We start from the raw sequence: 57,407 nt of genomic DNA on the forward strand, positions 1-57,407 counted from the left end.
TCTTGTAGCCGGTGCACAGCTTCAGGGTCTCGATGCCGTCCAGCACGTCGAGCTTGGTCAGGCACATGCCCGACACGCCATTGATCTGGACCGAGCGGCGCAGCAGCGCAGCGTCGAACCAGCCGCAGCGGCGGGCGCGGCCGGTGACGGTGCCGAACTCGTGGCCCACGCGCGACAGGTGCTCGCCGACGCCTGCGTCGGTCGGCAGTTCGGCCGGGAACGGGCCCGAGCCGACGCGCGTCGTGTAGGCCTTGGTGATGCCCATGATGTAGTGCAGCATGCCAGGACCGACGCCGGCGCCGGCGGCGGCGTTACCAGCCACGCAGTTCGACGAGGTGACGAACGGATAGGTGCCGTGGTCGACGTCGAGCAGCGAACCTTGCGCGCCTTCGAACAGCAGGCTGCCGCCGGCCTTGTGCGCGGCGTACAGTGCCGAGGAAACGTCGCCGACCATCGGACGCAGGCGCGGCACCAGGGCCATCGCGTCGTCGAAGGTCTTCTGGAAGTCGATCGCTTCGCCGCCCAGGTAGTTCACCAGCACGAAGTTGTGATATTCCAGGTTTTCTTTCAGCTTTTCGGCGAAGCGCTCTTCGTTGAGCAGGTCGGCGATGCGGATCGCGCGACGCGCGACCTTGTCTTCGTAGGCCGGGCCGATGCCCTTGCCGGTGGTGCCGATCTTGTTGACGCCGCGCTTGGCTTCACGGGCCTGGTCGATGGCAACGTGGTACGGCAGGATGATCGGGCACGCCTCGGAAATCTTCAGGCGCGACACGACTTCGACGCCGGCCGCGGCCAGCTTGTCGATTTCGCGCATCACGTCCGGTACCGAAACGACGACGCCGTTGCCGATGTAGCAGGCCACGCCTTCGCGCATGATGCCCGAAGGGATCAGTTGCAAGGCGGTTTTCTGGCCCTTGATGACCAGCGTGTGGCCGGCGTTATGGCCGCCCTGGAAACGGACGACGCCCGCTGCGTGATCGGTCAACCAGTCGACGATCTTACCCTTGCCTTCATCGCCCCACTGGGTGCCGATGACAACGACGTTCTTTGCCACGTTTGTATTTGACATCACTTAACCTAAGTTTTTGAGAATCCAATTTCCATCTTCGAGGACGAGCACGCGGTCGCACTCGAACTCGTCCTGAACATTATCGTGACCCGGCATGGACTGGATCACGACTTCGCCTGCCTTGCGCAGGTCAGCGATTTTTTCGCGCAGCTCGGGCGCGTTGCCCCACGGGGCGCGAATCGAGTGCTTGCGCTCGGCCGTCGGCAGCAGGCGTGCCAGTTCGCGCAGGTCGAGCGAGAAGCCGGTGGCCGGACGCGCGCGGCCGAATGCTTCGCCCACGTGGTCGTAACGGCCGCCGCGCGCCACCGCGTTCGGCAAGCCCGGCACGTAGAGCGCGAACATGGCGCCGCTTTCGTATTGGTAGCCGCGCAGGTCGGCCAGGTCGATCGCTACCTGCGCACGGCCGATGGCGCCGGCGGCGAGCGCGGCCAGTTCGGCCAGGGCGCGTGTGATGCCCGGCAGCGCCGGCAGCACCTCTTTCGCGCGCGCCAGCACTTCGACGTCGCCATACAGGCTCGGCAGCGCCATCAGGGCGGCGCGGGTGGCCGGGGCGTAGGCGCGCGTGATCTCGTCCAGGCCGGGCACGTCTTTGGCGCGCAGCAGTGCGGTGATCCGGGCTTCGTCCTTGCCGGCGGCGGCATCTTCATTCAACAGTGCGCGCAGCACGCCGACGTGGGCCATGTCGAGGCGCACGTCGAGGAAGCCGGCCAGGGCGACCGATGCCAGGGCCAGTTCCTGGATCTCGGCATCGGCTTCGAGGCCGGCGTGGCCATAGATCTCGGCGCCGATCTGGATCGGCTCGCGGGTGGCGTGCAGGCCCGACGGACGGGTATGCAGCACGCTGCCGGCGTAGCACAGGCGGGTGATCGAATCCCGATTCAACAGGTGCGCATCGATGCGCGCGACTTGCGTGGTCATGTCGGCGCGCAGGCCGAGCAGGCGCCCCGACAGCTGGTCGACCAGCTTGAAGGTACGCAGGTCGGTATCGGCGCCCGCGCCGGCCAGCAGCGACTCGACGTATTCGAGCAGCGGCGGCATGACCAGCTCGTAGCCGTAGAGGCGGAAGGTGTCGAGCATCTGGCGCCGCAGATCTTCGATCTTGCGTGCTTCCGACGGCAATACGTCGGCGATATTCTCAGGCAAAAGCCAGTTCGGCATGGGCAACAGCTGTGGGAAATTGTTAGAAATGATGCAACGTGACGCGCTCGTGCAGTACGGAGTCGGCGCCGAATCGGCAATTTTACCCGAAAATGAAGCAAGACAGGGAGCGGATGGTAATGCGGAGGCGTACGGCAGCGGCAACCTGTGCCGCGATTCAGGCGTTGCACCGCGTGGAGTCGGGACTCCACCCTACGATTATCGCGATACGTAGGGTGGAGTCCTGACTCCACGCGGTACGTCGTGTGATCGATCGAATCGCCAAAAAAAACGCCGCGGTGTACGCGGCGTTCTTGTTTACTTGCTGCTACCCGGAGCCCTGAAATACTTGAAGAACTCCGAATTCGAATCGATCACCATCACGTCGCCATGCGCCTTGAAGCTGGCGCGGTAGGCCTCGAGCGAGCGATAGAACTTGTAGAACTCGGGGCTCTTGCCGAACGAATCGGCGTAGATCGCGGACGCCTTGGCATCACCCTCGCCCTTGATCTTCTCGGCTTCGCGGAAGGCTTCGGCCAGGATCACGGTGCGTTGGCGGTCGGCGTCGGCGCGGATCTTTTCGCTTTCGGCGGAACCGGTCGAACGCAATTCGTTGGCGACGCGCACCCGCTCGGCGCGCATGCGGTCGTAGACCGAGGCGTTGATCTGCTCGATGTAGTCGACGCGCTTCAGGCGCACGTCGACGATGCCGACGCCGATCTGCTTCGCTTCGGCGATGACCTTGTTCTGCACCGCCTGCATCACGGCGCCACGCTCGCCGGAAATCACCTGGCGCACGGTGCGCTTGGTGATCTCGTCGTTCAGGGCCGCCTTGATGATCTGCGACATGCGGTTGGCCGCGGCGCGCTCGTCGCCGCTGAAGCTGACGTAGTACAGGCGCGGTTCGACGATGCGCCATTTGACGAAAGCATCGACCAGGATGTTCTTCTTCTCGGCCGTGATGAAGCGGTCGGCGTCGGGCGTGTCCAGGGTCAGGACGCGCTTGTCGAGATAGATCACGTTCTGGAACGGTGGCGGCAGCTTGAAGTGCAGGCCCGGTTCGGCGATGACTTCGCGCACCTCACCAAGTGCGAAGACGATGGCGAAGCGGCGCTGGTCGACGACGAACACGGTCGAGGACAGCAGCATCAGGGCAATGAAGCCCGCCACGAAAATGGTTACGAGGCGGTTCATTAACGGCTCTCCCTGTCGCGTGAGGAATCGCGCGCGCGGCTGTCGCGCTGGCGCACCTGTTCAATCGTCTGCATTACTTCCTGCGTCGGCGTGCTGCCCTGGTCCTGCGGCGCCTGCACCGGACCGGAACGGGCGCTACCCGTGGCGGCGTCGTTGGCGGCAACCTGCGCGATCAGTTTGTCAAGCGGCAGGTACAGCAGGTTGGAACCCGACTTGGCGTCGACCATCACCTTGCTGGTGCTGCTGAAGATCTGCTGCATGGTGTCGATGTACATGCGGTCACGGGTCACGCCCGGGGCTTTCGCATATTCGGTGACCACCTGGTTGAAGCGCGAGGCGTTACCGGTGGCGTTTTCGACGACCATCGAGCGGTAGGCTTCGGCATCCTGCAGCAGGCGGAAGGCGGCGCCTCTGGCACGTGGAATCACGTCGTTGGCATACGCTTCACCCTCGTTGCGGGCACGGGCGCGGTCCTGGCCGGCTTTCACGGCGTCGTCGAAGGCGCTTTGCACCTGCTCCGGCGGCTGCACGTTCTGCATGGTCACATTGGTGATCAGGGCGCCGAGTTTGTAACGGTCGATGATCTGCTGGATCATGTTGTGCACGTCGAGCGCGACCTTCTCGCGGCCTTCGTACAGCACGAAGTCCATCTTGCTTTTGCCGACCACTTCGCGGATGGCGGTCTCGGCCACCTGGTGCACGGTCGTATCCTGGTCGCGGTTGTTGAAGACCCAGGCGACCGGGTCCTTCAGCGTGTATTGCACGGCGAACTGGATGTCGATGATGTTTTCGTCGTCGGTCAGCATCAGCGATTCGGCGCCCTGCTTGTTGCGCACGTTGTCGCGGTAGCCGACTTCGGCGGTGCGCACTTGCGAGACATTCACCGTTTCGTGGGCCTGGATCGGCGCCGGCCAGCGCCAGTTGAAGCCGGCGCCGGTGGTGTGCGAGAGGCGGCCGAAGGTGGTGACCACGCCGACCTGCCCTTCCTGCACGATAAAGGCGCCGGAAGCCAGCCAGATCAGCAGGACGATGAAACCGATCACGGACGCCGTGATGCCGGCGCCACGGCCTTCGCCGCGGTAGGGGCCGCCGCTATCGCCGCCGCCGTTGTTGCCGCGGTTGCCGAACAGGCGGTTCAGGCGCGCATTGAAGTCGCGCCACATCTGGTCGAGGTCGGGAGGACCTTCGCCGGGGCGGCGGCCTTCCTGGGCTTTATGGTCGCCTTCGGGATTTTTGCCCCAGCGTGGATCGTTCAGCGACAATTTGACGCCGAATCTTTTTAATAAGGAAACAAGCATAGGCTTCAGTGCGGCCCTACATGGGTGGAGGTTGGATTACTTTCGCCGTCATCTTCAGGGAAGATATCCAGCGCTGCATCGTCCTGCTCTTCGTTCTTGGGGCGCGAGCCTGGAATCGGGCGGGCTGCCGAAGCGGCTGCCTCGACGATGGCCTCGCGCAGCAGATCGAGGCCGGCGCCGCTCCTGGCGCTGATAAAAACGCGGCTGATTTTATCATGTTCATCACGCTCGACCCCAGGCTGGAGGTCGGCTGCATCAATCTTGTTCCACACAAGAATCTGCGGAATGTGATCGGCGCCGATTTCGCGCAAGACTTCGTTGACCTGCTCGATCTGTTCCATGCGCGTCGGCGAAGAACCGTCGACCACGTGCAACAGCACGTCCGCATGAATCGTTTCTTCCAGCGTGGCACGGAAGGCGGCGACCAATTGGTGCGGCAATTCCCTGACAAACCCGACGGTGTCGGAAATGACGACGCTGCCGGTCTCGTCGCCCAGGTACAGGCGGCGGCTGGTGGTGTCGAGCGTTGCGAACAGCTGGTTGGCCACGTACACACCGGCTTTGGTGAGCGTGTTGAACAGGGTCGACTTGCCGGCGTTGGTATAGCCGACCAGCGACACCGAAAAGGTATTGTTGCGTCCGCGTGCGCGGCGCTGGGTCTCGTGCTGCTTGCGCAGCTTGGTGAGGCGCGTGCGCAGGGCCTTGACGCGCTCGCCGATCAGGCGGCGGTCGGTCTCGAGCTGGGTTTCGCCGGGACCGCGCAGGCCGATACCGCCCTTTTGCCGTTCCAGGTGGGTCCAGCCGCGGATCAGGCGCGTGGCCAGGTGCTGCAATTGCGCCAGCTCGACCTGCAGCTTGCCCTCGTGGCTCTGCGCGCGCTGGGCGAAGATGTCGAGGATCAGGCTGGTGCGGTCGATGATGCGCAGCTCCAGGCGGCGCTCGAGGTTACGCTGCTGTGCCGGGGAAAGTGCGTGATTGAAGATGACGAGTTCGGCGCCGAGCGCCTTGGCGGCGACGCCGATTTCGTCGGCCTTGCCGCTGCCGACGAAGTAAGCGGGATCGGGCGCATTGCGCTTGGCCGTGATCGTGTCGATCGGCTCGGCGCCGGCAGAACTGGCCAGCAAGGCCAGCTCTTCGAGGCTGGCCGTGAAATCGACCGCGCCGAAATCGACGCCGACCAGGACGGCGCGCGTATCGTTGGTACCGGGGGCGTCAGCCATCGGCCTTACTCAGCTTCGGATTCGAGGTTGAGATTGACGGCGCGGGCCGGGACGACGGTGGAAATGGCATGCTTGTATACCATTTGGGTCACGGTGTTGCGAAGCAGGACGACGTACTGGTCGAACGACTCGATATGGCCTTGCAGCTTGATCCCGTTGACGAGGTAGATCGAGACCGGGACGTGCTCTTTGCGCAAGGCATTGAGGAATGGGTCTTGTAACAGTTGCCCTTTGTTGCTCATAACAGCTCCGTAATGTTGTTGTAGTTAAAAAATGGAGGCAGACGCCTCCTTTTCAAGTGGACGGGGCAAGATTCAGCTTTGCGAACGATGGCCTGCGGTTACTGTAACCTGTTTTAGGCGTCCTTGTCGTACTGCTACGCTTAAGGGACCATTAAACCGTTGAGTTTGCGAGCGGTGATACGCACGGGCTCCGATGTCGTGCCGGATGATCTTGCTGCCACGTATCACCGCGTGGGCACAAGTGCCCGGTGAACCCGTCTTCGAGGCCATTGGCCTCAAAGACCCTACCCCTTATCGTGGGCAAACGGGTTTTTCCCGCTGCGCAGTTCGATCCGCAGCGGCGTGCCGATCAGATTGAACGTTTCGCGGAAATGCTTTTCCAGGTAACGCTTGTACGGCTCGGTAATGCCGTCGAGCGCATTGCCGTGGATGACGATGATCGGCGGGTTCTGGCCACCCTGGTGGGCGTAGCGCATTTTCGGACGGGACGTGCCCTTGCGCTTCGGTTCCTGCTTCTCGACCGCTTCCTGCAGCGCACGCGTCAGGCGCGGCGTCGACAGGTTGGCCGTCGCCGCGGCATAGGCCGTGTCGACCGAAGCCATCAATTGCTTGATGCCGGTGCCCTTCAGCGCGGAAATGAAGCGCGTTTCGGCAAAGCCAAGGAAGTCGAGCTTGCGGTCCATGGTGTTCTTGACCTCGTCGCGCTGGTCGCTGGTCAAGCCATCCCACTTGTTGACGGCGACGACCAGGGCGCGCCCCGATTCGAGGATGAAGCCGGCGATGTGGGCATCCTGCTCGGAAATATCCTGCTGGGCATCGAGCATCAGCACGACCACGTTCGCCTCCGACACCGACTGCAGGGTTTTGACGACCGAGAACTTCTCGATCGCTTCGAACACCTTGCCGCGGCGGCGGATACCGGCCGTGTCGATCAGCGTGTATTGCTTGCCGTCGCGCTCGAACGGGACTTCGATCGAGTCGCGCGTGGTGCCCGGCATGTCGAAGGCGATGACGCGCTGCTCGCCGACCAGGGTGTTGATCAGGGTCGACTTGCCGACGTTGGGACGGCCGACCAGGGCGATCTTGACGCCGTGGTCCTGGTTTTCCAGCTCTTCTTCCTCGTGCGGACGCGAAGCGAAGGCCTGGTCGAGCGCCTCGACCACGAGGTCGGTCACGCCGTCGCCGTGGGCGGCGGAAATGACATACGGGTCGCCCATGCCCAGTTCATAGAACTCGGCGGTGACGGAGGTGTACTTCATGCCTTCCGACTTGTTCACCACGAGCATGACCTGGCGGCCCGACTTGCGCAGGAAGTCGGTGATGGTCTTGTCGTGCGGCGTCAAGCCCTGGCGGCCGTCGACGATGAAGATCACGACGTCGGCTTCCGCCACCGCCTGCTTCGTCTGCAGCGCCATCTCGTGCATGATGCCTTCCTTGGCCACCGGCTCGAAACCGCCGGTGTCGATCACCAGGAACGGCCGCTCGCCGATGCGCCCTTCGCCGTAGTGGCGGTCGCGCGTCAGGCCAGGGAGGTCGGCCACCAACGCGTCGCGCGAACGGGTCAGGCGGTTGAATAGGGTCGACTTCCCGACGTTCGGGCGACCAACGAGTGCAATTACCGGCTTCATGTTTTATTCTATTCGACCGCGATGGCGGTCACAGTTCCATTTTGTGTTTGAAAAATCAGGTTCGATCCGGCAACCAGAGGCGTGCCGCTGATGGCGCTGCCATCGGTGGCGGCGCGCGCGAGGAAACTGCCGTCCTCGCGCGAGAGGAAATGCACGTAGCCTTGATAGTCGCCGACGGCAACGGCGCGGCCGTACGAGACCGGCGTCGACAGGCCGCGGAAGGCGAGCTTGTCGTTGGTCCAGGCGCTGGCGCCGCCGTCGCGGTTGAAGGCGTTCAGGGCGCCCTTGTCGTCGGCGGCGAAGACGAAGCGCTGGTCGACCGCCACGCCGACCGTCGAGGACAGGTCGCGCGTCCAGCGCGGCGAGCCGCTGGCCACGTCGTAGCAGGCGACGCGGCCCTGGTAGGCCACGGCGCAGACGTCGGACTCGAAAATCGTCGGCATGCCGCCGAGGTCGGTCACGCGCTCGAGTTCGGTCGCGCCGCGCGCGGTGCCGACTTCGACTTCCCAGCGCGGGGCGCCGGTGGCCATCAGGAAGGCGCCGAGCTTGCCGGCAGGCTGGGCGACGATCACGTCCTTGTCGTAGACTGCCAAGCCCGGCGCCGTGCGCAGGGTGAGTGCCGGCGCGGTGCGCTGCACGGTCCACTTCTTCTGGCCGGTGGTGGCGTCGATGCCGACGATGCGGTTGTCGATCGAGCGCGCCACGACGATGCCCTGTCCCACTGCCGGTGCGGACAGGATCTCGCTCGACAGCTGGGTCTTCCACAGCGCCTTGCCGTCCATGTCGAAGGCCATCAGGACGCCATCGCTGGCGCCGACGACGATCACATTGCCGTCGGTACCGACGCCGGCGGTCAGGTCGGCGCCGGCCTTGATGCGCCACAGCTGGCGGCCGTCCGCCGCTTCGACGCGCGCGATGCTGCCGTCGGCGCCGGCGACGACCACCGTGTTACCGGCCAGCGCAGGCGAAAACTGGTAGCCGCGCGCCTTGCCGAGATCAAGTTTCCAGGCGGTTCGTACCGCCATCGTGCCTTTCAGTTCGACGAGCTTGGCCGGTTCGGCGCTCTTGTTTTTCGATGCAAACGGATTGAGCGAGCTCAAGGTCGAGCAGCCCGTCATCAGGGCCAGGACACCGACACCTACCAGCTTACGGGTAATACGCATTTTTCTTGTACCTTGTTCTGATTCGTAGAGAGGCAAAGCCCACGCCCACCTTGCGGCGAGCGTGGGCCATCACAATATGAACAGCTTAAGCCGCTTTCGGTGCCGCTGGCGCAGTGCCGCCGATGGCTTCGAGCTTGATGCGCACCAGCTGGCTGCCCGGATGCTTCGGCCCCATGGCGGTCAGCGCGGCGACGTAGGCGGCGCGGGCGTCGGCGATCTTGTTCTGCGCGACCAGCACGTCGCCCTTGCGGTCCGACACTTCGGCGCTGAACTGCGGCAAGAATTTCTCGTTCAGCAGTTTCATGGCGCCATCGAAATTCTTTTCGTCGAGCAGCACACCGGCCAGGCGCAGGCGCGCCACCGACTGGTATTCGTCGTCGCCGTTGTCGAGCACCCATTGCAGCTGGGCTTTCGTGGTTTTCAGGTCGTTGGTCTCGAACGCGGTCTTGGCCGCCGCCAGCGCGCTCATCTGCGCGTAGGCGGTGCGCTTGTACTTCGACTGGATGTCGGCAGCGATACGCTGGCTCTTGGCATTGTCCTTGGCGGTGACGGCATCGGTCAGCTCGTCGTACAGGGCCGACGCTTCGACCGACTGCTTGCGGGTGTGCGAATTCCAGAAGTTGTAGGCAGCAAAGGAGCCGAGGGCGAGGATCAGCACCCAGGTGATCAGGTTGCCGTACTTCGACCAGAAAGCTTTGAAGGAAGCAATCTGTTCTTGTTCTTCGAGGTCGTATGCCATGTCGTCTAGTGATTCTAGTTATAAAAGGGGGTTATTCAGTAATACTACGCATGAATTAAGGATGGTAATGCACGTGCTCGTGGTCGTGATCATGGTCGCCGACGATGGCGTCGACGATGTGGTCGACGACGGCGTCGAAAGCGACGCTGGCCTGCTGCTGCTCGCCGGACTCGCCGCGCAACGACTTAATTGCGGCCACATTATTTGCCACTTCGTCTTCGCCCATGATCACAGCGAACGACGCCCCGCTGCCGTCGGCCTTTTTCATCTGGCTCTTGAAGCTGCCGGCACCCGTTGGCGTAGCGCAATGTAACACAACGTCCAGGCCGGCATCACGCAGGCGTTCGGCCAGGATGAAGGCTTGCACTTGCGCTTCTTCGCCCTGATGCACCATGTAGACGTCGCACTGGCTCGGCTGCGCCGGCTCGCCCAGGCCCTTCATCAGCTCGATGATGCGCTCGATGCCCATCGCGAAACCGACGCCCGGCGTGGCCTTGCCGCCGAAGGTTTCGATCAGCGGATCGTAGCGGCCGCCCGCGCAGATGGTGCCTTGCGAACCGAGTTCTTCGGTGACCCATTCGAACACGGTGCGGTTGTAGTAATCGAGGCCGCGCACCAGGCGCGGGTTCACCGTGTATTGCACGTTGTTGCGGTCCAGCAGGCGCTTGACGCCGTTGAAGTGCGCCAGCGATTCTTCGCCCAGGTAGGACAGAAGTTGCGGCGCGCCGTTCACCATCTCCTGCATGGTCGGGTTCTTGGTGTCGAGGATGCGCAGCGGATTGCTGTGCAGGCGGCGCTGCGCTTCGGCGTCGAGGATCCCGGCGTGCGATTCGAAGTAGGCGATCAGGTCGGCGCGGTGGCGCAGGCGCTCCTCGGCATTGCCGATCGAGTTCAGTTCCAGGCGCACGTTCTGCAGGCCGAGGTCGTCCCACAGGCGGCGGCACAGCATGATCAGTTCGGCGTCGATGTCCGGGCCGGCAAAGCCGACCGCTTCCGCGCCGAACTGGAAGAACTGGCGATAGCGGCCGCGCTGGGGACGCTCGTGGCGGAACATCGGGCCCTTGTACCAGAGGCGCTTCGGACCGTCGTACACCATGTTGTGCTCGAGCACCGCGCGCACCACGCCGGCCGTGCCTTCAGGACGCAGGGTCAGTTCGTCGCCGTTCATCGAATCGGTGAAGGAATACATTTCCTTCTCGACGATGTCGGTCACGGCGCCAATCGCCCGCTTGAACAGGCCGGTTTCCTCGACAATGGGGGTGACGATCTTCTGGTAGCCGTAGCTTTTCAGGATCGTTTCGGCGGTGTTTTCGAACAGCTCCCACAGCGGTGCGTCGGCGGGGAGGATGTCGTTCATGCCTTTGATGGCGACGATTTTTTCTGGTTTGGACATTGTCAGCTTCTTCTATTCGTAGGGTGGAGTCCTGACTCCACGCGGTACGGTATTCGATCGGCGGTGCGGTATGCAAGCTCAGCAACGCGTGGAGTCAGGACTCCACCCTACGATTAACTTTGTGCGGCTTCCGTAGCCAGCTCGGCGCGCCCGTAATTCTTCTTCACGTATTCCAGAACAATGTTTTGGAACTCATCCACGATCCGCTCGCCGCGCAAGGTCGCCACTTTCTGGCCATCGACGAACACCGGCGCCGCCGGCGATTCACCGGTACCCGGCAAACTGATGCCGATGTTCGCGTGCTTCGATTCGCCCGGACCATTCACGATACAGCCCATCACGGCGACGTTCATCGCTTCCACGCCCGGATACGACTTCTTCCATTCCGGCATCGAATCGCGCAGGAAGGTCTGGATGTTGTCGGCCAGTTCCTGGAACACGGTCGAGGTGGTGCGGCCGCAACCCGGGCAGGCGATCACCATCGGCGTGAACTTGCGCAGGCCCATGGTTTGCAGGATTTCCTGCGAGACCACGACCTCTTTCGTGCGGTCGCCGCCCGGCTCCGGCGTCAGCGAGACGCGGATGGTGTCGCCGATGCCTTCCTGCAGCAGCACCGACAAGGCCGCGGTCGAGGCAACGATGCCCTTGCTGCCCATGCCGGCTTCGGTGAGACCGAGGTGCAGCGGGTAGTCGCAACGACGCGCCAGTTCGCGGTAGACCGCGATCAGGTCCTGCACCGCCGACACCTTGCACGACAGGATGATCTTGTCGCGCGCCAGGCCCACTTCTTCGGCGCGCACGGCGTTCTCGATGGCCGAGGTGATCAGCGCCTCGTACATCACCGCTTGCGCGCTGAACGGATTCGCGCGCGCGGCGTTCTCGTCCATGATGCGCGCCAGCAGCGACTGGTCGAGGCTGCCCCAGTTGACGCCGATGCGCACCGGCTTGTCGTGCTTGATGGCGACTTCGATCATCTGCGCGAACTGGGTGTCGCGCTTGGCGCCCTGCCCCACGTTGCCCGGATTGATGCGGTATTTCGACAGCGCGGCGGCGCACTCGGGAAAGTCGCGCAGCAGGATGTGGCCGTTGTAGTGGAAGTCGCCGACCAGCGGCACGTCCACTTCCATGCGGTCGAGCTGTTCGCGGATCGCCGGCACGGCGGCGGCCGCTTCCGGCTTGTCGACGGTGAGGCGCACCATTTCGGAGCCGGCGCGCGCCAGCTCCTTGATCTGGATGGCGGTGCCGATCACGTCGGCGGTGTCGGTGTTGGTCATCGACTGCACCACCACCGGGGCATCGCCGCCGATCCAGACCTTGCGTTCGCCATGCTGGACCAGCACGCGGCGGCTTGCGCGGCGCGCCATCGGGCCCGAAGGAATTGGCAGGTTCGTAGAAGTCATTCGTTGTTCGTCCATCGTTCGCCCCGCACACGGCCGGGGTCGTGCATTATTTGATCCGCAGTTATTTCAACGTTATGCGGGAAATCGTCTTGCCCGGCACCGGCGGCAGCGCCACGGCGGCGCCGCGCAGCGTGGCGGAAACGCCGGTCGGGTTGCCGACCACCAGGGTTGCCGTACCCGGCACTTCGATCGTCTCGGTGCTGCCCGCGCGCACCAGGCGCGAAATCAGGGCCTTGCCGCCTTGCGGGCGGACTTCGATCCAGGAATCCTCGCGCACGTTCAGCACCAGGATGTTGGCGCCGGCCGCTGCGGGAACAGCCACACCAGCAGGAGCGACGGGCGTTGCGGGCGCCGGCGCGACCGTGGTCGCGGTCACGGTGGCTTGGGTGGCGGTGTTCGCGGGCGCCGGCGGGGTCTGGGCAGCCGGGGCCGGTGTCGTCGTTCCCGCGGCCGGCGCGGCGGCGCCATCGGCCGGGGCCGGCACCGAGATCAGTGGCACGCTCGGGTTGTGCGCGGTATCGGCGGCCGGCACGTTGCTGGTGGTCGTCTCGAACGGCGCGTTCAGGACGGCGTCGCCGCCGGCCGGCGCCGTCGTGCTGCCGGGCAGCGAAACCAGGCCGAAATGCCAGGCCGCGAAGCCGGCCGCGGCCACGACCACGACGCCGGCGATCCAGGCCAGCGGCGCGCCCGAGCGCTTGCCGTGGGTCGGATAGCGCGAGTGCGAAAACAGGGTTCCGCGCGAGCTCGGCAGATCGCGCCGCACGCCGCTCGATTCGACCGGCACCGGCGTGTCCATCGGGATCATGGCCACCAGCGGTGCCGGGTCGAGACGCAGGATCTTGGCGTAAGCGCGGACAAAACCGCGCGTCACGGCGGGACTCGGCAGGGCCGCATAGTCGCCCGCTTCGATCGCCACCACCTGGCGCACGGCCAGCTTGAGCTGCTCGGCCACCTGCTCGACGGTCCAGCCCATTGCTTCGCGCTGGGCTGCCAGGGTCGCGCCCGGGTGGCTGTGGTGTTGGTTCGAAGTGGCGCTTTGTTCCGTGCGCTCTGAAGTCATTGTCGTCTCACTCATCGAAAGCCCCGCGCTCGTACGCCAGGTATTCGGGCGAGCCCGGGAAGCGCCGCCGCAGCTGCGCTACCAGGCTGGCCTCCATCGAGCGATCGCCCAGTTTGCGCTGTACCCGCAGGGCGAGCCACAGCGCATCGGCGGACAGGTTGTCGAGCTTCGACACCTCTGTCAGGCGGTTAATGAAAAAACCGGCGCGGTTGAAATCGCGCCGCTCGAAATAGACCCGCGCCAGGCCGTTGGACACGGCCGGCAGTTCGGGGTTGTAGCGCAGTGCGTCGAGCAGGTAGCGCTCGGCCGCATCGATATTTTTGGTCTTCAAGCTACAGACGCCCGCATTCACGAGCGCGCTTACCGGGGTCTGGTAGGACGGGTTGGTCAGCGCCGCATCGAACTGGCGGATGGCTTCGCCGGGGCGGTTGGCGGTCTGGCACAGGAAGGCGCCGTAATTGTTGGCCAGTTCCGGGTTGCGCGGCGCCAGGCGCAGCGCGTGACGGTAATTGTCGTCGGCCAGCGGCACCTGCCCCATCGCCGTGTAGATCAGCGCGCGCATGCCGTAGGCGTCGGCGTAGCCTGGATCGGCGGCGATCGCCTGCTTGATTTCGTCGAGGGCGATATCGTACTTGCCCTGCTGGTAGTAACCGACCGCCAACTGCAGGCGGATGTTGGCGCGCTTCTCGGCCACGGTCTGGTCGGACGCGGTTTTCAGTTCGGCGCTGCCGCTGGTGCCGCTGTTGCCCGTGGCGCAGGCCGTCAGCAAGCCCAGCGCGCATGCAGCCGCGCAGTAACTTGCAACGATCCTGCCTGCCACGGCCCGCTTCAAGAAGGAATCTCCACGATGCGCCCGAAATCGGCGCCGAATTTCTTCTGGTATTCCGCCATCTTTTCCATGCGCTGGGCCACCTTGGTGCGGTCCTGCACTTCGCCGGCCAGCTGGCCGCAGGCGGCGTCGATGTCGTCGCCGCGTGTCTTGCGCACGGTGGTGACGATGCCGGCATCCATCAGGATCTGGGCGAAGGCCTTGATGCGCGGATTCTTCGAACGGAACAAGCCCGACTCCGGGAACGGATTGAACGGAATCAGGTTGAACTTACAGTTGATGCCGACGACCGGATCGTTGACCAGCGCGATCAGTTCGCGCGCATGCTCGTCGGAATCGTTGAAATTATCGAGCATGCAATACTCGAAAGTGATGAAGTCGCGCGGCGCGAATTCCAGATAGCGCTTGCAGGCGGCCATCAGTTCGCGCAGCGGGTATTTCCTGTTCAACGGCACTAATACATCGCGCAGGGCGTCGTTCGACGCGTGCAGCGACACGGCCAGCGCCACCGGCACGTCCTGCGACAGCTTGTCGATGTTCGGCACCACGCCCGAAGTCGACAAGGTCACGCGGCGGCGCGACAGGCCGTAGGCGTTATCGTCGAGCATGAGTTTGAGCGCGGTGGCGGTCGGCTCGTAGTTCAGCAGCGGCTCGCCCATGCCCATCATCACGACGTTGGTGATCTGGCGCTCGCCTTTCGGACCCGGCTCGATACCCTTGGTACGGCGCAGCTCGAACTCGGCCATCCACAGCTGGCCGATGATTTCGGCGACCGTCAGGTTGCGGTTGAAGCCCTGCTTGCCGGTCGAGCAGAAGCGGCAGTTCACGGCGCAGCCGGCTTGCGTGGAGATGCACAGCGTGCCGCGGTTTTCTTCCGGAATGAACACGGTTTCGACCGCATTGCCGTTGCCGACGTCGACCAGCCACTTGCGGGTGCCGTCGGTCGAGGTGTGGTCGCTGATGATGCCCGGCGCGCGCACTTCGGCGCGGGTTTTCAGTTTTTCGCGCAGCGACTTGGCGAGATCGGTCATCTCGTCGAAGCTGGCGGCGCCGAACTGGTGGATCCAGCGCTGCAGTTGCTTGGCGCGGAACGGCTTCTCACCCAATTCGGCGCAGTAAGCGACGAGTTGCGCGGGATCGAAGTCCAGCAGGTTGGTGAGAGTCGTCATGATTGTCCTGGATACTTGGGGATGATGCGCTAAAAATAATAATGCAAACCGCTCGCCGGGCCCGGGGCATGGGGCGAGCGGTTCTTACAACGTGAACCGGTTACTGCAGCGATTACTTCAGTTCTGGGAAGAAGTAAGCGATTTCAACTTGTGCGGCTTCGACGGCGTCCGAACCGTGGACGGCGTTGGCATCGATCGAATCGGCGAAGTCGGCGCGGATGGTGCCCTTCTCGGCCTTCTTCGGATCGGTCGCGCCCATCAGGTCGCGGTGTGCCAGGACGGCGTTTTCGCCTTCCAGGGCCTGGATCATGACTGGGCCGGAGACCATGAAGGTGACCAGGTCGTTGAAGAAGCCGCGCTCTTTGTGGGCGGCGTAGAAGCCTTCAGCCTGCTCGCGGGTCAGCTGGGTCATGCGGGCTGCAACGATCTTCAGGCCAGCTTGTTCGAAGCGGGTGTAGATTTGGCCGATGACGTTTTTTGCAACTGCGTCAGGTTTGATGATCGACAGGGTGCGTTCGATTGCCATGTAAAAACTCCAATAAAAAGAAAGGTTTGGATCGAGAAGAAGTCGAGAAGAAGAGAACTCAATCAACCTTTGATTTTACCATACCTCGCCCCATATCGAGATTATTGCGGCGGCGACGGCCAAGGTGGTAGAGTGGCGGCGAAAAACCGCCTTGTCAATGCGGCGCTACCTTATGCGGACTCCCTTATGAATAGCTTAAGGCGAGTCGTCACGCGGCGGCGCCATGCTATTCTTGAGTGGAATATATTTACCAACCCGGAGGCAACATGAATCCCATCCTGCAAAAGCAACCCGCTTACGACGTGGCTGTAGGCCAGGTCACGCGCAATAAAGTCCTGCGCAACACCTTCTGGCTGCTCGCGCTGTCGATGATCCCGACCGTGCTCGGCGCATACATCGGCGTGTCGATGCAATTGCCGATGCTCAGCGGCGGCATGGGCTTCGTCATCTTCCTGGCGGTCGCCTTCGGCTTCATGTTCGCGATCCAGAAGACCAAGGACTCCGCGGTCGGCGTCTTCGTGCTGCTCGGCTTCACCTTCTTCATGGGCCTGATGCTCACGCCGCTGCTGCGCCACACGCTCGGCTACAGCAACGGCGGCCAGCTGATCATGACCGCCTTCGGCGGCACCGCGGTCGTGTTCGCCGTGATGGCCAGCATCGCCACCACCACCAAGCGCGACTTCTCGGGCATGGGCAGCTGGCTGTTCGCCGGCGTGATCGTGCTGCTGCTGGCGGGCGTCGCCAACATCTTCCTGCAGATGTCGGCCCTGTCGATCGTGTTCTCGGTGCTGGCCATCGGTATCTTCTCGGCCTTTATCCTGTACGACGTGCAGCGCATCGTCAACGGCGGCGAAACCAACTACATCACCGCGACCCTGGCGATCTACCTGGACGTGTACAACATCTTCAGCAACCTGCTGGCCCTGCTGGGCCTGGGCGGCGACCGCGACTAAAAGCCTCAGACGCAATGAAACAGCCGACCTGCGGGTCGGCTTTTTTGCGTCCGTGAACGATGCACAGACCCGTAAGGTGGGCGGCTATACCAGAGCGGACGCCTGCCCGCTGCTTCAATGCCGCCCACGCGTTCAACCACACTTTGAAACTTCGCGACGAATCACCGGACGGTTGACGCGTGGGCGGCGCACACGGCGCTGGTCTGCAAACTGAGCAGGTAGAGCCGCCCACCTTACGGGTCCTAAGCTCAGCCCTGCGGCGCCTTGCCGGCCAGCACCTCCGCCAGCGATGCCAGGCTGATCGGCTTGACCACGTGCAGGTCGAAGCCGGCCTCGCCTGCGGCGCTCCCTACTTCGGCCGAGCTGTAGCCGGTGAGGGCGACCAGCCGCGGTGTGTCGGGTCCCAGGGCCTGGCGCGCGCCGCGCGCGACTTCGAAACCGTCGAGGCCCGGCAAGCCGATATCGACGATCGCCACGTCCGGCCGGTTGCGGACGATCTGCGCCAGCCCGTCGTGGCCGTCGGTGGCGGATGTCACGGCGTAGCCGGAAGCGGCCAGCAGCGCGCACAGCGTTTCGCGGGCGTCGGCATTGTCTTCGATGACCAGCACCTCGCGCACGGCCGCGCCTGCCGGCGGCAGCGAGTATGGAGAGGAAGGTGCAAGCGGCGGGTCCGCTTCGAACACGGGCGCCAGCGGCAACTCGACGATGAAGCGGCTGCCGCTCCCCAGGCCGGCGCTCTCCGCCCAGGCGTGGCCGCCGTGCAGGTCGACCAGGGCGCGCACCAGGCTCAGGCCGATGCCGAGGCCGCCGCGGGCGCGGTCGATCCGCGTGTCGACCTGCACGAACATGCCGAAGATCGCCTCCAGTTTATCGGGCGGAATCCCGCTGCCCGCATCGGCCACCTCGATGCGCGCCCAGGCGTGGCCAGCGCGCGCGACCGGGTCGAGCCGCACCTCGACCGCGGCGCCGCGCGGGCTGTACTTCGCCGCATTGCCGAGCAGGTTAACCAGCACCTGCTCGAGCCGGGTGGCGTCGCCGACCAGCCGCAGCGGCGCCGGCGCCACCCGCGTTGCCAGCGTGACGCTCTGGCGGTCGAACAGCGTGCGGGCGGCGTGCAGCGCGCTGCCCAGCACGTCGCGCAGGTCGAGCGGCGCGCGCTGCAGTTCGACTTCGCCGCGGTCCACGCGCGACATCTCGAGCAGGTCGTCCACCAGGCGCGTCAGGTTGCCCATCTGGCGCCGGCAGATGGCCTGCAATTCCTGCTGGCGGCGCGCGTCGGCGCCCGTCGCTTCCCAGACCTGCAATGCCGACGACAGCGCCGCCAGGGGATTACGCAGTTCGTGCCCCAGCATGGCGAGGAACTCGTTCTTGCGCTCGGCTTCCTCGCGCGCGCCGCGGGCATACTCGGATAGCGCGGCGTTCGCTTCGTGCAGGCTGGAGTTCAGCGTATCGAGTTCGCGGCTGCGCTGGACGATCTCCGCTTCCATATGCTGTTTTTCGGCCGACAGTTGCTCGCTCACACTGCGCTGGCGCAGGTTTTCCTCGCCCTGCCGCACGTACTCGGTGACGTTGTCGACGCGGTGCAGGATGTACAGCAGGGTGCCGTCGTCGTCCAGCACCGGCGCATTGACTGGACTCCAGTAGCGCAACTCGAACCCTTCGCCGTCGGCACGCGGTACGTCGTAGCGCTGGATCGGCATCACGTCCGGCGCGCATGTGGCGAGCACGCGCGCCAGCGAACGGCCCAGGTTGCGGGTGGAATTCGCTTCCGGTGTCAGGGGATTGTCGGGAAACACATCGAACACGGGGCGGCCGACGATCTCGTCACGCTGGCGCAGCGTACCGCGCAGATACTCGTCGCTGACGCCGGCGATGGTGAAGCCGGCATCGGGCAGGAGCAACAGGAAAACGCCGGGCGCGGACTCGAAAATCCGGCGGTACTGCGTTGGAGGTATTGAAACATTCATGTTGCATTCTCGTGCGGCCAGAGGCGGCCCAGCTACCAAGATTGCAACATGCTCAAATGCAGGTCAACACGCACACAATACTGGGCGTACGGCAGCCCACATACAGCAACATGTGCCTCAAGGCAAATCGAATACCCCGATCGATTCGACGTGCGAGGTATGCGGGAACATATTGACCACGCCCGCCTTTTTCATCACATAGCCGGCACGGTGCACCAGCACGCCGGCGTCGCGCGCCAGCGTCGACGGGCTGCACGACACGTAGACGATGCGCTTGGGCAGGAACTCGGCATTGCCGCCTTCGCGCAGGTGCGCCAGCGCTTCGGCCAGCGCAATCGCGCCGTCGCGCGGCGGGTCGATCAGCATGCGGTCGAAGCGGCCCAGCCGCACCAGGTCTTCGGCCGTCGCCTCGAACAGGTTGCGCGTATAAAAGGTCGTCTTTTCCGACAGGCCGTTGGCTTTCGCGTTTTCCAGCGCGCGCGTGGTGAGCGTCGTGCTGCCTTCGATACCGACCACTTCGCGCGCCTGGGTGGCCAGCGGCAGCGTGAAGTTGCCGAGGCCGCAGAACAGGTCGGCCACGCGGTCGTCCGGCTGCACGGCGAGCAGGGTCAGCGCCTTGTGCACCAGGGCGCGGTTGATCTGGTGGTTCACCTGGGTGAAATCGGTCGGCTTGAACGGCATGCGCACGCCGAACTCGGGCAGCGTGTAGTACAGCTCCTTGCCGATCGGGTAGAACGGGTGGACCGTCTCCGGCCCCTTCGGCTGCAACCACCACTGGATGCCCCATTCGTCGGCGAATGCTTTCAGCAACTCTTCGTCCTTGGCATTCATCGGCGCCATGATGCGCAGCACCAGCACCGTGCTTTCCTCGCCGACCGCCACTTCGATCTGCGGCACCTGGTTGTAGATCGACAGCGCGCCGATCAGATTGCGCAGCGGCACCAGCATGCCGCCCAGGTGTGGCGGCAGGATATGGCAGAAGGTGATGTCGGCAACGAAGGCGGAGGCGCGCTCGTGGAAACCGACCAGCACGGTTTCCTTTTTCGCCACCCAGCGCACCGAGAGGCGCGCGCGGAAGCGGTAGCCCCAGGTCGGCCCGTACATCGGGCGCATGATGGTTTCCGCTTTCACTTTACTCAGGTGCCACAGGTTGTCTTCCAGCGTACGCCCCTTGATCGCCACCTGCGCGGTCGGCTCCAGGTGCTGCATCGAGCAGCCGCCGCAATAACCGAAGTGCTGGCAGCGCGGCTCGACCCGCATCGACGAGGCGCGCTGGAGCGTGACCATGCGTCCCGCTTCCCAATTCTTTTTCTTCTTCTTGACCTCGTAGCTGACGCGCTCGCCCGGCAAGGCGTCTTCGACAAAGACGACCTTGCCCTGGGTGCCGTCCTCGTTCTCGAGGTGGCCGACGCCGCGCGCATCCGCGTCGAGGGATTTGATTTCGATGAAAGTTTCTTGCATAGGTAGGATGGGCAATGCTTGCCCGTGCAGGACCGTAATGTAGGGTGGGCGCCCCGTGCCCACGCGTAAAGCGTGAATGGTGGCAAGCGGATTCGGAAGCGAGCTTGATCAGCTCACAGAACCGGCCGCATCATAACAAGGAATCGCGCACCACGCCACGGGCCGCCATCGCCCGCTTCAGCTTGACCAGCGCCTCCTGCTGGATCTGGCGCACGCGCTCGCGCGTCACGCCCATCTCCTCGGCCAGGGTTTCCAGAGTCGCCGGATCGTCGTTGTCGAGCCCGAAGCGGCGCATCACCACCAGGCGCTGCTTTTCCGGCAGGCGCGTCAGCCAGTCGCGCACCAGTTCGGTCATCTCGTGCTGCTCGGCGCGCGCGTCCGGACCGTCTTCGCTTTCGCCCGGCAACATGTCCATCAGGCTCGAACCGGGATCGTTGTCGAGCGGCGCATCGAGGGAAGCAGCATGTTCGGACAGGGCCAGGATGTCCTGCACTTCTTCCGGCGGGCGTCCGACCAGGCTGGCGATGTCCTCGACGCTGGCATCCTTGCCGTCGTGGTGCTGGGCTTCCAGGTGGTATTTGGCGCGCAGTACGCCATTCAGTTCGCGCACCATGTGTACTGGCAGGCGCACGGTGCGCGCCTGGTTCATGATCGCGCGCTCGATGCTTTGGCGAATCCACCAGGTGGCGTAGGTGGAGAAACGGAAGCCGCGCTCCGGCTCGAACTTGTCGATGGCGCGCATCAGGCCGATGTTGCCCTCTTCGATCAGGTCGAGCAGGACGACGCCGCGGTTGATGTAGTGCTTGGCGATCGAGACCACGAGCCGCAGATTGTGCTCGATCATTTTTTGGCGGGCATCGAAGTCACCCGCCTTGGCCAGGGTCGCGTAGTGCGATTCCTGCTGGGCCGACAACAGCGGCCGGGTGCCGATCTGGTTCAGGTAATGCTGGGTGGTGTCGGTCGACAGTTCCGCGGCGAGCACTTTCTTGAGCTCGTCGACGCTGTCGACTTCGGCGGCGGCGCCGGGCAGCAGCGGCTCGCCCTCGGTGCCGTCCCGTGCCGGGGCGTCCATGCCTGACGCGCCCTCGCCGTCCAGATCGTCAGGCAATTCGTCTGAGACGTCTTCTTGGTCCTGGGAATGCGGCGGCAGCGTCATTGGCCCTCTCTAACGGCTGGGCAAGAACCTCGACGGATCGACTGGCTTGCCCTGCTGGCGAATCTCGAAATGCAGCTTCACCGTGTCGGCATCGGAATCGCCCATCTCGGCGATTACTTGTCCCTTGGCCACGTTGTCGCCTTCCTTGACGACGATCGCGCGGTTGTGGGCATAGGCCGACAGCAAGCTGTTGCTGTGTTTAACGATGACGAGATTACCATAACCTCGGATACCGCTACCAGCGTACATTACTTTGCCGGCGCCCGCCGCCATGACTTGCTGTCCCGCGCGGCCGGCGATATCGATACCCTTGTTCTTGCCTTCGTCGAAGGTGGCGATGATGCGCCCGTCCGACGGCCACATCCAGCTCAGCTTCTCGTCGTCCGTCGCGGTCACGGTGCTGCCGACGCGCGAACCGGTCGCGGCCGCGGCGGCAACCGCGGGCGCCGGGGCCACGGCGGCGGCCACGGTTTCGGCGCGCTCGCCGGCCTTGTCGCTGCGCCCTGCATCGGCCGTATCGTCAAACGACTTCTTGTCGGCGCGCGGCGTGGTCTTGCGCGGCACCGATGGCCGGCTGTCCGGCGGCATCGGCACCGGCTGGGTCACGACCGCCGTGCTGGCCTGGCGCTCGTTCGGCGTCACGCGCAGCACCTGGCCGACCTTGATGTCGTCCGGGTCGGCCAGGTTGTTCCAGGTGACCAGGTCGCGGTAGCTCTGGCCATGGTCGAAGGCAATGCGCAGCAGCGTGTCGCCGCGGCGCACGGTATAGAAGCCTTTGGCATCGGGGCGCGCATCGTCGCTGCGTACCGGCAACGGACGCGTTTTGTTCGCGGAACCGACGGGACGCTCGACGATCGGCGCGTGGCGGGGGGTGGAGGAACAGCCGGCAAACAGGCCGATGGTGAGGGTCAGCAGGACTAAACGGGGTGTTTGTTTCATTCTCATCTAATATTTATAACGTACTGTGCAGCGGTCAAGCGGTGCCAGGCCTCAGAGGCACGAAGTGGCAGGCTTCCAGGGTTTCGCTGGTCCACGCCGATTTGCCGGTGCGGGTGATCCGTTGCAGGTGTTGGACCTGGCCGCCGACCGGGGCGACCAGGCGCGCGCCGATGGCAAGCTGTTCAAGGAGGGCGCGCGGCACTTCCATCCCGGCCGCGGCAAGGATGATTCCGTCGAATGGCGCAACCTGTGCGAGCCCGAGCATACCATCTCCGTAGTGCAGACGCAGGTTGGACAGGCGCAAGGGGCGCAGGTTGGCCTTGGCAAGCTCATGCAGCGGCTTGATGCGCTCGATCGAATACACCTCCTGCGCCACCCGTGCCAGCACCGCCGCCTGGTAGCCGCAACCGGTGCCGATCTCGAGCACGCGGCCCATCGGTTTGCCATCGGGCATTGCCTCGCGCATCGCTTCAATCATGCGCGCCACGATATACGGCTGCGAAATCGTCTGGTGGTGGCCGATCGGCAGCGAGGCGTCGACATACGCCTGGCTCGACAAGGCCGGCTCGATGAACAGGTGGCGCGGCACCGCTTCCAGCGCGCCCAGCACCACCGGGTCGCGCACGCCCTGCCCTGCCACCCGCGCCACCATCGCGCGCCGGATCGCTTCCGTGGCCGCCAGGTCCGACCGCTGCGCGGCCGGGGCGCTCTGGGTGTTCGGCGCATAGCCGGGCAGCTTCGGGCCGGGTTGCGCCGCCTTGGGCGCCTGGGCGCCGCCGACCGCGCGCGCGGCGTTCTGGGTCGCGGTCTGCGGCCTGGCGATCGGCGCCGGCGTGGCCGGCTTGCGCGCGCCGCCGCCGGTCACCGACGACAGCGGCAAAGGGAAGGTGCTGCCTCCGGGGGCTTTGCCGCGTTCTGTCATGCCAGTCCCTGTGCCAGCAGTTCGAGCTGGGGTTTGTGCGTCAGGTCCACCTGCAACGGCGTGATCGACACCATGCCATGCTGGGTAGCATGGAAGTCGGTGCCTTCGCTCGCATCGCGGCAAGCGCCGGGGGCGCCGATCCAGAATATTTCGCGCCCGCGCGGATCCTGCGAACGGATCACGGGTTCGGCCTGGTGGCGGCGCCCGAGGCGGGTCGGGGTCAATGGTCCGAGCGCCTCGAACGGCAGGTTCGGGATATTCACGTTCAGCAAGAACGGCGACGGCAGCATGTCGAAGCGGCGCTGGACGACGTCGCGCGCGACGCGGGCGGCGGCATCGAGGTGCTCCCAACCATGGTTGACCTGGGAAAATGCGATGGCCGGGATGCCGAACAGATAGGCTTCGGTGGCGGCGGCGACGGTGCCCGAATACAGCGTGTCGTCGCCCATATTCTGGCCGTTGTTGATGCCGGAAACGACCAGGTCGGGCAGCGCGTCGCCCATGCCGGTGAGGGCGATGTGGACGCAATCGGTCGGGGTGCCGTTGACGAAATAAAAACCGTTGGCGGCGCGGTTGACCGTCAGCGGACGGTCGAGCGACAGCGAGTTCGACGCGCCCGAGCGGTTGCTGTCGGGCGCGACCACGATGATTTCGGCGATGCTCGCCAGGGCTTCCGCCAGGGCATTGATACCAGGGGCGAGATAGCCGTCGTCGTTACTGATAAGAATTCGCATCCACCGATTTTACCTGAAGCAACGCTTTTAACGCGCATTCAGGGGACATAATTTCTCGGCTGCAGGGCGTAGGGCCCTGGCGCACGGCGGCGCTACGCCCCGTTGGGACGGCGTTCATGATGGCGTAACAACGTTGTCCTGAAACGACGCTGCGCTCCTGCCGAGTTCGCTCCATCCGGCGCCGCGGCCTTATCCGCCAGACAAGGCCGCGGCCGAACATTGCCCACCGGCATCCTCGACGGCTTTCAGCGCATTGCCAGCGGACGGCCGCCGGACGCCTCGATCAGCGCGCCTTCCAGCAAGGCGACTTCGTCTTCGGCAAAGGCCAGCAGCGCATCCTTGTCGCCATCGTCCTGGTACACCTGCTTGATCAGCGCCACCCCGCGCCGCCGTAGCGGCTGGGCGACCGTCGGCCGCAGGATGAGCTCGCGCAGGCTGTCGGCCAGCTGGCGCGCTTCGCGGGTGCGGCCCCCTTCGACCAGCTTGTGCAATTGTCCGAGCTTGTGTTCGATCGGTTCGTGCGCAGTTTGGCCGGAAGCGGCGCGCGGCGCCGGCGGCCGGCCCGCGCCCTGCCCCAGCGCGCCGGGCGTCGCTACGCCTGGCAAGCCCGGGACCGGCATCGCGCCCGCCGTGGCCAGGCCCGGTCCGGTGTCGCCAGCGCCCGGCGTAGCGATGCCCGACATGTCATACGGGCCGGCCGACATCGCACGCAGCTGCTTCAGGCGGTGGCCGCCTTCTTCCACGCTTTGCTCGAGCCGGCGCGCCGCGGCGCTGTTGCCCTGGCTCGACAGCGTTTGGGCCAGCATCTGCTTGCTGCGCAGGGTTTCCTGGTCATCCATGCCGCGCAGGCGTTCGTGCAGGCTGACCACGTGCTGCTGCAGCCGCCGTGCCTCCTCGAGTTCGCCCTGCTGGCTCAGCGTCGAGGCCAGCCGCAGCAGCACGCCGAGGGTGTCCGGGTGCTCGGAGCCGAGGCGGCGCTCGCGCGCCATCGCGAGCGATTGCTGCATGTCGCGCACCGCTCCCAGGTCGCCCTGGGCGGCGAAGATCTCGGCCAGCGCCTCGCGCGCCTGCAAGGTCAGCGCCGCATCCATCCCGGCCTGGCGTTCGCGCACCCGCACCACGTTTTCCTGCAGCTTGCGTGCGTTGCCCAGGTCGCCCATGTCGCGCAGCAGCGTGGCCAGCTGCTGGGTGCAGCGCAGCGTATCTTCGTGTTCGGTGCCGAGTACGCGCTGGCGCCCTTCCAGTACGCGCTCGTAGAGCATGCGCGCGCGCGAATATTCGCCCTGCAGCGCCAGGGTGCGGGCCTGGCCCGCCACCGCGTCGAGCGTGGCGATGTGGTCGGGCCCGTACAGGCGCTCGCAGGCGTCGAGCACCAGGTCGTGCAGGCCGAGGGCGGGGTTGAACTCTTCCTGGCGCGCCAGCGTAGCGGCCAGGCCCGAGCGCGCGGCCAGGGTTTCCGGATGGTCGGCCCCGGCCACGGCCAGGCTGTGTTCGAGCAGCGCTTCGTATTGCTGGCGCGCCTGGGCCAGCTGGCCGCTGTCGCGCAGCACGGCGGCCAGCGCGGCGCGGCTGGCGCGGGTGTCGGGATGGTCGTCGCCCAGCAGGCGCTGGCGCAGCGTGGTGCTTTCGGCGAAGCAGTCGCAGGCGTCCGCCATGCGCCCGCCGTGCAGGTACAGTTCGCCCAAACGCAGCAACTCGCGCGCCAGCAGCACCGCGTTGGGGTCAAACGCGGAGGGCGTGCCGCCACGCCGCTCCCCCAGCGCCAGGCGCGCGCGCGCGGCGTCGACCGCGTCGAGCAGTTCGATTTCGAGACGCGACTGCCACGGGAAGCGCCCCGCCGCCACCCAGCCGAGCAGCGCCTCGATGGCGCGCGTTTGCGACAGGCGGTCGCCGTCGCGCTCCGGCAGCGTGCCGAGGTGCTGGGCGGCGCCACAGGCGATCGCGCCGTGCATTTGCACTTCGTCGAGATAGCTGTCGAGCGAGGGCTGCGCCAGGCCATAGCAGTCGCGCAGCAGCTGTTCGAGCCGCGGCTGGTAGCCGGCGATGCCCTTGTGGGGGTCGCCGCGGCGCCACTGGAGGCGGCGCTCGGCATCGACGCCGTCGACGCCGCAGGGCACCGGATACACCAGCAGCGGACGCTGGGCTTCCTCGTGGCTGCAGCGGTACTCGATGGCGCGCGTGACGACGCCGACGAGCCCGTCGAGGCTGCGGCCGTTCGGGGTGAACAGGCCGACCAGGCGGTCGGGCAGCAGCGTGGTGCACACGCTCACCGCCGCCGAGCGCCCGCCGCGGCAGTCGATCAGCACGTGGCGGAAATGGCGCGTCAGGTGCGCGGCAAAGGCGCGAAACAGCGCCGGACAGGCCGCGAACAGGCCGTCCCAGTCCATGCGGTCGGCACGCTCGCCGTAGCTGTCGTCGAAGCAGCCGGCGCGCATCAGGTACAGCGTGCGGCCCTGGTCGACGCGCTCGACATACGCTTCCCAGTCGATCGCATCGAGCACCAGCCGGGCGCGCTCTTCGTGGTCGTCGCCGCCGGTGCGCCCCAGGGCCTTGAGCTGCTCGCGGCAGGCTTCGAAATATTCGAGCAGGCCGGGACGCGCCCCCTCGGGACGGACATCGCTGCGCCCCGGCTCATGCCGGCTTGGTGCGGCGCGGCCGGCCGCCGCACGCAGGCCGGCGCGGGGGTCGTCGGCGCGCGCATGCTCGTGGCTGGCGTAGCGCTCGTCGCGGATCGGGAACAGGTGGTGCAGGCCGGGCGCTTCGGTATCCCAGTCGATCATCAGCACCGGCGTGGTCGCATTCTGGCGCCCCGCCAGCAGCACGGCGCTGTCGGCCAGTGCGATGCTGCGCGCGGCCCCGCTTTCGAAGCTGTAGAAGGTGGTCACTTCGCCGGAACCGCCGATCGGCGGCAGCGTCAAACGGTTGATTTCCATGAGCTCCTCATTTTTTCGGGAAAGTGAGATCCGGGACGGCACGCCACTCAGGTGGGACATCGGGGAGCACGAATTGGTTGCAGTCATGCCCGGGCGGCGTATACATTTTCTGGTACTGGTAATGGGTGGCGATCCGTTTCACCATCTTGCCGATGTCGGGCAGGAAATCGGGGTTCGATTTCAGGTCGGCCGTGGCCATCGTGAAATGGGAAAAGTCCACATAGAAGGTCGAGTTCGCAATCTGCGGCGGCAGCCGGTCGGGATGCTGGGTCATGATGACCGGGATGATCAGGTGGCTGGGCAGCGTGTACCACTGGCTGCGCTCGGCCTCGATCAGGCGCATCGCCTCGTATTCGCGCCGCGTGTAGGCGTGCGCTTCGTACTTGGGGGTATAGATCAGGACCATGCACACGCTCTCGCACATCGCGCGCGCGATCTTGTGGTCGAGGTCGTCCCCGCCGCCGAGCTGCTCGGTATCGACGAAGAGTTCGTCCTCGGTGTCGAAATAGGGTTCGAGATAGCAGTGCAACGCGTCCGCCAGCGCTGTCTTGAAGCGCTGCATCAACGCGTGTTTTCCATGGGCGTAGCTGAAGAAGCAGCCGTACCGGATTGCCATTGCCATTCCCCTCGTCAAGACGCCTGCCGGCCCGCAGACGCATCCATCACTCTAGCGGCGCGTTCCCTCGTCATTTTGCGGGCGCACAAACGCGCCAGCCTCGGGTCCGCCTCGCGAGGCCGCCGGCAGCACCGCCATTTCATAAGGCATAATCGAACGCAACAATTAAACACCAACAAGAGGAGATGCCATGAAAGCGATCGTCTGCAAGGACTGGGGTCCGGCCGATAGTCTCGAACTGCAAGACCTGCCCGACCTCGTGCCCGGCCCCGGCCAGGTGGCCGTCGACGTGCGCGCGGCCGGGGTGAATTTCCCCGATGTGCTGACGGTGCAGGGCAAGTACCAGGTCAAGCCGCCCCTGCCCTTCACGCCGGGCAACGAGTTCGCCGGCGTCGTACGCGCCGTCGGCGACGACGTGCGCGGCTTCGCGGTGGGCGACCGCGTGATCGGCTTCACCCAGACCGGCGCCTTCGCCGAACAGGCGCTGGCGCCCGCCACGGTGCTGATGCCGATGCCGCCCGGGATGGATTTCGACACCGCCGCCGCGATCACCCTCACTTACGGCACTTCGCACCATGCGGTGGTCGACCGCGGTCAACTAAAGGCTGGCGAGACGATGCTGGTGCTGGGCGCGGCCGGCGGCGTCGGACTGGCGGCGATCGAGATCGGCAAGGCGCTGGGCGCGCGCGTGATCGCGGCGGCCTCGAGCGCCGACAAGCTGGCGGTATGCCGCGAACACGGCGCCGACGTGCTGATCGACTATACGCAGGAAGACTTGCGCGAGGCGCTGAAAGCGGCAACCGGCGGCAAGGGTCCGGACGTGATCTACGATCCGGTCGGCGGTCCCTACAGCGAACCGGCGCTGCGTTCGATCGCCTACCGTGGCCGCCACCTGGTGGTCGGCTTTGCGGCCGGTGACATTCCGAAGCTGCCCTGGAACCTGATGCTGCTGAAAAGCGCCTCGGTGGTGGGCGTGTTCTGGGGCGATTTCGCCCGGCGCGAACCGCAGGCCAACCTGGCCGCGATGCGCGAGATGCTGGGCTGGATGGCCGAGGGCAAACTCAAGCCGCTGGTGTCGAAGCGCTATGCGCTGGCGGAGACGGCGCAAGCCTTGAATGACATGGCCGCGCGCAAGGTGACGGGCAAGGTTGTGATCGTGCCTTGACGCTTGCCGTAGGGTGGACGGCTCCGCTGTCCAAGCGGTGATCGCTCACGCACGCCTGGCCGTGTTGGTGGAATCTGGCCGATTTCGTAGGGTGGGCGCCCCGTGCCCACGCAGATGCTTGCGTTGTGTTGGCCGCATTTGAAGGCCAACACGGTGCGAAGGTCCGCGTGGGCACGGGGCGCCCACCCTACAAAAGCATCAGCAAGATCTGCCAGCATGATCGTGCGGACGATAACTATCACCGCGTGGGCGGGAGACCCGCCCACCCTACAGGTCTATTCCACGGGCTTGAAGAAGGCGATGACCTCTTCCTGCACGCGCGTACGCTTGAACGGCGGCAAGCTCTGCCAGATCCGCCGCCCATACGGCTTGCTGATCAAACGCGGATCGCAAATCATCAGCACACCACGGTCGTCGACGTCGCGAATCAAGCGCCCCGCGCCCTGCTTCAGGGTGATGATCGCTTCCGGCAGCTGGTGGTGCATGAAGCCGTTCATGCCCTGCTTTTCCATCACCTCGATGCGCGCCGCCAGCACCGGGTCGTCCGGCGGGGCAAACGGCAATTTGTCGATGATGACGAGCGAGAGCGCGTCGCCGCGCACGTCCACGCCTTCCCAGAAACTCTGGCTGCCCACCAGCACGGCGTTGCCGGCGCTCCGGAACGAATCGAGCAGTTCGGTACGGCCGCGCTCACCCTGCACGAACAGCGGGAAATCCAGCCCGCGCTCGGCGAATTCCGTGCGCAGTCGCTCGGCGACGCGGTTCACGGCGCGGATCGTCGTGCACAGGAAGAAGGTGCGCCCGCCGGCCGCCTCGATCACCGGCAGCGCGGTGTCGACCACGGCGTCGGTATAGCCCATCGAGTTCGGCTCCGGCATCCCGGTCGGCACGTACAGCACGCCCTGCTCGCCATAATTGAAGGGGCTCGGCCAGGTCAGCGCCGGTTCGCCGGTCAGGCCCATCTGGTCGGCGAAATGCTTGAAATCGTTCTTCACCGCCAGCGTCGCCGAAGTGAAAATCCAGGTGCGCGGCGTGCCTTCGCGCTGGTTCTGAAAGATCGGCGCGATCGACAGCGGCGTCTTGTGCAGCTGCAGCGAGGAAGCAAAGGCCTCCACCCACAGCACGGCCGCTTCGCCCTCGAGCACCTTGGCCTTCGGATCGGCCTTCCAGGCATCGTAGGATGCCTTCAGCTCGACGGCGCGCACGCGGCACGCTTCCAGCGTTTCGGCCCGCTGGGCCTGCTCTTCGAGCACGTCGATCAGGCCATCGAGCTCGTCCTTCAGCGTCTGCAGCGCCGGGAAAAAGGCGGAGGTCGGGGGCACTTGCGGCAGCGACATGCGGGTGCCGCCTTCCGGGAAGGTCAGGCGCAGGTCGCGCGCCGCCTTTTCGACCACGGTCACGGTCTTGGCCCAATCGGGGCCGCGCGCATGGGCCAGGCCCTCGGCGAGAACGTCGCGGCACAGTTCCAGTACCTGCGAGGTCGACACCGACTGGCCGAAGAACAGGGTCGCGGTGTCGGGCAGCTGGTGCGCCTCGTCGAAGATGACGGTGTTGGCCGAGGGCAGCAGCTCGGCCACGCCGGTATCTTTTAAAGCCACGTCGGCGAAGAACAGGTGGTGGTTGACCACGACCACGTCGGCCTGCTGGGCCTCGCGCCGCGCCTTCATGACGAAGCAATCCTGGTAGTACTGGCACTCGGCGCCCATGCAGGTGTCGCGCGTGGACGTCACCAGGTTCCAGACCGAGGCGGTTTCGGGCACCTTGGCCAGTTCGGCCTTGTCGCCGGAACTGGTCATCTTGATGAAGCGCGAGATTTCGCGCAGGTGGCCGACGTCGTCGCGCGAGGTCAGGCGGCCGTTCTGCAGCGTGCGCTCGAGATGGAAGTGGCAGACGTAGTTCGAGCGGCCCTTGAGCAGGGCCACCGACACCGGCGCCTTCAGGGCTTGCCGGATGGTCGGTATATCGCGCAGGAACAACTGGTCCTGCAAGTTCTTGGTCCCGGTCGAGACGATGGTCTTGCCGCCCCACAGCAGTGCCGGAACGAGATACGCGAAGGTCTTGCCGGTGCCGGTGCCGGCCTCGGCCATGAGCACTTTCTGGCCATCGATCGCGGTGGCGATGGCTTTCGCCATCTCGGTCTGCGAGGTACGCGGTTTGAAGGTGCCGACGGCGGGCGCAAGCGGGCCGCCGACCCCGAACAGGCGGTCGAGCTCGGCATCGTACTTGCCGGCTGGCTCTTGCGGCGGGTGGTCGGCAGGAATGTCGGCGCCGGCGGCGCCGGGCACGGGAAGATGATCTGTCAAAATGGAATGATGGTGCGCTTGAATGCGGGCCGAACAGCAATCAGGCCGGCACGTCCGGCACGAGTTGCATTTTCAGCAGGGTGATATGGTCTTTCAGCTGCAGTTTACGCTTTTTCAGGCGGCGCAGCTGGAGCTGGTCGGCATGGCCGTCCGCGGTCAACATGGCAATGACTGCGTCCAGGTCGCGGTGCTCGACGTCGAGTTCAATAATGCGGCGCTGGATGTCTTGGACATCGGTCATGATGGCGGTTCCAAACGAATTTTTCAACAACGAGGGCGGGCGGGGGCGGCACGGCGGCAAGGCGCTGTACCGTATAAGAGCACCTGAAAAAGCCTCAGGGCAAGGCGCGGAGTCGAAGACAGTACATTAGTACGGCGAGACGACGCAACGCAGCCATGAGGTTTTTTCAGGCGCTCTGCTAATGGCTTGCAACTCTGGGGCTTCTCGGTGCATAGTTTAATCTACCAAGAGGTTGCCGCCAACAAAGATCGGCTCCCAAGCCACGGAAAGCATCAAAGTTTATGAATCTCTTCAAGATCGAAGCGGGAACCGCGCAACACATCGGTAACCGTCCGCGGCAAAACGACCGGGTCGCCCTGCTGACCGGCGCCAGGGCCCCGGGCCACGTACTGGCCGTGCTGTCCGACGGCTTGAACGGCCCGGCCGGCGCCGACCAGGTGCTGCATACGGCCAAGCAAGTGTTCGACAGCTTCAAGCCGGGCGACACGCCGAACCCGGAACGCCTGGCCCAGTTGCTGCGCGATATCGTCCAGGAAACCCACCTCGTCATCAAGATGAACGCGGTCACCACCGGCGAGGAAGCGCATGCCAGCTTTGTCGGCCTGCTGATCTCGCCGCACGGCGAAGCGGTCTGGGCCCACGTGGGCGATTCGCGCCTGTACCGCTTCGAGAACGGCGAACCGGTGCTGCGCACCGACGATGCCGCTTATATCGAACAGCTGGTGGCGGACAAGCTGCCGCCCGAAGCCGCGCGCAACCACCGCCGCTCGAAAATGCTGCTCAATGTGCTGGGCAACAGCCGCAAGGAACCGTTCGTGACAGTCGGCTGGCAGATGGGGATGGCGCCGGGCGACCAGTTCCTGCTCTGCTCGGACGGGCTGTGGCATTTCTTTACCGATGCGGAGCTGGGGGCGGCGCTGACAAGGTCGACGCCGCGCCAGGCGTCGGAGATGTTGATCAGCAAAGCGGCGGAGCGGTCCCAGGGCAAGGGGGGGAATTGCTCGATGGTGATCGTAAAGTTGGTAAAGGCGTTGCCGGAGGGCGCAGGAGTGTTTGGAGTGACGCCAAGTCGAAGTTGACAGTAGTTGACGCGCACTGAATATGCAGGCGTTCGACCGCGTGGGCTCAAGAGCCCACCCTACGGTGCGCCACTGCCGCAGACATGGCTACAGTTAGCGGGCTGGCGCGGCGGCTTTGTCTTTCTCGGCCTGTTGCGCGGCGCGTTTGGCGGCGCGTTCGGCCTTGCGCTGGGCGACTTCGCGCTGGCGCTCCTCGGATTTACGGCGGCGCTCCTCGAACGCGGCGGCATTCGCGGCGCGGGCGGCGGCGTTGGCCGGTTCCGCCGCCGCTTCCTGGGCGGCGCGCGCATTGCGTTTGGCAATGCGGCCGGGCACCGACGAGGGACGTGGCGACGGCACCGGGCTGATCGTCTTTGGTGGCGCGGCCGGCTGGGCGGCTGCTGCGGCTTCCTCGGCCTGGAACCGGGCCTCGGCTTCGGCCATCGCCTTGTCGCGCTCGTCGACCTTGTTCTTGCGCAGGAAATATTCGGCTTCGATTTCGATCGCGCGCTGGGCAGCGAGCGCGCTGCGGCGCCGTTCCTTGGCTTCTTCGAGGCAGTTGTTGACGAAGAATTTCTCGTAACAGACGATTTCCCGTTCGGCATGGCGCGCCTCGATCGCGGCGCGCTCGGCGGCCACGTCGGCCAGGCGTGTGTTGGCCTGGGCCACAGAAGTGGTCGGCGCAGGGGGCGTGCTGACGGCGGCGGGACGCTGGGTGCCGCAGGCGGCCAACAAGGCTGCCACCAGGAATGCGCCGCCATGGCGCAACATGCGTTGTGCTCGTATCATCTTGCTCCTTCTTGTTTTTCTAGGCAATGGCATCGGCGGCGCCGCGCCGTTCGGCCAGCATGTATTCGCGCGACTGCATCTCGATGATACGCGAGACGGTCCGGTGGAATTCGTTCGCCAGCATACCCTGCGTGTAGAGTTCCTCCGGCTCGACCGCCGCCGACATGATCAGCTTGACCTTGTGGTCGTAGAACACGTCGATCAGCCAGGTGAAGCGGCGCGCTTCCGACGACTGCCCGGCCGACATGGCCGGGATGCCGGACAGGATCACGGTGTGGAAGCGCGTGGCCAGTTCCAGGTAATCGTTTTGCGAGCGCGGACCGCCGCAGAGCGTGGCGAAATCGAACCAGATCACGCCGCCCGCATGGCGCAGCGCGCGGATCTCGCGATTCTCGATGTGCACGATCGGGCTTTCGTCGGCGGTGTCGGCGACCTTGGCATACGCTTCGCGCAGCATGCGGTCCGACGTGGCGTTCAGCGGCGTGTAATACGCCTGCACCTGCTCCATCGCGCGCTTGCGGTAGTCGTTGCCGGCGTCGACGTTGAGGATGTCGAGCTTGTCCTTCAGCAGCGCGATCGTCGGCAGCATGCGGTCGCGGTGCAGTCCGTCCGGATACAGCGTCGACGGCTCGTAGTTCGAGGTCATGACGAAGCTGACGCCGTTGTTGAACAGGGCGGAGAGCAGGTTGTACAGGATCATCGCGTCGGCGATGTCGGAGACGTGGAATTCGTCGAAGCAGATCAGGCGATACTTCCTGGCGATGCGCTTGGCGACTTCGTCGAGCGGGTCGGCCACGCCCTTCAGTTCATCCAGTTGGCCGTGGACGGCGCGCATGAATTCGTGGAAGTGCAGGCGCGTCTTGCGCACCACCGGGACCACGGAATAGAAGGAGTCCATCAGGAAGGACTTGCCGCGCCCTACCCCGCCCCACATGTAGACGCCCTTCGGCACGTCGGGACGGTTGAGGAGGCGCTTGAAAGCGGACGACCGCTGGGCCTTGTACTGGACCCAGTCGTCGTACGCCTGCTGGAGGCGGTCGACCGCGGCCTGCTGGGCGGGGTCGGAAGTGAAGCCGCGCTCGGTGAGGGCGTGCTGGTAGTACTCTTGGACGTTCATTTGACGCAGTCGTAAAACGTAGGGTGGGCATTCATGCCCACGCGGTGATACGTGACGGCGAGATCGTCGAACACGATCACGGAGCCGGTACGTATCACCGCGTGGGCACAAGTGCCCACCCTACGGTATTGCTTAGAAATTCAGCGAACGCTTGTCGACCGCCAGCGCCGCTTCCTTCACGGCTTCCGACAGCGACGGGTGCGCGTGGCAGATACGGGCGATGTCTTCCGACGAGGCCTTGAATTCCATCGCGACGACGGCTTCCGAGATCAGTTCCGACGCGACCGGACCGACGATGTGCACGCCCAGGATTTCGTCCGTGGTCGCGTCGGCCAGGAATTTCACCATGCCCGAGGTGTCGCCCAGCGCGCGTGCGCGGCCGTTGGCGAGGAACGGGAAGGTGCCGGCCTTGTACGCGACGCCTTCGGCTTTCAGTTGTTGCTCGGTCTTGCCGACCCATGCGATTTCCGGCGAGGTATAGATCACCCATGGAATCGTGTTGAAGTTGACGTGGCCATGCTGGCCGGCGATACGCTCGGCAACGGCAACGCCCTCTTCCTCGGCCTTGTGCGCCAGCATCGGGCCGCGCACGACGTCGCCGACCGCCCACACGCCCGGCAGGCTGGTGCGGCATTCGTCGTCGACGATGATGAAGCCGCGCTCGTCCAGCGGCAGGCCGACGGATTCGCCGTTCAGGCCGATGGTGTTCGGCACGCGGCCGATCGAGATGATCAGGCGGTCGAAGGTGGCGGTCTGCTCGGCGCCGGTGCTGTCGGCGTAGGCGACGGTGACGTCGTTCTCGCCCTTGGTGATCGCGCCGATCTTGCATCCCAGGTTGATCTTGAGGCCCTGCTTGACGAACAGTTTATGGGCTTCCTTGGCGATCTGCTCGTCGACAGCGCCGAGGAAGGTCGGCAAGCCTTCCAGCACGGTGACGTCGGCACCGACGCGGCGCCACACCGAACCCATTTCCAGGCCGATGACGCCGGCGCCGATCACGCCGAGCTTGCCCGGCACGGCGTCGATCGCCAGTGCGCCGGTGTTCGACAGGATCAGTTTCTCGTCGAATTCCGCGCCCGGCAGCTGGCGTGCGTTGGAACCGGTCGCGACGACGACGTTCTTGGCGGTCAGCGTGTCGGTGGTCGGGCCGCTGACGTTGATGGTGTAGCCGCCTTCCGCAGTGCCGGCGAACGCGCCGCGGCCGTGGAAGAAGGACACCTTGTTCTTCTTGAACAGGTACAGGATGCCGTCGTTGTTCGCCTTGACGACCGAATCCTTACGCTTGAGCATTTGCGGCAGGTTCAGTTCCAGGCCCGACACGTTGATGCCGTGCTCGGCAAAGGCGTGGCCGGCGTGCTCGAAGTGTTCCGACGACTGCAGCAGCGCTTTCGACGGGATGCAGCCGACGTTGGTGCAGGTGCCGCCTGGGGCAGGTTTACCGGCCGCGTTGCTCCACTCGTCGATACAGGCAACCTTGAAACCCAGCTGGGCCGCGCGGATCGCGGCGATGTAGCCGCCAGGACCGCCACCGATGACGACGACGTCGAATTGTTTTTCGTTACTCATGAATGATTCCTTAATTGTTCTTCTGGGACAAAAATCCACATCAGGAGATACACCAGCGCTCCGAAGCCGGAGGTGAGGATGGTGAACACGGCAAAGAGCAGGCGCCAGATCCAGGCGTCCAGGCCCAGGGTGCCGGCGAGGCCGCCGCACACGCCGCCGAGCCAGCGGTCGGTGCGCGAACGGCGCAGGGAAGAAAAGTCGCCGGCGCCGTTGCGGGCAGTGAAGCCATAGCCACTGCCATCCTTGTTCAGGTTGACGCGCTCGTCGGGACTCGCCCCCGCCAGGACTTTCGCCTTGGCGCGTTCGAACTCGTCGGTGGTCAATGCACCGGCCTGGTGCAGTTCGTGCAAACGCCGGATTTCATCGGAGATCATGATGGGTGCTCCCAATGTTAAGTGGACGCGCCGCGAATCGGGCGCGTCCACTTCCTGACATGACTTCTACAACGGAAATTACAAGTGATTTACAGGTCCAGCAGCAGGCGTGCCGGATCTTCCAGCGCATCCTTCATGGCGACCAGGCCCAGCACGGCTTCGCGGCCGTCGATGATGCGGTGGTCGTACGACATCGCCAGGTAGTTCATCGGACGGATGACGATCTGGCCGTTTTCGACGACGGCGCGGTCTTTCGTTGCGTGCACGCCCAGGATGGCCGACTGTGGCGGGTTGATGATCGGGGTCGACAGCATCGAACCGAAGGTGCCGCCGTTCGAGATCGAGAAGGTACCGCCCGACAGGTCTTCCAGGGTCAGCTTGCCTTCTTTTGCCTTCTGGCCGAATTCGCCGATCTTCTTCTCGATCTCGGCGATCGACATCTGGTCGGCGTTGCGCAGGATCGGCACCACCAGGCCGCGCGGCGAACCGACGGCGATACCGATGTCGAAGTAGCCGTGGTAGACGATGTCGTTACCGTCGACCGAGGCGTTCAGGATCGGGTACTTCTTCAGTGCGGCAACGGCGGCCTTGACGAAGAAGGACATGAAGCCCAGCTTGACGCCGTGCTCTTTCTCGAACTTGTCCTTGTACTTGGCGCGCAGGTCCATCACCGGCGCCATGTTGACTTCGTTGAACGTGGTCAGGATGGCGTTGGTCGACTGCGATTGCAGCAGGCGCTCGGCGATACGGGCGCGCAGGCGGCTCATCGGCACGCGCTCTTCCGGACGGTCGCCCAGTTGCGCGACCGGTGCGGCCACTTGCTGCAGCGCTGGCTTGGCAGCGGCAGCTGGTGCAGGCGCTGGTGCAGCGGCTGGCTTGTTGGCAACCGCGTTCAGGGCGTCGCCCTTGGTGACGCGGCCATCGCGGCCCGAGCCGTCGATGCCGGCTGGGCTCATGCTGTTGTCGGCCAGGATCTTGGCGGCGGCAGGCATGGCGACGCCGGACATCGAGCCACCGGTGGCGGCAGCTGGTGCAGCAGGAGCGGCAGCGGTTTCGATCGGTGCGTTCGGTGCGGCCGACGGGATCGCCTTGACTGCCAGCGGGCTGGTCTGTGCCGAAGCTTCGGTATCGATGATGGCGATGACTTCGCCGGCAACGACGGTGGCGCCATCGGCCTTCAGCAGTTGCACGATCACGCCTGCGCTTGGCGCCGGCAGTTCAAGGACCACCTTGTCGGTTTCGATGTCGATCATGTTTTCGTCGCGACCGATCGGCTCGCCGACCTTCTTGTGCCAGGACAGCAGGGTTGCTTCAGCGACCGATTCCGACAGTTGCGGGACCTTGACTTCGATTTGTGCCATGTAAAACTCCGTTAAATTATTCTGTGTTCTTCGAAAAACGCCCGACCGGCGCGCAGGCTGGTCGGGCGTGACGATATTACTTAGTCAGGATGAAGCCCTTGAGCTTCGAGAACGCCGTGTCGAGCAATTCCTTCTGCTGCGCCACGTGCTTGTCCGAGTAGCCGACAGCCGGAGCCGCCGAGGCCGGACGGCCGGCATATGCCAGGCGCTGACCTTCGTCCATGTTTTCGAAGATATTGTGCTGGATCTGGAACCACGGACCCTGGTTTTGCGGCTCGTCCTGTGCCCACACGACTTCGGTCGCGTTGCTGAATTTCTTGAGTTCGGCGGCGAACGACTTGTGCGGGAACGGGTACATCTGTTCCATGCGGATAATCGCGACATCGGACACACCGCGCGTCTTGCGTGCGTTGACCAGGTCGAAATACACCTTGCCCGAGCAGACGATCACGCGCTTGACCTTCGACGCTTCGATCTTGTCGTCGCACTCGCCGATCACGGTCTGGAAGGCGCCCTTGGCCAGGTCGGTCAGCGGCGAGCCGGCGTCCTTGTTACGCAGCAGCGACTTCGGCGTGAAGATGACCAAAGGCTTGCGGAACTGGCGCACCATCTGGCGGCGCAGCAGGTGGAAGATCTGGGCAGCGGTGGTCGGCTGCACGACTTGCATGTTGTTGTCCGCGCACAGCTGCAGGAAGCGCTCGATACGGCCCGACGAGTGTTCCGGACCCTGGCCTTCGTAGCCGTGCGGCAGCATCATGACCAGGCCCGAAGCGCGGCCCCACTTCACTTCGCCCGAGGCGATGAACTGGTCGATCACGACTTGCGCGCCGTTGACGAAGTCGCCGAACTGGGCTTCCCAGATCGTCAGCGTGTTCGGTTCCGCGGTCGAGTAGCCGTACTCGAAGCCGAGCACCGCTTCTTCCGACAGCACCGAGTCGATCACGGTGAACTGCGCCTGGTTGTCCGACACGTTGGCCAGCGGCAGGTAGATGCCCTGGTCCCAGCGTTCGCGGTTCTGGTCGTGCAGCACGGCGTGGCGGTGCACGAAGGTGCCGCGGCCGGCGTCCTGGCCCGACAGGCGGATCGCATAGCCCGACGACAGCAGCGACGCATAGGCCAGGTGTTCGCCCATGCCCCAGTCGAGGTTCATTTCGCCGCGGCCCATGGTGGCGCGGTCGGTCAGTACCTTGTCGACCAGCGAGTGCGGCTTGAAGCCTTCCGGCACCTTGGTGATGCGTTCGGCCAGGCGCTTCAGTTCGGTCAGCGGCACGGCGGTATCGGCCGCGTCGGTCCACTTCTTGTTCAGGAACGGCGCCCAGTCGACGGCGAACTGGTTCTTGAAGTTGGTCAGCACCGGATCGACCGTGTGCTTGCCGGCGTCCATCGCGTCGCGGAAGGCGGCGACCAGCTTGTCGCCTTCGTCGGCGGCGATGGTGCCTTGGGTGGCCAGCTTTTCCGCGTACAGCTTGCGGGTGCCCGGGTGCTTGGCGATCTTCTTGTACATCAGCGGCTGGGTCAGCGCAGGCGTGTCCTGCTCGTTGTGGCCCAGTTTGCGGTAGCAGATGATGTCGACCACGACGTCCTTGCCGAACTCGACACGGTAGTCGAGTGCAATTTGCGTAGCAAGAACAACAGCTTCAGGATCGTCGGCGTTCACGTGCAGCACCGGCGCTTCGATCATCTTGACCACGTCCGAGCAGTACAGCGTCGACCGGGCGTCGCGCGGGTCGGAGGTGGTGAAGCCGATCTGGTTGTTGATGACGATGTGGACCGTGCCGCCCGTGCCGTAGCCGCGGGTCTGCGCCAGGTTCAGGGTTTCCATGACCACGCCCTGACCGGCGAATGCGGCGTCGCCGTGCACCAGGATCGGCAGCACTTCCTTGCCCTTGCGGTCGCCGCGGCGTTCCATGCGCGCCTTGACCGAACCCTCGACGACCGGGTTGACGATTTCCAGGTGGGAAGGGTTGAAGGCCAGCGACAGGTGGACCGGGCCGCCCGGGGTCGAGACGTCGCTCGAGAAGCCCTGGTGGTACTTGACGTCGCCCGACGGCAGGTCGTCGGCGTGCTTGCCTTCGAATTCTTCGAACAGTTCCGACGGCGCCTTGCCGAGGGTGTTGACCAGCACGTTCAGGCGGCCGCGGTGGGCCATGCCGATGACGATTTCCTGCACGCCTTTTTCACCGGCGCGCTGGATGGTTTCGTCCATCGAGGCGATGAACGACTCGCCGCCTTCGAGCGAGAAGCGCTTGGCGCCGACGTATTTGGTGTGGAGGTAGCGTTCCAGGCCTTCGGCAGCCGTCAGGCGCTCGAGGATGTGGCGCTTCTTCTCGGCCGAGAAGGTCGGCGTGGAGCGGATCGATTCCAGGCGTTCCTGGATCCAGCGTTTTTCGGTCGGGTCGCTGACGTACATGAACTCCGCACCGATCGAGCGGGTGTAGGTGTCGCGCAGCATTTGCAGCAGGTCGCGCAGGGATGCGCTCTCGCCGCCGAAATAGGTGTTGCTGATGTTGAATTTGGTGTCGAGGTCGGCGTCGGTGAAGCCGTAGAACGACGGATCGAGCTCGGGAATCGGCGGACGTTCCTGGCGCTGCAGCGGGTCCAGGTTGGCCCAGCGCGAACCGAGGTAGCGATAGGCGGCGACCAGCTGGGTCACGGCGACGCGCTTGCGTGCCATTTCCGGGTCGGCTTCGCCGGCGCTGGCGGTCACGGTGCGGATCGGGCCCTGCTTGGCGCGCTCGGCGAACGAGGCGATGACCGAGGAGTGGATCACGTCGGGACGCGAGCTGCCGTCGACGGCAGGCACGTTCTGCATGCTGTCGAAATAGGCACGCCAGTTCTCCGGCACCGATCCTGGGTTGTTCAGGTAGGCTTCGTACAACTCTTCCACGTACGGCGCATTACCGCCGAACAGGTACGAGTTTGCAAATTGTTGTTGCATCATTCTTGCTCACCTTTTCTTCGCGCTTCGCGAGTTTGGCGGGTTAATCTAACCTTCCGCGACACGGCCTGACCGGTTAGCGGATTGCAACTAGACATCAAGTTGTGGGGGAAGGACAGATGGGATAGGAGTTTCTCGCCACCCCATGATATTGGGCAAGTCACCTGACCTACCACAATAGCGGGGGCTATTGTAACGCAACAAGCGGTGTGCATAAGGCGCGGACTGAATTTTGTTGACCACCTAAATGATAATAGTTATCATTTGCGTTGTGTACTCAACAGGAATCTTGCATGTCTGTCCAGAACCCGCCGCGCTCCGCCCCGTCTGCGCCCGCCGCCCTGCCCGGTGCGCGGCGTTCGCTGTGGCTGAGGACGCTGCACCAGTGGCACTGGATCAGTTCGGCGATCTGCCTGATGACGATGTTGCTTTTTAGCATTACCGGTTTTACGCTGAACCATGCGGCGCAAATCGAAGCCAAGCCCGAGGTCACGCGCAGCAAGGCGACGGTGCCGGCGGTGCTGCTGCCCGCCCTGCGCAGCTATGCCGAACAGCACGTCGACGCCGAGGCGCCGGTGCCGCAACAGCTGGCCGAATGGGCCAACAGCGCCTTCCCGGTCGACCTGCGCGGGCGCTCGGCGGAATGGAGCGAGGAAGATGCCTACATCGCCCTGCCGCGTCCGGGCGGCGACGCCTGGCTGCGCGTCAGTTTCGAAGGGACCGCCGAATACGAAGTCACCTCGCGCGGCGCCATTTCCTGGCTTAACGATCTGCACAAGGGCCGCAATACCGGCCCGGCGTGGAGCTGGTTCATCGACATCTTCGCATTCGCCTGCCTGGTCTTTTGCATTACCGGTTTCCTGATCATGAAGATCCATGCCGCCAACCGGCCGTCGACCTGGCCCGTGATCGGCTTCGGCATCGTGCTGCCGGCCGTGCTGGCGCTGCTGTTCATCCATTGATTCCATCTTTCGTCTACCACCTCTATATAGAAGGCATTGCATGAAACTGTCTCCCTCGCTCGCCATTGCCCTGCCCTTGATCTCGGGCGGCGCCGTGGCTGCCGACCTGTCGGTGAAATTCGAACTGCCGCAGCTGAACGTGGCCGAGTACCACAAGCCGTATGTCGCGATGTGGATCGAAAAGGGCGACGGCGCCGTCGCTTCCACGCTGGCTGTGCTGTACGACGTCAAGAAGAAGGACAACGCCGGCGAGAAATGGGTGAAGGATATGCGCACCTGGTGGCGCAAAGCGGGCCGCGAAGCCCAATTGCCGATCGACGGCGTCTCCGGCGCCACCCGCGCCGCCGGCACCCATACATTGACCTTCGGCCCGGCCAGAACCGGCATCGACAAGCTGCCGGCCGGCGACTACAAGCTGGTCGTCGAAGCCGCGCGCGAAGCGGGCGGACGCGAACTGGTGCGCGTGCCGTTCACGCTGCCGGCCAAGGGCAAGGTCGCTGCCAGCGCCAACGGCAAGGAAGAGCTCGGCGCCGTCTCCATCAACATCCAATAAGGGAACCATCATGCATAACTCCTTCCGCAGTTCATTCGTTAAGCATGGCGTCCTGGTGTTGATCCTGGCGGCCACCGCCGGCGCGGCCAGCGCCCACCGTCCGTGGATGCTGCCGACCTCGACCATCGTCGAAGACAAGGGCTGGGTTACGATCGACGGCGCCGTCTCGGAAGGCCTGTTCGACGTCGACCACATGCCGCTGCGCATGGACGGCGTCACCGTCACCGCCCCCGACGGCTCCACCGCGCCGGCCCCGGCCGCCGTGATGGGCAAGATGCGCTCCTCGATCGACCTGCCGCTGCCGCAGGAAGGCACCTACCGCATCGCCCTGGTCAGCAACAATGCGATGGGCAGCTACAAGCTCGGCAACGAAGTGAAACGCTTCCGCGGCAGCGAAGCGGATTTTGCCAAGCAGGTGCCGGCCGGCGCGACCGATGTGCGCAAAACCTTGACCCACCAGCGCATCGAAACCTTCGTCACCAACCACAAGACCAGCGAAGGCGCGCTCAAGCCGACCAACGCCGGCCTGGAAATGGTGCCGCTGACCCACCCGAACGACCTGCGCGCCAACGAAACCATGCGCGTACGCTTCCTGTTGGATGGCAAACCGCTGCCGAACCTGCCCTTCAGCCTGGTACCGGGCGGCGTGCGCTACCGCGGCGTGGCCGGCGAAATCCGCCTGACGACGGACGCCAAGGGCGAAGCCAGCTTCAAGCTGCCAGCCGCCAACATGTACTGGATGAACGCGGCCTACCCGCCGAATCCGGGCAAGGGCGCAGCGGACACGGGGCCGGCGGAAAGCAAGCGTTACGCCTATACCGCCACGCTCGAAGCGTTGCCGGAGTAAGAGGTTTCCTTGCCGTCCTCCCAGAACACGGTTCTCGTCCCGCTCGCCATCGACCCTGTCGCCATCCCCGGCGGCAGCGTGCTGCACGAGGCGTCCGGATCGACCATGGGAACAAGCTGGTCGGCTCGCCTGCTGTTGCCGCCCGGCGTGAGCAGCCATCTCGGGCAGCAGATGCAGCTGGAACTCGACGGCATCGTCGCCGAGATGAGCCACTGGGAGCAGGATTCCGTGCTTGGCCGTTATAACCGGGCGCCGGCCGGCAGCTGGCATGCCCTGCCGCCGCGTTTCGTGGAAGTGCTGGAGTACGCGCTGCAAGTGGCGTCCGACAGTGGCGGCGCCTACGATCCCTTCGCCGGCGCTTTAGTGAACCTGTGGGGTTTCGGTCCCGAACGGCGCTACAACCAGCCGGAGTTCTATGCGCCGGCGCCTGCGGCCGTGCAGTCCGTAGTGTCGCGGCGCGCCGCGCAGCACCCCCAATTCGACCGTGCCAACGCGCGCCTGCTGCAGCCCGGCGGCGCCCTGCTCGACTTCTCGTCCATCGCGAAAGGCTATGCCGTCGACCGCCTCGCCTGGTGCCTGGAACAGCACGGCGTGCGCCATTACGTGGTCGAGATCGGCGGCGAGCTGCGCGGGGCCGGCATGAAACCCGACTGCCAGCCCTGGTGGGTCACGCTCGAAGGCGTGCCTGGCCTGGACAGCGCGCCGACAGTAGCCGCCCTGCACGGCCTGGCGGTCGCCACTTCCGGCGACTACCGGCGCTTTTTTGAACACGGCGGTGAACACGGCGCGCTGCGCGCCTCGCACACGCTCGATCCGCGCAGCGGCTATCCGGTCGCCAACGACGTCGCTTCCTGCACGGTGCTGCACGCGCGCTGCATGGCGGCCGATGCGCTGTCCACCACCATTACCGTACTCGGCGCGCAGGCGGGCCTGGCGTTTGCCGAAGAACGCGATCTCGCCGCGCGCCTGCTGCTGCGCCGCGGCGGCGGCCTCGACGAACTGACGACAAGGGCCTACCAGGCCATGCTGCAATGATGCTCACCATCGATCCCGCGCGCTGGGCCAGCGCCATCACCCTGGTCGCCGCCTGGGGCGGTTTGTGCGCGGCCATGCTGCGCAAACCGGCGGCTGCGGCGCCGACGGGCACGGCTGACTGGCTGGTGGTCTACGCCAGCCAGACCGGCAATGCCGACTACCTGGCGCAGCAGACCGCCGCCACCCTGTCCACCGGCGGCCTGTCGGCGCGCGCCGTGTGCGTGTCGAACCTGGACGCCGCCACGCTGGCCGGCGCCACGCGCGTCCTGTTCATCGCCAGCACCTATGGCGAGGGCGACTCGCCCGACACCGCCGCGCGCTTCGCCGGCGTGACAATGGCGGGCGCCCCCGACCTGTCGCACCTGCACTACGCCGTGCTGGCGCTGGGCGACAGCAGCTACGCCAACTACTGCGGCTTTGGCCGCGCCCTCGACGCCTGGCTGGGGGCACAAGGCGCCACCGCCCTGTTCGAGCGCATCGACGTCGACCGCGGCAATCCGGATGCGATCGCCGTCTGGCAGCACCAGTTGAGCCACCTGGCCGGCACCAGCGACCTGCCCGACTGGGAAGCGCCGGCCTATGGCGAATGGCGCATCCTCGAGCGCACCCGGCTCAATCCCGGCAGCGCCGGCGCCCCGCTCTACCGCATCGCCCTGGTGCCGCGCGCCGGCGCCCTGCCCGACTGGGAAGCGGGCGACCTGGTACAGGTCTGCGCCCCGGCCGACCCGGCGCAGCCGCGCGAATACTCGATCGCCTCGGTCCCAAGCGAAGGCCGCATCGAACTGCTGGTGCGCCTGCAGCAGCATGCCGACGGCAGCGCCGGCGCCGCCTCCGGCTGGCTCTGCCTCGACGCCGGCCTCGACGCCACCATCGCGCTGCGCGTGCGCGCCCACGCGCGCTTCCGCCTCGGTGAGAACGCCGCGCGCCCCTTGCTCCTGATCGGCAACGGCACGGGTCTGGCCGGCCTGCGCGCCCTGCTCAAGGCACGCATCGACGCCGGGGTGCACGACAACTGGCTGGTGTTCGGCGAACGCAACGTGCGCCATGACTTCCTGCTGCGCGACGAACTCGACGCCTGGCGCGAGGCCGGCGCCCTAACCCACCTCGACCTCGCCTTTTCGCGCGATGATGACGGACCGCGCTACGTGCAGCACCTGCTGGCCGAGCGCGGCGACGCCCTGCGCGCGTGGATCGCGCGTGGGGCGGCGATCTATGTCTGCGGCAGCCTGCAGGGGATGGCGAGCGGCGTGCACGAGGCGCTGGCCGCGGCGCTCGGAGCCGAGGCGCTCGATGCGCTGGCGGTGCAGGGGCGCTATCGGCGCGACGTGTACTGATCGACGTCCTGCCAGCGCATACAGGCGCCGGCCGCGCCGCGGGTACGCGTCTGCCTGGCGCGCGGGCATGCCCGCCCTACGGTGCACCACCCGTAGCAAGTTCATGGAACCGTCGTGTACCGTAGGGCGGGCATGCCCGCGCGGTCGTGCTTATCCCTTCGCATACCGTCTCCGCAAGGCCGTTGACCGCGTCGCCCCAACAATTCACGAAACAAGAACGCGAATGATAACGATTCTCGTTTACATATCTTAACATCTTCACTAGAATGCTCGTCAGCCAAACAAGAAGCGCCCGCCTCCGCAGGCGTCCTCCAAAACGAGAGAAAACAGGAAGACCATGCAACCGATCAAGAGCCGCAAGCACGCCCCCAGCCGTTTCAACCAGCACGTAAGCGCCGCCCTGGCGACGATGCTGCTGCCGCTGGCGGCCGGCGCCGCCGACGCCCCGCAGGTCCACGACGACGCGGCCAGCGCGCCGGTGTCGAAGGTCGAAGTCGTCGGCAAGACCGAAAACGACTTCAAGGCCGAGCGTGCGGCCTCGCCGAAGTACACGGAAAAGCTGGTCGATACGGCGCAGTCGGTGCAGGTCATCAAGAAGGAACTGATCGAGCAGCAAGGCGCGCTGACGCTGACCGAAGCGCTGCGCAACACGCCCGGCGTCGGCGCCTTCTTCCTCGGCGAGAACGGCAACACGAATACCGGCGACGCCATCTTCATGCGCGGCTTCGACACCTCGGGCAGCATCTTTGTCGACGGCGTGCGCGACGTCGGCTCCGTCTCGCGCGACGTCTTCAACCTGGAACAGATCGACGTCGTCAAAGGTCCGGCCGGTACCGACAACGGCCGCGGCGCGCCGACCGGTTCGGTCAACCTGGTCTCGAAAAAAGCCAACATGACCGACGCGCTGTCGGGCTCCGCCACGGTCGGCAGCGGCAAGCAGAAGCGCCTCACGGCGGACGTCAACACGGTACTGAACCAGGAACGCGGCATCGCCCTGCGCCTGAACGCGGTGGCGCAGGATTCCGGCCACGCCGCGCGCGACGTCGTCAACGACAAGCGCTGGGCGATCGCGCCGAGCCTGGGCTTCGGCCTGAACGGCCCGACCCGCGTGGTGCTCGATTACCTGCACGTCGACCAGGACAACATCCCCGACGGCGGCGTGCCGACCATCGGCCTGCCTGGCTACACCAGCCCGGACCGCACCCGTCCCGAAATCAGCGCGGCGCCGATGGTCGATCCGCAGAATTTCTATGGTTCCAGCGCCGACTACGACAAGATCAAGGCCGACATGGCCACCGTGCGCGTCGAGCACGACTTCGCGCCGGGCTTCAAGCTGCACAACATCGCGCGCTACGGCCGCACCAGCCAGGACTACCTGCTGACCGCCTTCATGGGCACCTCGGCGAACATCGGCACCACGCCCGCCACCATCAACGACCCGAGCGCCTGGACCCTGGTGCGCAATACGCGCACGATCAAGGACCAGTCCAACAAGATCCTCACCAACCAGACCGCGCTGACTTCGCAGTTCGGCACCGGCGCGCTGCAGCACACGCTGGTGACCGGCCTCGAATTCACCAGCGAAAGCCAGGTAAGCTATTCGTACATCCCGGCGAGCCTGGGCACCGTCGGCGTCGCCGGCCGCACCAGCCTGTACAACCCGGACCCGAACGCGGCGCCGGTCGGCGTGGCGCCGCGCCGCAGCGGCGCCTACAACGACGCCACGGTCGACACGCAAAGCCTGTACGTCTTCGACACCATCAAGATCGGCGACAAGTGGATCATCAACGGCGGCGTGCGCGCCGACCACTACAGCGGCGACTACACGGCGGTGGCGGCAACCATCGTCAACAACGCCACCACCGCGCTCACGCCGACCCACTTCAAGGTCGGCGACACGCTCGTCAACGGCAAGCTGTCGGTGCTCTACAAGCCGACCGCCAACAGCAGCGTGTATGCGATGGCGGCCAGCTCGAAGCAGCCCCCGGGCGCGAACTTCACCGTGTCGGGTAACCTCAACAGCGCCCAGAACCCGATCTACGATCCGCAGGAAACGCGCAGCACCGAGATCGGCGCCAAGCTCGACCTGTTCAAGCAGAAGCTGTCGCTGTCGGCCGCCCTGTTCCGCACCGAGGTGAAGAACGAAGTCGAACAGGACCCGGTCGACCTGCAGTACTACCAGACCGGCAAGAAGCGCGTGCAGGGTGTGGAACTGGGCGTGGTGGGCGAACTGGCGCGCAACTGGCTGGTCAGCGCCGGCTACCTGTACATGGACACCAGCGTCGAAGCGGGCCGCTTGATCACGGCCGGCGGCGAAAACGCCCTGACCTACACGCCGAAGAATTCGTTCACGCTGTGGACCTCGTACGACCTGCCCTTCGGCCTGAAGGTCGGCGGCGGCGCGCGCTATGCGGGCCGCCTGCTGCGCGGTACCGACGGCGCCGTCGGCACCCCGGCCTATGCCGATTCGTACTGGGTGTTCGATGCGATGGCCTCGTATGCAGTCACTCCGAACCTCGACCTGCGCCTGAACGTCTACAACGTCGGCGACGAGCGCTATGTCGCGGCGATTAACAAGAGCGGCTACCGCTACACGCCCGGCACGCCGCGCGCGGCCAGCCTGACAGCCAACCTGCGCTTCTAAACTTTTCACTGTTTCTCAACCTATCTCCTCCCTGAGATTTTGCGCCCCTCGCCGTTCGCGGCGGGCGGGCGTTTTTTTCGTCCGGCCGCAAGCTTGGCCTAGAATGGCGTGCCACCACTTTCACTGCGCGCCTCTTGAAAATATCGATCGGCCTTCGCCTGTTTGCCTCGGTCCTGCTGGCCATCCTGGCGGTGGCGGCGAGTGCCGTCTATCTGCTGCGCCAGAACGTGCTCGAGGGCTTCGGCGACTACGCCGTCCAGATCGAACTCGACCGGCTCGACGAACTGTCGAACGAGCTGGCGCGGCGCTACGCCCGGCATGGCAGCTGGGACTTCGTGCCGGCGAGCGGCCGGCGCGAGTGGATTGCGCGCGAGCTGGCGCGCTTGCAGGATGAGCGCGAGGCGCGTGCCTTTGCAAGACCGCCTGCGCCGGCCGCGCCGGTTGCGCCTTTTTCCGCAACCGGCGCCGTCCCACCCGTTACGCCGCCCGCCCCACCCGCGCCGCCGGCGCCTCCCTTGCCGCCACTGCCGCCGCCCGCGCTCGCCGACGCACCGGCCCCCGACGACGGCGCGCCGCTGCAGTCGCGCATCACCCTGTTCGACGCCGCCGGCAAGCGCATCGCCGGCCGTCCGCCCGGCACCCTGCCCCTGGCGCGGCGCCCGATCATGGTCGACGGCCGTACGGTCGGTGCGCTGGCGGTGGCGCGCACGGCGCGGCCGACCGATGCCCTGGCCTATACCTTCCTGCAGCAGCTCGGCTCCAGCCTGTGGCCCATCGCCGCCAGCAGCGTGCTGCTCAGCGCCCTGGTGGCGACGCTGCTGGCGGCGCACTTCCGCCGTCCGATCGGGCGCCTGGCGCAAGGCGCGCGGCTGCTGTCCGAGGGCCGCTTCGAGACGCGCCTGGTCGACGGCCGCAGCGATGAACTGGGCGAACTGGCGCAGCATTTCAATCGCTTGGCGGCGCGCCTGGAAGGGGCGGAAGATGCGCGCCGCCAGTGGGTGGCCGACACCTCGCACGAATTGCGTACGCCGCTGGCGGTGCTGCGCGCCCAACTGGAAGCGCTGCAGGATGGCGTGCGCAATGCCGATCCGATTCACGTCGCCGCAATGCTGCGCCAGGTGCTCGCGCTCTCCAAAACGATCGACGACCTGTATGCGCTGGCGCGGGCCGACGTCGGCGCCCTTGACTGCCGGCGCGAACCGTTGCATGTGTGGCAGCTCGCGCGCGAGGAAGCGGACGCGTTTGGGGATCGCCTGCAGGCGGCCGGGCTGGTGCTGGAATGGGCAGAGCCGCCGCCGCATGCCGCCGTGCTGGCCGACCCCGACCGCATGCGCCAGGTGCTGCGCAACCTGTTCGAAAACAGCCTGCGCTATACGAGCGCGCCCGGCCGCCTGCTGCTCTCGGCCGAGGTGGGCGCCGGACGCGTCGAACTGCACCTCGACGACAGCGCGCCGGGCGTGCCCGATGCAGCGCTGGCGCGCCTGGGCGAGCGCTTCTACCGCGTCGACGCCTCACGCAGCCGCACGGGCGGCGGCGCCGGACTGGGCCTGGCGCTGTGCCGGCGCCTGTTGGAGGCGCAAGGCGGCGCGCTGCGCATCGCGCATTCGGCGCTGGGCGGGCTGCGCGTGACCGTTTCGCTGGCGTTGTCGACCTCATGAACACCATCGCCATCGTCGAAGACGAGCCGGAACTGGCAAGCCTGGTCGCCGACTACGTGCGCGCGGCCGGTTTCAATCCCGTGGTATTCGGCGACGGCGCCGTGGCGCTGGCCGCGATCCGTGCGCAGGTTCCCGCACTGGTCGTGCTCGACCTGATGCTGCCCGGCCTCGACGGGCTGAGCTTGTGCCGCGAAGTACGCGCCTTTTCCAGCGTGCCGATCGTGATGGTGACGGCGCGCGTGGAAGAAATCGACCGCCTGCTCGGCCTCGAACTGGGTGCCGACGACTACCTCTGCAAACCGTTCAGCCCGCGCGAACTGGTGGCGCGCATCAAGGCCATCCTGCGCCGCAGCGGCGCATCAATCGGGCCGCTGGCGATCGACAGTGCGGCCCGGCGCGCCAGCGTGCATGGCCAGCCGCTCGACCTGACGCCGACCGAATTCGACCTGCTGGCCGCACTGGCGCGCCGCCCCGGCCAGGTGTTGTCGCGCGCCCAGCTGCTCGCCGCCGCGCACCAGGACAAGCTGGAAGTCACCGACCGCGCCGTCGACAGCCACGTCAAGAACCTGCGGCGCAAGATCGAGGCCGCGGCACCGGGCCTGGAGCCGATCCGCTCGATCTACGGCCTGGGGTACCGCTTCGATCCTTGAAGCCTAACGAAGCACAGACCTGTAGGGTGGGCGGCTACACCTCTTCCTTTCGCGTATCGCAGCATTTGCGCCGCCCACGCGTCCAACCAGCCAGTGATTCGTCGCGAGGTTTCACATGCTTGTTGAACGCGTGGGCGGCATCCAGGCAGCAGGCAGCCATGCGCCCAGGTATAGCCGCCCACCCTACAGGTCTGTATACCTCCATCCTTTCTCCACATTCGGCAGGCACAGTCGCTGCATTGGCGCTACCTTCCGCGCGCCGCACCACAAGGAGAACCAGATGCACCCACTTTCCATCGCGCTTGTCGCCCTGCTGCTCATCCCGGGCAGCGGCGAGGCCGCCGACCGCACCGACGCCAGGACCGGACAGGACGCGACCTGGAGCGCACCGCCAGCGCCGCCGGCACCGCCTGCGCCACCAGCGCTACCTGGGCATCCGATGCCCCCGGTTCCCCCTGCCCCACCCCCTCCGCCCGCTCCGCCACCACCGCCCGCAGTCCCGGCCGAAGCCCACGCCGCCTGCCATGGCAAGGCAAACGGCAGCCTGCTCACCTTCACGCCCGGTCTGGGCGAAACGATGCGCGGCCGCTGTGAACGGGTCGATGGACGCATGGTGTTCCAGCTGCGCAGTTATCAATACCATCGCAGCGAACGCTGACGGCAAGCCGACCCATGCGTGACGAACGCCACCCTGTTAGCAAAATGATTAGAATCGGCGCATCAGATTTCAGTCAATGGGGCGGCGATGTTCGATATGGATTTGGAATGGTGGGAATTCGTCGTGCGCGGCGCGGTCGTCTACCTGGCGCTGCTCGTGATGGTGCGTTTGTCGGGCCGGCGCACGGTCGGCCAATTGACGCCCTTCGACCTGCTGGTGGTGATGCTGCTGTCGGAAGCGGTCTCGAATTCCCTGTCCGGCGGCGACGACTCGCTCAGTGGTGGCCTGATCATCGCCGCCACGCTGATCGTCCTCAACTCGTCCGTGGCCATGCTCTCCGCCTGGAGCAAGCGCGCCTCGGTCATCCTCGACGGCACCGCCATCCAGATCGGCAGCGACGGCCAATTCTTCGACAAGGTCGTGAAACAATGCCGCATCACCGAGTCCGACCTGGAGCAGTCGCTGCGCACGGCGGACTGTTCCAGGTCGGAGATGCAGACTGCTTACCTTGAGGCGGACGGCGAGATCACGATCCAGAAGAAAAAGTGACCTGACTTGACGTGCCGCGTCCTCGACATGATTCACCCAGGGGAGATGCACGCCAAATCTGTATCATTTTCGTGCGTTCAATTTCTTCCGGAGCTTATTGCTCAGCGGCTCCTGCCCATCCGTACCGTGTGGGAGCCCCACTCCTGATGTGCTAATTTTTTTGGCAGCGCCACACCGTGGCGCCTTGGACTCTTTCCTGATCAGGAGGTTTGCCATGAAACACAATGTGTCCCTGCTGGCGCTTGCCGCGGCCCTGGTGTTCGCACCGCTCGCCGCTCAGGCCCAGACCACCTACAAGGCGGTGGCCAGCGGCCCGTCCGAAAGTCCACCGAACGATTCGCCCGGTTCGAGCGTCGCCAGCTTCGAAATCGACGGCAACCTGCTGCGTGCCGAAGTGCCGTTCCGCGATCTTGTAGGCACCAGCGTCGCGGCGCACATCCACTGCTGCACCACGGACGCCTTTACCGGCACTGCGCCGATCGCCCTGCCCTTCGCCGATTTCCCGACCGGGGTCACGAATGGGATCTATTCGCAAGCCTTCGACCTGAGCGACGCGGCGACCTACGCGCCGGCCTTCCTGACCGCGTTCGGCGGCACCGCGGCCTCGGCCGGCGCGGCATTGCTCGAGGCGATGAATGGCAACCAGGCCTACCTGAACATCCACACGACCGAATTCCCCGCCGGCGAGATCCGCGGCTTCGTGGTGGCGGCGCCGATTCCGGAGCCGGCCACCTGGGGCATGCTCGGGCTGGGCATGGCAGGCGTGGGGATGCTGGCGCGGCGGCGGCGCACTTAGCTGGCGCGCGCTTCCCGTTCGGCCAGCATCGCTGACCAGGCGGGAATCGCCCGTTCCCAAAAGGCGGCGAGCGACACCGGCCGCGCAAACTGCAGGCCGAGGAAGCGCGCGGCGTCCATCAGCGCTTCGATGGCCGCCGCTTCGTCGCCCGGCAGCACGGCCAGCGCGCCGGTCTGCTTCGACAGCTTCTCGCCATCGGCATTGCGCACCACCGGCACGTGCAGGTAGCGCGGCGTCGGCACGCCCAACAAACGCTGCAGGTAAATCTGGCGCGCGGTCGAATCGATCAGGTCGGCGCCGCGCACGATGTCGGTCACGCCCTGCGTGGCATCGTCGACCACCACCGCCAGCTGGTAGGCCCAGTAGCCGTCGGCGCGCTTCAGCACGAAGTCGCCCGACTCGCTGTGCAGGTGCTGGGTCATGGGGCCGGCAAAGCGGTCGAGGAAGGTGATCGTGTCGGCGCCGGCATCGGGCACGCGCAGGCGCAGGCTGCGCATGGAACGCCCCGGCGCCAGGCCGTGGCGGCAGGTGCCCGGATAGATCGCCGCGCCGTCCGGTGCGACGCCAAGGCGGGAATCGAGGATCTCGCGGCGGTTGCAGCCGCACGGATAGGCGTGCCTGCCTAAGCGTTCGGCCGCCGCTGCATACAGGTCCTTGCGGCGGCTCTGCCAGACGACGTCAAGGTCCGACTGCATGCCGAGCGCATCGAGCAGCGCCAGGATCGCCCTGTCGGCGCCGGCCACGCTGCGGCCTTCGTCGATGTCCTCGATACGCACCAGCCACTGGCCATGATGGGCGCGCGCGTCGAGGTAACTGGCGACGGCCGCCACCAGCGAGCCGGCATGCAGCGGCCCGGTGGGCGAAGGCGCGAAACGGCCGATGTAGGTGGGGCTCACAGGTGATACGAGGTAGCTGGGACGGGCGTTACCTTACCACATGGCCTTATTTCGGCCCGCCCTTCCAGCCTTCCTTGGCTTCGAAGTCGCGGATCAGGCGCGTCACCTGGTCGCCGACTTCGTTCGGCACCGCCATCGACAGCTGGTAGTGCACGATCTCGAAACTGTCGCCCTTGCGGCGCATGACGCCGCTGGCCTGGCAGGTGCCCATCTGGGTGTCGAGCAGTTCGTCGAACCAGATCATCGACTTGTCTTCGGAAAAATAGACATTGCGGCGCAGGGCCTTGAAAGCCCAGGCCGATTTGCGCTGGAAATAAGGTTTGGCCCAGGTTTTGAATTCATCGCGGCGCCAGTGCTCGCCCTTGTCGGTGCCGATATAGATGCCATCCTTGGCGATCTTGTCGAAATAGGCGGGACGCGCATGGGCCGCATCGCTGTGCCAGCGGTCGACAAAGGCATTCACCTGTTTCTTCAGCACGGGATCGGCCTGTGCCACCAGGGCGCACAGGAACAGGGAGCAGGCAAGCAACAGACGTTTCATGAGTGTGCTGAATGTTGACGGAAAAATCAGATTCTACACAGCCATATGTAACCAAGTGTACAAATTGCCAAACTATTTTAGTTCAGGTATACATTCAGCAACATTACTTCTCTTCAATTGCGTATGCGCCTGTTCCTGTTGTGCGTGCTCGCTTTGCCGCTGCAGGCCAATGCGGCCCCGTCCGCCGTGACGCCTCCCGCGCTTGCCGCAGCCAATGCGGAAGAAAAGGCCACACGGCTGCCACTGCGTGCGCGCTTGGACAAAGACGTCATTCGCGCCGCCCTCAAGGATTTGCCCGCCGAGCCCGCACCCGATGGACGCCGCTTTGGGGCAGCCACGCCCAGCCCAACGCCCGGCAAACAATTCGCGACGGATTTCGCCAACGCGCGCCTGCCGGATTGCCTGCACGCCGATGGCCTGAAACACCAGCCGACCTTTTTCCTCGGCGGCGTGCTGGCCCTGCCCTTCATCGCGGTGGCCAAGCTGCGCGGGGTATGTCACTGAGGCCGCTGAGGCCGCCTAGCGGTGCAGGTCGCCGGCCCGCTCCGGCTGGTAGACGATCTCGCGCACGGTCACGTCGAAGCGCCCGCCGTCCGGGCGCGTCCATTCGATGCTGTCGCCGACTTTGAGTCCCAGCAGCGCACTGCCAACGGGCGTCAGCACCGACAGCTTGTCGCCGCCGCCATCGACGTCTTTCGGATAGGCGAGCGACAGGTCGAATTCCTGCGGCGCATTGTCGAGAACAAAACGCACGCGCGAATTCATGGTAACGACGTCCTGCGGCATGTCTTCCGGCTCGACCAGCTCGGCGCGCGCCAGTTCGTCGAGCAGCGTGTCGCGCGTTCCGGCCTGTGCAGCGGGCAGCGAATCGAGCAATGTTTCAAGGCGCTCCATGTCGAGCGAGGATACGACGATCGGTGGTCTCATTTGTAACTCCATAGTCGAAAAGGGAATGCTCCGCGGGGTGTGGAGAAGGTCGATACAGTGGAGGTGGCTCGGGAGGACGGATGGCGCGAAGCCGGCCGGATTTCCTCACCGAGCCCGGGAGAGCCAGGCGAGATCTCGCGTGGTGAGGATGCAAATGGACGAACGACGACCTCCCTCGTTCAGGGACGAACCACAAGCCTGCAAGTAGCTGGTTGGATTCATAGGTCAGTAAAAAGCCGCAAAGGACAAACAAAGCTGCTAACGGCGTGCACCGTAGGGTGGACTCCGTCCACGCGTTACACCGCATGCATACCGCAAAGCGTGCCAACAACGATGCCGCAGAGAAGAGACAGCCCCAGTATAGCCCCATCAACGAAAAAAGCGGGCCGAAGCCCGCTTCTCATCCAACGCGCCTGACAATCAACGCTGGTCGATCCCCGGCACGTCGCGAACAGGCGAACCCACGAACAGCTGACGCGGACGGCCAATCTTCTGCTCCGGATCGGCAATCATCTCGTTCCACTGGGCGATCCAGCCGATGGTACGCGCCATTGCGAAGATACCGGTGAACATCGAGACCGGGATGCCCAGTGCCGACTGCACGATGCCGGAGTAGAAGTCGACGTTCGGGTACAGCTTGCGCGACACGAAGTATTCGTCTTCCAGCGCGATGCGTTCCAGTTCCATCGCCAGCTTGAACAGCGGGTCTTCCTGCAGGCCCAGTTCTTCCAGCACTTCGTGGCAGGTTTCGCGCATCAGTTTGGCGCGCGGGTCGAAGTTCTTGTACACGCGGTGACCGAAGCCCATCAGCTTGACGCCCGAGTTCTTGTCCTTGACCTTCTCGATGAAGGCAGGGATGTTCTCGACCGTGCCGATTTCCTTCAGCATGTTCAGGGCCGCTTCGTTGGCGCCGCCGTGGGCAGGACCCCACAGGCAGGCGATGCCGGCAGCGATACAGGCGAACGGGTTGGCGCCCGACGAACCGGCCAGGCGGACGGTCGAGGTCGATGCGTTCTGTTCGTGGTCGGCGTGCAGGATCAGGATGCGGTCGAGGGCGCGCACCAGCACGTCGTTGACCTTGTACTCTTCGCACGGGTTGGCGAACATCATGTGCATGAAGTTGGCGCTGTACGACAGGTCGTTGCGTGGATACATGAACGGCTGGCCGACCGAGTACTTGTAGGCCATGGCGACCAGGGTCGGCAGCTTGGCGATCAGGCGGATCGCCGAGATTTCGCGCTGCTTGGCGTCGTTGATGTCGAGCGAGTCGTGGTAGAACGAGGCCAGGGCGCCGACGGTGCCGACCAGGACCGACATCGGGTGCGCGTCACGGCGGAAGCCGCGGAAGAAGAAGTTCATCTGCTCGTGGATCATCGTGTGCTTGGTCACGGTGTCGTCGAAGGTCTTCTTCTGCTCGGCGGTCGGCAGTTCGCCGTTCAGCAGCAGGTAGCAGGTTTCCAGGAAGTCGCAGTTCTCGGCCAGCTGCTCGATCGGGTAGCCGCGGTACAGCAGCTCGCCCTTGTCGCCGTCGATGTAGGTGATGCTCGAGTTGCAGGCGGCGGTGGACATGAAGCCCGGGTCGTAGGTGAACTTGCCGGTCTGGCCGTACAGCTTACGGATGTCGACGACGTCCGGGCCGATCGTGCCTTTGTAAATCGGCATGTCGATCGATGGGCTGCCGTCGGAGAACGACAGGGTGGCTTTGGTATCAGAGATATTCATGGCACTTCCTTCTTGGGAGTGGATCTACAAAATATGAAACGAATGCGAGTTCGCTCACGCTTCGCGCAGGCGCGCCAGCAAGGCGTGCACCTGCGGCAGGTCGACCTCGCCTTCGGGCTCGGCGCGGCCCAGCAGCAGGTCCATCAGCGGGTTGTCCGCCAGGTCGAGCAAGCGGGTCAGCGCATCGACGTCGTCATCCGTCAGGCTCGCCTCATGCGCATCGAGGAAGCGCGTGAGGATCAGGTCGTTTTCGAGCAGTCCACGGCGCGCACGCCAGCGCAGGCGGGCACGGTTGGCAGGATCGGATTGATGCGTCACTCTAGAGTCCGTTGTTGGGTCAACACTATACTCCGGCTGCCGGGAATCGGCAGTACCGTACTTCTACTGTATTTATTGCAATACTTTGGGCGCAATGCGGGGGAATATATCCGAAATTGCGCTCCCGTGATGGACGTGATGCGGTGTCCGGGTGCTGCCTGGGGTGCGGGCGACGAGTTCGTGGGTCGCCTGCTTTCATGCGGTGTACCGCGTGGGCTCGGAGAGCCCACCCTACGGTGCACAACCGCCGGTTGAACGCGTGGACGGGGGACCCGTCCACCCTACGTTGGCTGTTGCGTAACGTAGGGTGGGCACCTGTGCCCACGCGGTTCACGGCTGGCAATACGGCGCCGGCTGAAAACATCCAACGACCTTAGATCGCCCGGCGAACCAGCAATTCCTTGATCTTGCCGATCGCCTTGTTCGGATTCAGGCCCTTCGGGCAGACGTCCGTGCAATTCATGATCGAATGGCAGCGGAACAGGCGGTACGGGTCTTCCAGGTTGTCCAGGCGCTCGTTGGTGGCTTCGTCGCGCGAGTCGGCGATGAAGCGGTAGGCTTGCAGCAGTCCGGCTGGACCGACGAACTTGTCCGGGTTCCACCAGAACGACGGGCACGAGGTCGAGCAGCAGGCGCACAGGATGCACTCGTACAGGC

52 protein-coding genes (2 of these 52 cut by a window edge) are annotated in these 57,407 nt (G+C 65.2%); 15 read left to right on the forward strand and 37 right to left on the reverse strand.

The features are described from left to right. The 15 genes from IFT60_RS06285 to ndk form a co-directional block, all read right to left on the reverse strand. Positions 1–1,069, reverse strand: the 5' portion of a protein-coding gene (locus IFT60_RS06285) for an adenylosuccinate synthase (protein WP_192050666.1). Its footprint begins 248 nt before the window's first position; 1,069 of the gene's 1,317 nt are visible here — the first part of the coding sequence; the start codon lies at positions 1,067–1,069; its stop codon lies off the left edge, out of view. A gap of 3 nt (positions 1,070–1,072) precedes the next feature. Continuing rightward, the gene (locus IFT60_RS06290) at positions 1,073–2,227 is read right to left on the reverse strand and encodes an ATP phosphoribosyltransferase regulatory subunit (protein WP_192050668.1); all 1,155 of its coding nucleotides are present in this window, start codon (positions 2,225–2,227) and stop codon (positions 1,073–1,075) included. 297 nt (positions 2,228–2,524) lie between these two features. Further along, entirely contained in the window at positions 2,525–3,400 is an 876-nt protein-coding gene (gene hflC, locus IFT60_RS06295) for a protease modulator HflC (RefSeq protein WP_192050670.1), read from the reverse strand. Beyond that, positions 3,400–4,698 (reverse strand): FtsH protease activity modulator HflK, encoded by a 1,299-nt coding sequence (hflK, locus tag IFT60_RS06300; protein ID WP_192050673.1) that lies wholly within the window; start codon positions 4,696–4,698, stop codon positions 3,400–3,402. The genes hflC and hflK overlap by 1 nt, the downstream gene beginning before the upstream one ends. A 5-nt stretch (positions 4,699–4,703) precedes the next feature. After that, on the reverse strand, positions 4,704–5,918 hold the full coding sequence (gene hflX / locus IFT60_RS06305) for a GTPase HflX (RefSeq protein WP_192050675.1): 1,215 nt from the start codon (positions 5,916–5,918) through the stop codon (positions 4,704–4,706). A gap of 5 nt (positions 5,919–5,923) precedes the next feature. After that, positions 5,924–6,160 (reverse strand): RNA chaperone Hfq, encoded by a 237-nt coding sequence (gene hfq, locus IFT60_RS06310; RefSeq protein ID WP_019141241.1) that lies wholly within the window; start codon positions 6,158–6,160, stop codon positions 5,924–5,926. A 284-nt stretch (positions 6,161–6,444) separates the two neighbouring features. Next, the gene (gene der, locus IFT60_RS06315; RefSeq protein WP_192050678.1) at positions 6,445–7,788 is read right to left on the reverse strand and encodes a ribosome biogenesis GTPase Der; all 1,344 of its coding nucleotides are present in this window, start codon (positions 7,786–7,788) and stop codon (positions 6,445–6,447) included. 8 nt (positions 7,789–7,796) lie between these two features. Next, on the reverse strand, positions 7,797–8,951 hold the full coding sequence (gene bamB, locus IFT60_RS06320; RefSeq protein ID WP_192050680.1) for an outer membrane protein assembly factor BamB: 1,155 nt from the start codon (positions 8,949–8,951) through the stop codon (positions 7,797–7,799). A gap of 85 nt (positions 8,952–9,036) precedes the next feature. Continuing rightward, on the reverse strand, positions 9,037–9,690 hold the full coding sequence (locus tag IFT60_RS06325) for a YfgM family protein (protein ID WP_192050683.1): 654 nt from the start codon (positions 9,688–9,690) through the stop codon (positions 9,037–9,039). A gap of 55 nt (positions 9,691–9,745) precedes the next feature. Beyond that, a complete protein-coding gene (gene hisS / locus IFT60_RS06330) occupies positions 9,746–11,083 on the reverse strand; it encodes a histidine--tRNA ligase (RefSeq protein ID WP_192050685.1) in 1,338 nt (445 codons plus the stop codon). Positions 11,084–11,196: 113 nt separating this feature from the next. Next, positions 11,197–12,483 carry a flavodoxin-dependent (E)-4-hydroxy-3-methylbut-2-enyl-diphosphate synthase gene (ispG, locus tag IFT60_RS06335; protein ID WP_192050688.1) on the reverse strand — a complete coding sequence of 429 codons (1,287 nt, stop codon included), beginning with the start codon at positions 12,481–12,483 and terminating at the stop codon, positions 11,197–11,199. Between the two features lie 61 nt (positions 12,484–12,544). Next, positions 12,545–13,543, reverse strand: coding sequence for a RodZ domain-containing protein (locus IFT60_RS06340; RefSeq protein WP_192050690.1), 999 nt, complete (start codon positions 13,541–13,543; stop codon positions 12,545–12,547). A 7-nt stretch (positions 13,544–13,550) separates the two neighbouring features. Beyond that, on the reverse strand, positions 13,551–14,363 hold the full coding sequence (gene pilW / locus IFT60_RS06345; protein ID WP_374001241.1) for a type IV pilus biogenesis/stability protein PilW: 813 nt from the start codon (positions 14,361–14,363) through the stop codon (positions 13,551–13,553). A gap of 8 nt (positions 14,364–14,371) precedes the next feature. Beyond that, on the reverse strand, positions 14,372–15,544 hold the full coding sequence (gene rlmN / locus IFT60_RS06350) for a dual-specificity RNA methyltransferase RlmN (RefSeq protein ID WP_192051122.1): 1,173 nt from the start codon (positions 15,542–15,544) through the stop codon (positions 14,372–14,374). Between the two features lie 109 nt (positions 15,545–15,653). Further along, positions 15,654–16,067 carry a nucleoside-diphosphate kinase gene (gene ndk, locus IFT60_RS06355; RefSeq protein WP_192050695.1) on the reverse strand — a complete coding sequence of 138 codons (414 nt, stop codon included), beginning with the start codon at positions 16,065–16,067 and terminating at the stop codon, positions 15,654–15,656. A gap of 266 nt (positions 16,068–16,333) precedes the next feature. On the opposite strand from ndk, the gene IFT60_RS06360 reads away from it, so the two are divergent. Continuing rightward, positions 16,334–17,020, forward strand: coding sequence for a Bax inhibitor-1/YccA family protein (locus tag IFT60_RS06360; protein ID WP_192050697.1), 687 nt, complete (start codon positions 16,334–16,336; stop codon positions 17,018–17,020). 248 nt (positions 17,021–17,268) lie between these two features. Here the strand turns inward: IFT60_RS06360 and IFT60_RS06365 are convergent, their stop codons facing one another. The 8 genes from IFT60_RS06365 to IFT60_RS06400 form a co-directional block, all read right to left on the reverse strand. Further along, positions 17,269–18,987, reverse strand: a complete 1,719-nt coding sequence (locus IFT60_RS06365; RefSeq protein WP_192050700.1) for a hybrid sensor histidine kinase/response regulator — start codon at positions 18,985–18,987, stop codon at positions 17,269–17,271. 117 nt (positions 18,988–19,104) lie between these two features. Beyond that, positions 19,105–20,448, reverse strand: coding sequence for a 23S rRNA (uracil(1939)-C(5))-methyltransferase RlmD (gene rlmD, locus IFT60_RS06370; protein ID WP_192050702.1), 1,344 nt, complete (start codon positions 20,446–20,448; stop codon positions 19,105–19,107). 130 nt (positions 20,449–20,578) lie between these two features. Continuing rightward, positions 20,579–21,604, reverse strand: a complete 1,026-nt coding sequence (rpoS, locus tag IFT60_RS06375) for an RNA polymerase sigma factor RpoS (RefSeq protein ID WP_192050705.1) — start codon at positions 21,602–21,604, stop codon at positions 20,579–20,581. 9 nt (positions 21,605–21,613) lie between these two features. Continuing rightward, complete coding sequence (locus IFT60_RS06380) at positions 21,614–22,543, reverse strand: peptidoglycan DD-metalloendopeptidase family protein (protein WP_192050707.1); 930 nt, start codon at positions 22,541–22,543, stop codon at positions 21,614–21,616. A 34-nt stretch (positions 22,544–22,577) separates the two neighbouring features. Beyond that, complete coding sequence (locus IFT60_RS06385) at positions 22,578–23,465, reverse strand: protein-L-isoaspartate(D-aspartate) O-methyltransferase (RefSeq protein ID WP_192050709.1); 888 nt, start codon at positions 23,463–23,465, stop codon at positions 22,578–22,580. Further along, entirely contained in the window at positions 23,462–24,199 is a 738-nt protein-coding gene (gene surE / locus IFT60_RS06390) for a 5'/3'-nucleotidase SurE (protein WP_192050711.1), read from the reverse strand. Before surE ends, IFT60_RS06385 begins: the two co-directional genes overlap by 4 nt. Before the next feature lie 245 nt (positions 24,200–24,444). Next, positions 24,445–27,132 carry a tetratricopeptide repeat protein gene (locus IFT60_RS06395; RefSeq protein WP_192050714.1) on the reverse strand — a complete coding sequence of 896 codons (2,688 nt, stop codon included), beginning with the start codon at positions 27,130–27,132 and terminating at the stop codon, positions 24,445–24,447. Positions 27,133–27,139: 7 nt separating this feature from the next. Beyond that, entirely contained in the window at positions 27,140–27,748 is a 609-nt protein-coding gene (locus IFT60_RS06400) for a toll/interleukin-1 receptor domain-containing protein (RefSeq protein ID WP_192050716.1), read from the reverse strand. A 190-nt stretch (positions 27,749–27,938) separates the two neighbouring features. Here IFT60_RS06400 and IFT60_RS06405 point away from each other — a divergent pair, with 190 nt between their 5' ends. Beyond that, positions 27,939–28,913 carry an NADPH:quinone oxidoreductase family protein gene (locus tag IFT60_RS06405; RefSeq protein WP_192050718.1) on the forward strand — a complete coding sequence of 325 codons (975 nt, stop codon included), beginning with the start codon at positions 27,939–27,941 and terminating at the stop codon, positions 28,911–28,913. A gap of 275 nt (positions 28,914–29,188) precedes the next feature. On the opposite strand, the gene yoaA is transcribed toward IFT60_RS06405, so the two are convergent. Together yoaA and IFT60_RS06415 are read right to left on the reverse strand one after the other, a co-directional pair. Then, on the reverse strand, positions 29,189–31,216 hold the full coding sequence (gene yoaA, locus IFT60_RS06410) for a DNA repair helicase YoaA (protein ID WP_192050721.1): 2,028 nt from the start codon (positions 31,214–31,216) through the stop codon (positions 29,189–29,191). A gap of 40 nt (positions 31,217–31,256) precedes the next feature. Continuing rightward, positions 31,257–31,457 (reverse strand): YdcH family protein, encoded by a 201-nt coding sequence (locus IFT60_RS06415; RefSeq protein ID WP_056333185.1) that lies wholly within the window; start codon positions 31,455–31,457, stop codon positions 31,257–31,259. 281 nt (positions 31,458–31,738) lie between these two features. Here IFT60_RS06415 and IFT60_RS06420 point away from each other — a divergent pair, with 281 nt between their 5' ends. Then, complete coding sequence (locus IFT60_RS06420) at positions 31,739–32,536, forward strand: PP2C family protein-serine/threonine phosphatase (RefSeq protein ID WP_192050723.1); 798 nt, start codon at positions 31,739–31,741, stop codon at positions 32,534–32,536. Between the two features lie 93 nt (positions 32,537–32,629). Here IFT60_RS06420 and IFT60_RS06425 read toward each other — a convergent pair whose 3' ends face one another. The 6 genes from IFT60_RS06425 to IFT60_RS06450 all read right to left on the reverse strand — a co-directional run bounded on the left by IFT60_RS06425 (position 32,630) and on the right by IFT60_RS06450 (position 40,663). After that, positions 32,630–33,304 carry a hypothetical protein gene (locus IFT60_RS06425; RefSeq protein ID WP_192050725.1) on the reverse strand — a complete coding sequence of 225 codons (675 nt, stop codon included), beginning with the start codon at positions 33,302–33,304 and terminating at the stop codon, positions 32,630–32,632. Between the two features lie 19 nt (positions 33,305–33,323). Beyond that, positions 33,324–34,421 carry a cell division protein ZapE gene (zapE, locus tag IFT60_RS06430; protein WP_192050727.1) on the reverse strand — a complete coding sequence of 366 codons (1,098 nt, stop codon included), beginning with the start codon at positions 34,419–34,421 and terminating at the stop codon, positions 33,324–33,326. Between the two features lie 132 nt (positions 34,422–34,553). Next, positions 34,554–35,987 carry a dihydrolipoyl dehydrogenase gene (lpdA, locus tag IFT60_RS06435; RefSeq protein ID WP_192050729.1) on the reverse strand — a complete coding sequence of 478 codons (1,434 nt, stop codon included), beginning with the start codon at positions 35,985–35,987 and terminating at the stop codon, positions 34,554–34,556. After that, a complete protein-coding gene (locus tag IFT60_RS06440; RefSeq protein WP_192051125.1) occupies positions 35,984–36,364 on the reverse strand; it encodes a PspC domain-containing protein in 381 nt (126 codons plus the stop codon). Before IFT60_RS06440 ends, lpdA begins: the two co-directional genes overlap by 4 nt. An 86-nt stretch (positions 36,365–36,450) precedes the next feature. Beyond that, positions 36,451–37,722 (reverse strand): 2-oxoglutarate dehydrogenase complex dihydrolipoyllysine-residue succinyltransferase, encoded by a 1,272-nt coding sequence (gene odhB / locus IFT60_RS06445; protein WP_192050732.1) that lies wholly within the window; start codon positions 37,720–37,722, stop codon positions 36,451–36,453. A 76-nt stretch (positions 37,723–37,798) separates the two neighbouring features. Further along, positions 37,799–40,663, reverse strand: a complete 2,865-nt coding sequence (locus IFT60_RS06450; RefSeq protein ID WP_192050734.1) for a 2-oxoglutarate dehydrogenase E1 component — start codon at positions 40,661–40,663, stop codon at positions 37,799–37,801. Between the two features lie 290 nt (positions 40,664–40,953). On the opposite strand from IFT60_RS06450, the gene IFT60_RS06455 reads away from it, so the two are divergent. The 11 genes from IFT60_RS06455 (at position 40,954) to IFT60_RS06505 (ending at position 52,346) form a co-directional block, all read left to right on the forward strand. Next, on the forward strand, positions 40,954–41,622 hold the full coding sequence (locus tag IFT60_RS06455; protein WP_192050736.1) for a PepSY-associated TM helix domain-containing protein: 669 nt from the start codon (positions 40,954–40,956) through the stop codon (positions 41,620–41,622). Between the two features lie 40 nt (positions 41,623–41,662). Continuing rightward, a complete protein-coding gene (locus tag IFT60_RS06460; RefSeq protein ID WP_192050739.1) occupies positions 41,663–42,175 on the forward strand; it encodes a DUF2271 domain-containing protein in 513 nt (170 codons plus the stop codon). Positions 42,176–42,185: 10 nt separating this feature from the next. Further along, positions 42,186–43,022 carry a DUF4198 domain-containing protein gene (locus IFT60_RS06465; RefSeq protein ID WP_192050741.1) on the forward strand — a complete coding sequence of 279 codons (837 nt, stop codon included), beginning with the start codon at positions 42,186–42,188 and terminating at the stop codon, positions 43,020–43,022. A 9-nt stretch (positions 43,023–43,031) separates the two neighbouring features. Then, positions 43,032–44,057, forward strand: coding sequence for an FAD:protein FMN transferase (locus IFT60_RS06470; protein ID WP_229510717.1), 1,026 nt, complete (start codon positions 43,032–43,034; stop codon positions 44,055–44,057). After that, entirely contained in the window at positions 44,054–45,391 is a 1,338-nt protein-coding gene (locus IFT60_RS06475; RefSeq protein WP_192050743.1) for a sulfite reductase subunit alpha, read from the forward strand. Before IFT60_RS06470 ends, IFT60_RS06475 begins: the two co-directional genes overlap by 4 nt. Positions 45,392–45,728: 337 nt before the next feature. Then, complete coding sequence (locus IFT60_RS06480; protein ID WP_192050746.1) at positions 45,729–48,035, forward strand: catecholate siderophore receptor Fiu; 2,307 nt, start codon at positions 45,729–45,731, stop codon at positions 48,033–48,035. 134 nt (positions 48,036–48,169) lie between these two features. Further along, positions 48,170–49,693: an ATP-binding protein gene (locus IFT60_RS06485; protein ID WP_192050749.1), complete on the forward strand. Its 1,524-nt coding sequence runs from the start codon at positions 48,170–48,172 to the stop codon at positions 49,691–49,693. Continuing rightward, the gene (locus tag IFT60_RS06490) at positions 49,690–50,343 is read left to right on the forward strand and encodes a response regulator (RefSeq protein ID WP_192050751.1); all 654 of its coding nucleotides are present in this window, start codon (positions 49,690–49,692) and stop codon (positions 50,341–50,343) included. The genes IFT60_RS06485 and IFT60_RS06490 overlap by 4 nt, the downstream gene beginning before the upstream one ends. Before the next feature lie 280 nt (positions 50,344–50,623). Continuing rightward, on the forward strand, positions 50,624–51,001 hold the full coding sequence (locus IFT60_RS06495; RefSeq protein ID WP_192050754.1) for a hypothetical protein: 378 nt from the start codon (positions 50,624–50,626) through the stop codon (positions 50,999–51,001). Between the two features lie 87 nt (positions 51,002–51,088). Continuing rightward, the gene (locus IFT60_RS06500; protein WP_192050756.1) at positions 51,089–51,550 is read left to right on the forward strand and encodes a DUF421 domain-containing protein; all 462 of its coding nucleotides are present in this window, start codon (positions 51,089–51,091) and stop codon (positions 51,548–51,550) included. A gap of 214 nt (positions 51,551–51,764) precedes the next feature. Beyond that, a complete protein-coding gene (locus IFT60_RS06505) occupies positions 51,765–52,346 on the forward strand; it encodes a CHRD domain-containing protein (protein WP_192050759.1) in 582 nt (193 codons plus the stop codon). Here the strand turns inward: IFT60_RS06505 and gluQRS are convergent. Together gluQRS and IFT60_RS06515 are read right to left on the reverse strand one after the other, a co-directional pair. Next, positions 52,343–53,242 carry a tRNA glutamyl-Q(34) synthetase GluQRS gene (gene gluQRS / locus IFT60_RS06510; protein ID WP_192050761.1) on the reverse strand — a complete coding sequence of 300 codons (900 nt, stop codon included), beginning with the start codon at positions 53,240–53,242 and terminating at the stop codon, positions 52,343–52,345. The genes IFT60_RS06505 and gluQRS overlap by 4 nt on opposite strands. A 46-nt stretch (positions 53,243–53,288) precedes the next feature. Beyond that, positions 53,289–53,783, reverse strand: a complete 495-nt coding sequence (locus IFT60_RS06515) for a nuclear transport factor 2 family protein (RefSeq protein WP_192050764.1) — start codon at positions 53,781–53,783, stop codon at positions 53,289–53,291. 123 nt (positions 53,784–53,906) lie between these two features. Here IFT60_RS06515 and IFT60_RS06520 point away from each other — a divergent pair, with 123 nt between their 5' ends. Beyond that, positions 53,907–54,287 (forward strand): hypothetical protein, encoded by a 381-nt coding sequence (locus IFT60_RS06520; RefSeq protein ID WP_192050766.1) that lies wholly within the window; start codon positions 53,907–53,909, stop codon positions 54,285–54,287. A gap of 15 nt (positions 54,288–54,302) precedes the next feature. Here the strand turns inward: IFT60_RS06520 and rnk are convergent, their stop codons facing one another. The 4 genes from rnk to IFT60_RS06540 form a co-directional block, all read right to left on the reverse strand. Beyond that, a complete protein-coding gene (gene rnk, locus IFT60_RS06525; protein ID WP_192050768.1) occupies positions 54,303–54,710 on the reverse strand; it encodes a nucleoside diphosphate kinase regulator in 408 nt (135 codons plus the stop codon). Positions 54,711–55,130: 420 nt separating this feature from the next. After that, positions 55,131–56,432, reverse strand: a complete 1,302-nt coding sequence (gene gltA / locus IFT60_RS06530; RefSeq protein ID WP_192050771.1) for a citrate synthase — start codon at positions 56,430–56,432, stop codon at positions 55,131–55,133. A gap of 54 nt (positions 56,433–56,486) precedes the next feature. Next, entirely contained in the window at positions 56,487–56,750 is a 264-nt protein-coding gene (locus tag IFT60_RS06535) for an FAD assembly factor SdhE (RefSeq protein ID WP_192050773.1), read from the reverse strand. Positions 56,751–57,123: 373 nt separating this feature from the next. After that, positions 57,124–57,407, reverse strand: partial view of a succinate dehydrogenase iron-sulfur subunit gene (locus IFT60_RS06540; RefSeq protein ID WP_192050775.1) — the end only. 427 nt of this gene lie beyond the right edge of the window; only the last 284 of its 711 coding nucleotides appear in the window; the start codon falls outside the window, past its right edge — the gene reads right to left on this strand; it ends in the stop codon at positions 57,124–57,126.

Origin of the sequence: Massilia sp. CFBP 13721 (assembly GCF_014842025.1) — a bacterium.
In the GTDB taxonomy this organism is placed as follows: domain Bacteria; phylum Pseudomonadota; class Gammaproteobacteria; order Burkholderiales; family Burkholderiaceae_D; genus Telluria.

Coding starts and splice junctions, on each gene's coding strand:
- IFT60_RS06460 (WP_192050739.1), top strand. CDS start 41,663: ATGAAACTGTCTCCCTCGCTCGCCATTGCCCTGCCCTTGATCTCGGGC.
- surE (WP_192050711.1), bottom strand. CDS start 24,199: ATGCGAATTCTTATCAGTAACGACGACGGCTATCTCGCCCCTGGTATC.
- IFT60_RS06490 (WP_192050751.1), top strand. CDS start 49,690: ATGAACACCATCGCCATCGTCGAAGACGAGCCGGAACTGGCAAGCCTG.
- hisS (WP_192050685.1), bottom strand. CDS start 11,083: ATGTCCAAACCAGAAAAAATCGTCGCCATCAAAGGCATGAACGACATC.
- hflC (WP_192050670.1), bottom strand. CDS start 3,400: ATGAACCGCCTCGTAACCATTTTCGTGGCGGGCTTCATTGCCCTGATG.
- IFT60_RS06360 (WP_192050697.1), top strand. CDS start 16,334: ATGAATCCCATCCTGCAAAAGCAACCCGCTTACGACGTGGCTGTAGGC.
- IFT60_RS06515 (WP_192050764.1), bottom strand. CDS start 53,783: ATGAAACGTCTGTTGCTTGCCTGCTCCCTGTTCCTGTGCGCCCTGGTG.
- IFT60_RS06475 (WP_192050743.1), top strand. CDS start 44,054: ATGATGCTCACCATCGATCCCGCGCGCTGGGCCAGCGCCATCACCCTG.
- rpoS (WP_192050705.1), bottom strand. CDS start 21,604: ATGACGCTGCCGCCGCATTCCCAGGACCAAGAAGACGTCTCAGACGAA.
- IFT60_RS06425 (WP_192050725.1), bottom strand. CDS start 33,304: ATGATACGAGCACAACGCATGTTGCGCCATGGCGGCGCATTCCTGGTG.
- IFT60_RS06395 (WP_192050714.1), bottom strand. CDS start 27,132: ATGGAAATCAACCGTTTGACGCTGCCGCCGATCGGCGGTTCCGGCGAA.
- IFT60_RS06465 (WP_192050741.1), top strand. CDS start 42,186: ATGCATAACTCCTTCCGCAGTTCATTCGTTAAGCATGGCGTCCTGGTG.
- rnk (WP_192050768.1), bottom strand. CDS start 54,710: ATGAGACCACCGATCGTCGTATCCTCGCTCGACATGGAGCGCCTTGAA.
- ndk (WP_192050695.1), bottom strand. CDS start 16,067: ATGGCAATCGAACGCACCCTGTCGATCATCAAACCTGACGCAGTTGCA.
- IFT60_RS06450 (WP_192050734.1), bottom strand. CDS start 40,663: ATGATGCAACAACAATTTGCAAACTCGTACCTGTTCGGCGGTAATGCG.
- zapE (WP_192050727.1), bottom strand. CDS start 34,421: ATGAACGTCCAAGAGTACTACCAGCACGCCCTCACCGAGCGCGGCTTC.
- rlmD (WP_192050702.1), bottom strand. CDS start 20,448: ATGCAAGAAACTTTCATCGAAATCAAATCCCTCGACGCGGATGCGCGC.
- IFT60_RS06340 (WP_192050690.1), bottom strand. CDS start 13,543: ATGACTTCAGAGCGCACGGAACAAAGCGCCACTTCGAACCAACACCAC.
- IFT60_RS06405 (WP_192050718.1), top strand. CDS start 27,939: ATGAAAGCGATCGTCTGCAAGGACTGGGGTCCGGCCGATAGTCTCGAA.
- lpdA (WP_192050729.1), bottom strand. CDS start 35,987: ATGAGTAACGAAAAACAATTCGACGTCGTCGTCATCGGTGGCGGTCCT.
- IFT60_RS06420 (WP_192050723.1), top strand. CDS start 31,739: ATGAATCTCTTCAAGATCGAAGCGGGAACCGCGCAACACATCGGTAAC.
- hflK (WP_192050673.1), bottom strand. CDS start 4,698: ATGCTTGTTTCCTTATTAAAAAGATTCGGCGTCAAATTGTCGCTGAAC.
- IFT60_RS06290 (WP_192050668.1), bottom strand. CDS start 2,227: ATGCCGAACTGGCTTTTGCCTGAGAATATCGCCGACGTATTGCCGTCG.
- der (WP_192050678.1), bottom strand. CDS start 7,788: ATGAAGCCGGTAATTGCACTCGTTGGTCGCCCGAACGTCGGGAAGTCG.
- IFT60_RS06500 (WP_192050756.1), top strand. CDS start 51,089: ATGTTCGATATGGATTTGGAATGGTGGGAATTCGTCGTGCGCGGCGCG.
- odhB (WP_192050732.1), bottom strand. CDS start 37,722: ATGGCACAAATCGAAGTCAAGGTCCCGCAACTGTCGGAATCGGTCGCT.
- gltA (WP_192050771.1), bottom strand. CDS start 56,432: ATGAATATCTCTGATACCAAAGCCACCCTGTCGTTCTCCGACGGCAGC.
- IFT60_RS06400 (WP_192050716.1), bottom strand. CDS start 27,748: ATGGCAATCCGGTACGGCTGCTTCTTCAGCTACGCCCATGGAAAACAC.
- IFT60_RS06505 (WP_192050759.1), top strand. CDS start 51,765: ATGAAACACAATGTGTCCCTGCTGGCGCTTGCCGCGGCCCTGGTGTTC.
- IFT60_RS06380 (WP_192050707.1), bottom strand. CDS start 22,543: ATGAAACAAACACCCCGTTTAGTCCTGCTGACCCTCACCATCGGCCTG.
- IFT60_RS06480 (WP_192050746.1), top strand. CDS start 45,729: ATGCAACCGATCAAGAGCCGCAAGCACGCCCCCAGCCGTTTCAACCAG.
- IFT60_RS06520 (WP_192050766.1), top strand. CDS start 53,907: ATGCGCCTGTTCCTGTTGTGCGTGCTCGCTTTGCCGCTGCAGGCCAAT.
- IFT60_RS06325 (WP_192050683.1), bottom strand. CDS start 9,690: ATGGCATACGACCTCGAAGAACAAGAACAGATTGCTTCCTTCAAAGCT.
- IFT60_RS06455 (WP_192050736.1), top strand. CDS start 40,954: ATGTCTGTCCAGAACCCGCCGCGCTCCGCCCCGTCTGCGCCCGCCGCC.
- IFT60_RS06495 (WP_192050754.1), top strand. CDS start 50,624: ATGCACCCACTTTCCATCGCGCTTGTCGCCCTGCTGCTCATCCCGGGC.
- IFT60_RS06365 (WP_192050700.1), bottom strand. CDS start 18,987: ATGAATGTTTCAATACCTCCAACGCAGTACCGCCGGATTTTCGAGTCC.
- hfq (WP_019141241.1), bottom strand. CDS start 6,160: ATGAGCAACAAAGGGCAACTGTTACAAGACCCATTCCTCAATGCCTTG.
- ispG (WP_192050688.1), bottom strand. CDS start 12,483: ATGACTTCTACGAACCTGCCAATTCCTTCGGGCCCGATGGCGCGCCGC.
- IFT60_RS06385 (WP_192050709.1), bottom strand. CDS start 23,465: ATGACAGAACGCGGCAAAGCCCCCGGAGGCAGCACCTTCCCTTTGCCG.
- hflX (WP_192050675.1), bottom strand. CDS start 5,918: ATGGCTGACGCCCCCGGTACCAACGATACGCGCGCCGTCCTGGTCGGC.
- bamB (WP_192050680.1), bottom strand. CDS start 8,951: ATGCGTATTACCCGTAAGCTGGTAGGTGTCGGTGTCCTGGCCCTGATG.
- IFT60_RS06415 (WP_056333185.1), bottom strand. CDS start 31,457: ATGACCGATGTCCAAGACATCCAGCGCCGCATTATTGAACTCGACGTC.